55 protein-coding genes and 1 pseudogene (2 of these 56 only partly in view) are annotated in these 56,477 nt (G+C 71.8%); 34 read left to right on the top strand and 22 right to left on the bottom strand.

Annotated features, from left to right (window positions below):
- The 11 genes from rapZ to R4Z62_RS07305 all read left to right on the top strand — a co-directional run.
- Positions 1–628 carry the 3' portion of an RNase adapter RapZ gene (gene rapZ, locus R4Z62_RS07355; RefSeq protein ID WP_064532322.1) on the top strand. 467 nt of this gene lie to the left of the window's left edge, so the window shows 628 of its 1,095 coding nt (coding positions 468–1,095); its start codon lies beyond the left edge, outside the window; the stop codon is at positions 626–628.
- Complete coding sequence (locus R4Z62_RS07350) at positions 625–1,716, top strand: gluconeogenesis factor YvcK family protein (RefSeq protein WP_064532319.1); 1,092 nt, start codon at positions 625–627, stop codon at positions 1,714–1,716. The genes rapZ and R4Z62_RS07350 overlap by 4 nt, the downstream gene beginning before the upstream one ends.
- Positions 1,707–2,696, top strand: coding sequence for a DNA-binding protein WhiA (gene whiA, locus R4Z62_RS07345; RefSeq protein WP_018567608.1), 990 nt, complete (start codon positions 1,707–1,709; stop codon positions 2,694–2,696). The genes R4Z62_RS07350 and whiA overlap by 10 nt, the downstream gene beginning before the upstream one ends.
- Before the next feature lie 683 nt (positions 2,697–3,379).
- On the top strand, positions 3,380–6,388 hold the full coding sequence (locus tag R4Z62_RS07340) for a M14 family metallopeptidase (protein WP_491519373.1): 3,009 nt from the start codon (positions 3,380–3,382) through the stop codon (positions 6,386–6,388).
- Positions 6,389–6,639: 251 nt separating this feature from the next.
- On the top strand, positions 6,640–7,650 hold the full coding sequence (gene gap / locus R4Z62_RS07335) for a type I glyceraldehyde-3-phosphate dehydrogenase (RefSeq protein WP_018567610.1): 1,011 nt from the start codon (positions 6,640–6,642) through the stop codon (positions 7,648–7,650).
- Positions 7,651–7,814: 164 nt separating this feature from the next.
- Positions 7,815–9,026, top strand: a complete 1,212-nt coding sequence (locus R4Z62_RS07330; RefSeq protein ID WP_355480792.1) for a phosphoglycerate kinase — start codon at positions 7,815–7,817, stop codon at positions 9,024–9,026.
- A 5-nt stretch (positions 9,027–9,031) separates the two neighbouring features.
- Positions 9,032–9,808 (top strand): triose-phosphate isomerase, encoded by a 777-nt coding sequence (gene tpiA / locus R4Z62_RS07325; RefSeq protein ID WP_491519372.1) that lies wholly within the window; start codon positions 9,032–9,034, stop codon positions 9,806–9,808.
- A gap of 107 nt (positions 9,809–9,915) precedes the next feature.
- On the top strand, positions 9,916–10,152 hold the full coding sequence (secG, locus tag R4Z62_RS07320; protein WP_079158865.1) for a preprotein translocase subunit SecG: 237 nt from the start codon (positions 9,916–9,918) through the stop codon (positions 10,150–10,152).
- Positions 10,153–10,361: 209 nt separating this feature from the next.
- Positions 10,362–10,697: an RNA polymerase-binding protein RbpA gene (locus R4Z62_RS07315; protein ID WP_003957010.1), complete on the top strand. Its 336-nt coding sequence runs from the start codon at positions 10,362–10,364 to the stop codon at positions 10,695–10,697.
- Between the two features lie 133 nt (positions 10,698–10,830).
- A complete protein-coding gene (locus tag R4Z62_RS07310; protein ID WP_382846003.1) occupies positions 10,831–12,099 on the top strand; it encodes an MFS transporter in 1,269 nt (422 codons plus the stop codon).
- Between the two features lie 72 nt (positions 12,100–12,171).
- Positions 12,172–12,996, top strand: coding sequence for a hypothetical protein (locus tag R4Z62_RS07305; RefSeq protein WP_491519371.1), 825 nt, complete (start codon positions 12,172–12,174; stop codon positions 12,994–12,996).
- Between the two features lie 78 nt (positions 12,997–13,074).
- Here the strand turns inward: R4Z62_RS07305 and pgl are convergent, their stop codons facing one another.
- From pgl to tkt, 5 genes are read right to left on the bottom strand one after another with little or no spacing between them, the layout of a single operon-like run.
- Positions 13,075–13,857, bottom strand: coding sequence for a 6-phosphogluconolactonase (gene pgl / locus R4Z62_RS07300; protein ID WP_018567616.1), 783 nt, complete (start codon positions 13,855–13,857; stop codon positions 13,075–13,077).
- Positions 13,854–14,957, bottom strand: coding sequence for a glucose-6-phosphate dehydrogenase assembly protein OpcA (gene opcA, locus R4Z62_RS07295; RefSeq protein ID WP_491519370.1), 1,104 nt, complete (start codon positions 14,955–14,957; stop codon positions 13,854–13,856). The genes pgl and opcA overlap by 4 nt, the downstream gene beginning before the upstream one ends.
- Positions 14,954–16,492 carry a glucose-6-phosphate dehydrogenase gene (zwf, locus tag R4Z62_RS07290; RefSeq protein WP_064532300.1) on the bottom strand — a complete coding sequence of 513 codons (1,539 nt, stop codon included), beginning with the start codon at positions 16,490–16,492 and terminating at the stop codon, positions 14,954–14,956. The genes opcA and zwf overlap by 4 nt, the downstream gene beginning before the upstream one ends.
- Positions 16,493–16,496: 4 nt before the next feature.
- Complete coding sequence (tal, locus tag R4Z62_RS07285; RefSeq protein ID WP_064532297.1) at positions 16,497–17,615, bottom strand: transaldolase; 1,119 nt, start codon at positions 17,613–17,615, stop codon at positions 16,497–16,499.
- A gap of 34 nt (positions 17,616–17,649) precedes the next feature.
- A complete protein-coding gene (gene tkt, locus R4Z62_RS07280; RefSeq protein WP_491519369.1) occupies positions 17,650–19,737 on the bottom strand; it encodes a transketolase in 2,088 nt (695 codons plus the stop codon).
- A gap of 432 nt (positions 19,738–20,169) precedes the next feature.
- On the opposite strand from tkt, the gene R4Z62_RS07275 reads away from it, so the two are divergent.
- Both R4Z62_RS07275 and R4Z62_RS07270 read left to right on the top strand, forming a co-directional pair.
- A complete protein-coding gene (locus R4Z62_RS07275) occupies positions 20,170–21,156 on the top strand; it encodes a heme o synthase (RefSeq protein ID WP_079158864.1) in 987 nt (328 codons plus the stop codon).
- A 94-nt stretch (positions 21,157–21,250) separates the two neighbouring features.
- Positions 21,251–21,583: a hypothetical protein gene (locus R4Z62_RS07270; RefSeq protein ID WP_491519368.1), complete on the top strand. Its 333-nt coding sequence runs from the start codon at positions 21,251–21,253 to the stop codon at positions 21,581–21,583.
- Between the two features lie 106 nt (positions 21,584–21,689).
- Here the strand turns inward: R4Z62_RS07270 and R4Z62_RS07265 are convergent, their stop codons facing one another.
- Genes R4Z62_RS07265 through R4Z62_RS07250 form a run of 4 tightly spaced genes read right to left on the bottom strand, consistent with a single transcriptional unit; the run spans position 21,690 to position 25,374 of the window.
- Entirely contained in the window at positions 21,690–22,712 is a 1,023-nt protein-coding gene (locus tag R4Z62_RS07265) for a COX15/CtaA family protein (RefSeq protein ID WP_491519367.1), read from the bottom strand.
- Between the two features lie 55 nt (positions 22,713–22,767).
- Complete coding sequence (locus R4Z62_RS07260; RefSeq protein WP_491519366.1) at positions 22,768–23,556, bottom strand: ABC transporter permease; 789 nt, start codon at positions 23,554–23,556, stop codon at positions 22,768–22,770.
- Positions 23,553–24,530 (bottom strand): ABC transporter ATP-binding protein, encoded by a 978-nt coding sequence (locus R4Z62_RS07255; RefSeq protein ID WP_237305312.1) that lies wholly within the window; start codon positions 24,528–24,530, stop codon positions 23,553–23,555. Before R4Z62_RS07255 ends, R4Z62_RS07260 begins: the two co-directional genes overlap by 4 nt.
- A gap of 31 nt (positions 24,531–24,561) precedes the next feature.
- Positions 24,562–25,374 carry an AAC(3) family N-acetyltransferase gene (locus R4Z62_RS07250; protein ID WP_064532287.1) on the bottom strand — a complete coding sequence of 271 codons (813 nt, stop codon included), beginning with the start codon at positions 25,372–25,374 and terminating at the stop codon, positions 24,562–24,564.
- Between the two features lie 161 nt (positions 25,375–25,535).
- Here R4Z62_RS07250 and R4Z62_RS07245 point away from each other — a divergent pair, with 161 nt between their 5' ends.
- The 8 genes from R4Z62_RS07245 (at position 25,536) to R4Z62_RS07210 (ending at position 32,157) form a co-directional block, all read left to right on the top strand.
- Positions 25,536–26,288, top strand: a complete 753-nt coding sequence (locus R4Z62_RS07245; RefSeq protein ID WP_491519365.1) for a helix-turn-helix transcriptional regulator — start codon at positions 25,536–25,538, stop codon at positions 26,286–26,288.
- Entirely contained in the window at positions 26,285–27,706 is a 1,422-nt protein-coding gene (sufB, locus tag R4Z62_RS07240) for a Fe-S cluster assembly protein SufB (protein ID WP_491519364.1), read from the top strand. The genes R4Z62_RS07245 and sufB overlap by 4 nt, the downstream gene beginning before the upstream one ends.
- Before the next feature lie 74 nt (positions 27,707–27,780).
- Positions 27,781–29,004 (top strand): Fe-S cluster assembly protein SufD, encoded by a 1,224-nt coding sequence (gene sufD, locus R4Z62_RS07235; protein WP_389474442.1) that lies wholly within the window; start codon positions 27,781–27,783, stop codon positions 29,002–29,004.
- Positions 29,001–29,324 (top strand): non-heme iron oxygenase ferredoxin subunit, encoded by a 324-nt coding sequence (locus R4Z62_RS07230; protein WP_018567630.1) that lies wholly within the window; start codon positions 29,001–29,003, stop codon positions 29,322–29,324. Before sufD ends, R4Z62_RS07230 begins: the two co-directional genes overlap by 4 nt.
- 7 nt (positions 29,325–29,331) lie before the next feature.
- The gene (sufC, locus tag R4Z62_RS07225; RefSeq protein ID WP_064532279.1) at positions 29,332–30,096 is read left to right on the top strand and encodes a Fe-S cluster assembly ATPase SufC; all 765 of its coding nucleotides are present in this window, start codon (positions 29,332–29,334) and stop codon (positions 30,094–30,096) included.
- Complete coding sequence (locus R4Z62_RS07220) at positions 30,093–31,349, top strand: cysteine desulfurase (RefSeq protein WP_064532277.1); 1,257 nt, start codon at positions 30,093–30,095, stop codon at positions 31,347–31,349. The genes sufC and R4Z62_RS07220 overlap by 4 nt, the downstream gene beginning before the upstream one ends.
- Before the next feature lie 11 nt (positions 31,350–31,360).
- Positions 31,361–31,828 carry a Fe-S cluster assembly sulfur transfer protein SufU gene (sufU, locus tag R4Z62_RS07215; RefSeq protein WP_064532275.1) on the top strand — a complete coding sequence of 156 codons (468 nt, stop codon included), beginning with the start codon at positions 31,361–31,363 and terminating at the stop codon, positions 31,826–31,828.
- Positions 31,825–32,157, top strand: a complete 333-nt coding sequence (locus R4Z62_RS07210) for a metal-sulfur cluster assembly factor (RefSeq protein ID WP_009187969.1) — start codon at positions 31,825–31,827, stop codon at positions 32,155–32,157. The genes sufU and R4Z62_RS07210 overlap by 4 nt, the downstream gene beginning before the upstream one ends.
- A gap of 50 nt (positions 32,158–32,207) precedes the next feature.
- On the opposite strand, the gene R4Z62_RS07205 is transcribed toward R4Z62_RS07210, so the two are convergent.
- The 3 genes and pseudogenes from R4Z62_RS07205 to R4Z62_RS07195 form a co-directional block, all read right to left on the bottom strand.
- Entirely contained in the window at positions 32,208–32,366 is a 159-nt protein-coding gene (locus tag R4Z62_RS07205; protein ID WP_491519363.1) for a hypothetical protein, read from the bottom strand.
- 162 nt (positions 32,367–32,528) lie between these two features.
- Positions 32,529–34,838: a hypothetical protein gene (locus R4Z62_RS07200; protein ID WP_491519362.1), complete on the bottom strand. Its 2,310-nt coding sequence runs from the start codon at positions 34,836–34,838 to the stop codon at positions 32,529–32,531.
- Positions 34,839–34,950: 112 nt separating this feature from the next.
- Positions 34,951–35,714: pseudogene (locus R4Z62_RS07195) on the bottom strand (transposase).
- A gap of 35 nt (positions 35,715–35,749) precedes the next feature.
- Between R4Z62_RS07195 and R4Z62_RS07190 the strand changes: the two are divergent.
- The 4 genes from R4Z62_RS07190 (at position 35,750) to dapD (ending at position 38,208) form a co-directional block, all read left to right on the top strand.
- Entirely contained in the window at positions 35,750–36,226 is a 477-nt protein-coding gene (locus R4Z62_RS07190) for a hypothetical protein (protein WP_093763578.1), read from the top strand.
- 76 nt (positions 36,227–36,302) lie between these two features.
- Entirely contained in the window at positions 36,303–36,623 is a 321-nt protein-coding gene (locus R4Z62_RS07185) for a DMT family transporter (RefSeq protein ID WP_064532273.1), read from the top strand.
- The gene (locus tag R4Z62_RS07180; protein WP_064532271.1) at positions 36,623–37,177 is read left to right on the top strand and encodes a TetR/AcrR family transcriptional regulator; all 555 of its coding nucleotides are present in this window, start codon (positions 36,623–36,625) and stop codon (positions 37,175–37,177) included. Before R4Z62_RS07185 ends, R4Z62_RS07180 begins: the two co-directional genes overlap by 1 nt.
- Before the next feature lie 44 nt (positions 37,178–37,221).
- Positions 37,222–38,208 carry a 2,3,4,5-tetrahydropyridine-2,6-dicarboxylate N-succinyltransferase gene (dapD, locus tag R4Z62_RS07175; RefSeq protein WP_064532269.1) on the top strand — a complete coding sequence of 329 codons (987 nt, stop codon included), beginning with the start codon at positions 37,222–37,224 and terminating at the stop codon, positions 38,206–38,208.
- 132 nt (positions 38,209–38,340) lie between these two features.
- Here dapD and dapA read toward each other — a convergent pair whose 3' ends face one another.
- A complete protein-coding gene (dapA, locus tag R4Z62_RS07170; RefSeq protein ID WP_491519361.1) occupies positions 38,341–39,258 on the bottom strand; it encodes a 4-hydroxy-tetrahydrodipicolinate synthase in 918 nt (305 codons plus the stop codon).
- 155 nt (positions 39,259–39,413) lie between these two features.
- Between dapA and R4Z62_RS07165 the strand changes: the two genes are divergently transcribed.
- From R4Z62_RS07165 to R4Z62_RS07145, 5 genes are all read left to right on the top strand, one after another.
- Entirely contained in the window at positions 39,414–39,590 is a 177-nt protein-coding gene (locus R4Z62_RS07165) for a hypothetical protein (protein WP_491519360.1), read from the top strand.
- Positions 39,587–40,312 (top strand): hypothetical protein, encoded by a 726-nt coding sequence (locus tag R4Z62_RS07160; protein WP_018567639.1) that lies wholly within the window; start codon positions 39,587–39,589, stop codon positions 40,310–40,312. The genes R4Z62_RS07165 and R4Z62_RS07160 overlap by 4 nt, the downstream gene beginning before the upstream one ends.
- Positions 40,313–40,363: 51 nt before the next feature.
- Positions 40,364–40,801 (top strand): phage holin family protein, encoded by a 438-nt coding sequence (locus R4Z62_RS07155; protein ID WP_064532261.1) that lies wholly within the window; start codon positions 40,364–40,366, stop codon positions 40,799–40,801.
- Positions 40,798–41,211 (top strand): DUF3618 domain-containing protein, encoded by a 414-nt coding sequence (locus R4Z62_RS07150; protein WP_355480768.1) that lies wholly within the window; start codon positions 40,798–40,800, stop codon positions 41,209–41,211. The genes R4Z62_RS07155 and R4Z62_RS07150 overlap by 4 nt, the downstream gene beginning before the upstream one ends.
- A gap of 191 nt (positions 41,212–41,402) precedes the next feature.
- Positions 41,403–42,134, top strand: a complete 732-nt coding sequence (locus R4Z62_RS07145; RefSeq protein WP_491519359.1) for an antibiotic biosynthesis monooxygenase — start codon at positions 41,403–41,405, stop codon at positions 42,132–42,134.
- A gap of 47 nt (positions 42,135–42,181) precedes the next feature.
- Here R4Z62_RS07145 and R4Z62_RS07140 read toward each other — a convergent pair whose 3' ends face one another.
- A complete protein-coding gene (locus R4Z62_RS07140) occupies positions 42,182–44,014 on the bottom strand; it encodes a DUF8508 domain-containing protein (protein ID WP_491519358.1) in 1,833 nt (610 codons plus the stop codon).
- Positions 44,015–44,319: 305 nt separating this feature from the next.
- Between R4Z62_RS07140 and R4Z62_RS07135 the strand changes: the two genes are divergently transcribed.
- A complete protein-coding gene (locus tag R4Z62_RS07135) occupies positions 44,320–45,774 on the top strand; it encodes a hypothetical protein (RefSeq protein ID WP_355480764.1) in 1,455 nt (484 codons plus the stop codon).
- 127 nt (positions 45,775–45,901) lie between these two features.
- Complete coding sequence (locus R4Z62_RS07130) at positions 45,902–46,468, top strand: TetR/AcrR family transcriptional regulator (RefSeq protein ID WP_064532252.1); 567 nt, start codon at positions 45,902–45,904, stop codon at positions 46,466–46,468.
- Between the two features lie 110 nt (positions 46,469–46,578).
- Here R4Z62_RS07130 and R4Z62_RS07125 read toward each other — a convergent pair whose 3' ends face one another.
- The 8 genes from R4Z62_RS07125 to R4Z62_RS07090 form a co-directional block, all read right to left on the bottom strand.
- A complete protein-coding gene (locus R4Z62_RS07125; RefSeq protein WP_385498812.1) occupies positions 46,579–47,766 on the bottom strand; it encodes a TerD family protein in 1,188 nt (395 codons plus the stop codon).
- A 96-nt stretch (positions 47,767–47,862) separates the two neighbouring features.
- The gene (locus R4Z62_RS07120; protein WP_064532247.1) at positions 47,863–48,084 is read right to left on the bottom strand and encodes a hypothetical protein; all 222 of its coding nucleotides are present in this window, start codon (positions 48,082–48,084) and stop codon (positions 47,863–47,865) included.
- Between the two features lie 124 nt (positions 48,085–48,208).
- Positions 48,209–49,198, bottom strand: a complete 990-nt coding sequence (locus tag R4Z62_RS07115; RefSeq protein WP_064532245.1) for a zinc-dependent alcohol dehydrogenase family protein — start codon at positions 49,196–49,198, stop codon at positions 48,209–48,211.
- Positions 49,195–50,019 carry a carbohydrate ABC transporter permease gene (locus R4Z62_RS07110; RefSeq protein WP_018567649.1) on the bottom strand — a complete coding sequence of 275 codons (825 nt, stop codon included), beginning with the start codon at positions 50,017–50,019 and terminating at the stop codon, positions 49,195–49,197. The genes R4Z62_RS07115 and R4Z62_RS07110 overlap by 4 nt, the downstream gene beginning before the upstream one ends.
- Positions 50,016–50,954 (bottom strand): carbohydrate ABC transporter permease, encoded by a 939-nt coding sequence (locus tag R4Z62_RS07105; RefSeq protein WP_064532243.1) that lies wholly within the window; start codon positions 50,952–50,954, stop codon positions 50,016–50,018. Before R4Z62_RS07105 ends, R4Z62_RS07110 begins: the two co-directional genes overlap by 4 nt.
- Positions 50,951–52,324: an ABC transporter substrate-binding protein gene (locus R4Z62_RS07100; RefSeq protein WP_064532241.1), complete on the bottom strand. Its 1,374-nt coding sequence runs from the start codon at positions 52,322–52,324 to the stop codon at positions 50,951–50,953. The genes R4Z62_RS07105 and R4Z62_RS07100 overlap by 4 nt, the downstream gene beginning before the upstream one ends.
- 130 nt (positions 52,325–52,454) lie before the next feature.
- Complete coding sequence (locus R4Z62_RS07095) at positions 52,455–53,225, bottom strand: DeoR/GlpR family DNA-binding transcription regulator (protein ID WP_018567652.1); 771 nt, start codon at positions 53,223–53,225, stop codon at positions 52,455–52,457.
- Positions 53,226–53,514: 289 nt separating this feature from the next.
- Positions 53,515–54,324, bottom strand: coding sequence for an NAD-dependent epimerase/dehydratase family protein (locus R4Z62_RS07090; RefSeq protein ID WP_064532238.1), 810 nt, complete (start codon positions 54,322–54,324; stop codon positions 53,515–53,517).
- Positions 54,325–54,597: 273 nt separating this feature from the next.
- On the opposite strand from R4Z62_RS07090, the gene R4Z62_RS07085 reads away from it, so the two are divergent.
- Positions 54,598–55,539 (top strand): 5-dehydro-4-deoxyglucarate dehydratase, encoded by a 942-nt coding sequence (locus R4Z62_RS07085; RefSeq protein WP_355481551.1) that lies wholly within the window; start codon positions 54,598–54,600, stop codon positions 55,537–55,539.
- A protein-coding gene (locus tag R4Z62_RS07080) for a hypothetical protein (protein ID WP_491519357.1) crosses the window boundary here: on the top strand, positions 55,536–56,477 show its 5' portion. Its footprint extends 222 nt past the window's final position; 942 of the gene's 1,164 nt are visible here — the first part of the coding sequence; its start codon is at positions 55,536–55,538; its stop codon lies off the right edge, out of view. Before R4Z62_RS07085 ends, R4Z62_RS07080 begins: the two co-directional genes overlap by 4 nt.

Raw genomic sequence — 56,477 nt, 5'->3', positions numbered from 1 at the left:
GGAGGCCCGCAACGTCACACGGCGGATCGTCTTCCTGGAGTCCTCCGACGAGGCCCTGGTGCGCCGCTTCGAGTCGGTGCGCCGCCCGCACCCCCTCCAGGGCGACGGCCGCATCGTCGACGGCATCGCCGCGGAGCGGGAGCTGCTGCGCGAGCTGCGCGGCGACGCCGACCTGGTCATCGACACCTCCAGCCTCAACGTGCACGAACTGCGCGCCAAGATGGACGCCCAGTTCGCCGGCGAGGAGGAGCCCGAGCTGCGGGCCACCGTGATGTCGTTCGGCTTCAAGTACGGCCTGCCGGTCGACGCCGACCTGGTCGCCGACATGCGGTTCCTGCCCAACCCGCACTGGGTGCCGGAGCTGCGCCCCTACACCGGGCTCAACGAGGAGGTCGCCGGCTACGTCTTCAACCAGCCCGGCGCCAAGGAGTTCCTGGACCGCTACGCCGAACTGCTGCGGCTCATCGCGGCCGGCTACCGCCGGGAGGGCAAGCGGTACGTGACCATCGCCATCGGCTGCACGGGCGGCAAGCACCGCTCGGTGGCCATGTCGGAGAAGCTCGCCGCGCGACTCGCGGCCGAGGGCGTGGAGACGGTCGTCGTCCACCGGGACATGGGGCGCGAGTGACCGGACGTACTCCGCGCCTGAGCAGGCTGCGCCGTGTGGTCCCCGAGGGCCGCGCGGGCCGCCTGGCGGCCGGTGCGGCCAGCCGGCCGGCCGAGGCGCGCGGCGCCCGGCCGCGGCGCCGCGGCGCCCAGCCCAAGGTGGTCGCCCTCGGCGGCGGCATGGGCCTGTCCGCCTCGCTCGCCGCGCTGCGCCGGATCACCGGCGACCTCACCGCCGTGGTCACCGTCGCCGACGACGGCGGCTCCAGCGGGCGCCTGCGCGACGAACTCGGCGTGCTGCCGCCCGGTGACCTGCGCAAGGCGCTGGCGGCGCTGTGCGGCGACGACGACTGGGGCCAGACCTGGGCCCGCGTCATCCAGCACCGCTTCACCTCCCAGGGCGACCTGCACGACCACGCGGTCGGCAATGTGCTGATCGTCGCCCTGTGGGAGCAGCTCGGCGACCATGTCCAGGCTCTCGACCTGGTCGGCAAGCTGCTGGGCGCGCACGGCCGGGTGCTGCCCATGTCCGCCGTACCGCTGGAGTTGCAGGCCCTGGTCAGGGGGCACGACCCGGAGCGGCCCGAGGACGTCGACACCGTCCGCGGCCAGGCGACCGTCGCGCTCACCCCGGGCGAGGTGCAGTCCGTGCACCTGGTGCCGCACGACCCGCCCGCCGTCCCCGAGGCCGTCGAGGCGGTCCTGGACGCCGACTGGGTGGTGCTCGGCCCCGGCTCCTGGTTCTCCTCGGTCATCCCGCATCTCCTGGTGCCGCAGCTCCTCGACGCGCTCACCGAGACCAAGGCCCGCCGGGTGCTCTCCTTGAACCTCGCTCCGCAACCGGGAGAAACCGCCGGCTTCTCCCCGCAGCGTCATTTGGAGGTTTTGGGACGACACGCCCCTAAACTCGCCCTGGACGTGGTGCTGGCCGACGAGGCCGCCGTGCCCGACCGCGACGTCCTCACCGAGGCCGCCAAGCGGTTCGGCGCCGCGGTCGAGCTGGCGCCGGTCGCCCGGAGGGACGGAACTCCGCGGCACGACCCGGAGCTGCTGGCCGCCGCGTACGACCGTATTTTTCGGATGCATGGAAGGATCGGCCCATGGCGATGACGGCAGCGGTGAAGGACGAGATCTCCCGGCTCCCCGTCACCCGGACCTGCTGCAGGAAGGCGGAGGTCTCCGCCATTCTGCGGTTCGCCGGCGGCCTCCACCTGGTCAGCGGGCGCATCGTGATCGAGGCGGAACTGGACACCGCGATGGCGGCGCGGCGTCTGAAGCGGGACATCCTGGAGATCTTCGGGCACAGCTCGGAGCTGATCGTGATGGCGCCCGGCGGCCTGCGGCGCGGCTCGCGCTACGTGGTCCGGGTCGTCGCGGGCGGCGACCAGCTGGCCCGGCAGACCGGCCTGGTCGACGGCCGGGGCCGGCCGATCCGCGGCCTGCCCCCGCAGGTGGTCTCGGGGGCCACCTGCGACGCGGAGGCCGCCTGGCGCGGGGCGTTCCTGGCGCACGGCTCGCTCACCGAGCCCGGCCGCTCCTCGTCCCTGGAGGTCACCTGCCCGGGACCGGAGGCCGCGCTCGCCCTCGTCGGCGCCGCGCGTCGGCTCTCCATCGCCGCCAAGGCCCGCGAGGTCCGCGGAGTGGACCGGGTGGTCGTCCGTGACGGTGATGCGATCGGCGCGCTGTTGACGCGTCTGGGTGCCCATGAGTCCGTGCTGGCCTGGGAGGAGCGGCGGATGCGCCGCGAGGTCCGCGCCACGGCGAACCGGCTGGCCAATTTCGACGACGCCAACCTGCGCCGCTCGGCCCGCGCGGCGGTCGCGGCCGGTGCCCGGGTGCAGCGCGCCCTGGAGATCCTCGCCGACGACGTGCCCGAGCACCTGGCGGCGGCGGGGCGGCTGCGCATGGAGCACAAGCAGGCGTCCCTGGAGGAGCTGGGGGCGCTCGCCGACCCGCCGCTGACCAAGGACGCCGTGGCCGGGCGCATCCGCAGACTGCTGGCCATGGCCGACAAGCGTGCCGGAGACCTGGGCATCCCGGGCACGGAGGCCAATCTCAGCGAGGAGCTGGCGGACAACCTCGCGGGCTGAGCGGGTGCGCCGCGCGGCAGGGCCCGCCCGCGAGAGCGGCCGGGCCCCGGCCCGGCCCGGACGGGACACGGGCGCCACCGGGCCACGTGCCGCGGCACACCTCGCCCGGTGCCCCCGCCCGGCCCCCGCCCCCTGGCCGGGCCCGTTCCCCTTCCACCGGGGGCGACCGGCGCTCCTCTCGCCGCGCCGGACCCGGCCGGTGCGCCCTGACCGGCGGGTCCGTTGGGTTCTCCCCTCACACCGGGCGCGGTCAGCGCTCCTGCCCTCGGTGCGGACCCGGCCGGTGCGCCCTGACCGGCGGGCCCGGTGGGCTCTTCTCTCGCCCCCGGCGCGGCCGGCTTTCCTCTTCTTGTGCCGGACCCGACCGGTTCGCTCTTCCCGCCGGGGGCGACCGGCCAGCCTCTCGCGCCGAGCCCGGCTGATCTGCCCGTCCCCCCGGGTCCGGCCGGGCCGGTGGGAGATAGCCGGCGGCCGGCCGCCGCTCCCAGTCGTCGTCGCGCTCCGCCGCCCCCGTACGCCGGGGCCGCGTGCCGCCGAGGAGACAACTGCCGGTGGGCACCGGTCGCCCCCTCCCGCCCCTCGCACCCGTTCCCCTGACTCAAGAGGCATCCTTGACCCGTTCCCCAAGTGACATGAACCTGGCAGGCATGCGCCATGGTGGCGGACCACCGCCGGGGGGTTCCATGAGACACCGAGCGAGATCGATCCTTGCCGTCGCCGCGCTCCTGCTCGCGGGAGCGGGCCTGACGCCCGCCGCCCAGGCGCAGGGCGGGGGCGCACCGGGGCCGCACCCGGACGAGGTGAAGGTCTTCCGCGCCGAGGTCACCGCAGAGCAGCTGCCCCTGCTGCTGAAGGCGGGGCAGGACGCCCATGAGCTCGGGCACCGCCCGGCCGAGAAGGGCCGCACACCCGTCGAGCTGTATCTGACCGACGCCCAGGCCGGGAAGCTGCGCGCCCAGGGCGTCCGGCTCACCGAGCACGACCTCGCCTCCACGGCGCAGCGGCGGGTGCGCGCCGCCGGGCAGGGCGTCTTCCGGCCCTACAGCGGCAGGGGCGGGCTCGCGGAGGAGATCGAGGCGACCGCCCGCGACCACCCCGGCCTCACCAAGGTCGTCTCCCTCGGCAGGACGGTCCGCGGCCAGGAGATCCTCGCGCTGAAGCTCACCAGCGGCGCGCGGCGGACGCCGGACGGCGCCAGACCCGCCGTGCTCTACGTGTCCAACCAGCACGCGCGCGAGTGGATCACGCCGGAGACGACCCGCCGGCTGATGCACCACTACCTTGACCACTACCGCACCGACCGGCGCATCAGGAAGATCGTCGACACCACCGAGCTGTGGTTCGTCCTCTCCGCCAACCCGGACGGCTACGACTACACCTTCCAGGACGACAGCACCCGGCTGTGGCGCAAGAACCTGAGGGACAACAACGGCGACGGGGTCATCTCCAGCGGCGACGGCGTCGACCTCAACCGCAACTTCCCGTACAAGTGGGGCTACGACGACGAGGGTTCGTCGCCGGGACCGGCCAGTGAGACGTACCGCGGCCCGGCCCCGGCCTCCGAGCCGGAGACGCGGGCGCTCGACCGGTTCGAGAAGCGCATCGGGTTCCGGTACGCCGTCAACTACCACTCGGCCGCCGAACTGCTCCTCTACGGCGTCGGCTGGCAGGTCGCCACGCCGACCCCGGACGACGTCCTCTACAAGGCGCTGGCCGGCACCCCGGACAGGCCGGCGATCCCGGGCTACCGTTCGCAGCTGTCCTCGGAGCTGTACACCACCAACGGCGAGGCGGACGGCCACGCGGCCAACGTCAACGGCACGGCGATGTTCACCCCTGAGATGTCGACCTGCGAGACCGCCTCGGACGCCGACCCGGACGACGCCTGGAACGCCGCCGACTGCCGGTCGGTGTTCGACTTCCCGGACGACGAGAAACTGATCGAGCGGGAGTTCGAGAAGAACCTCCCGTTCGCGCTCGCCGTCGCCGAGACCGCCGCCCACCCCGACCGGCCGAGCTCACCGGTCGGCCTGGACGCCCCCGACTTCACCCCGGCCGCCTTCGGCACGTCGTACGCGCGCGGCGCCGACCAGGAGGTCTCGGTCGTCGCCCGCAGGTCGGTGCGGGACAAGGAGCTGCGCTACCGCGTCAACGGCGGCCGCACCCAGGTGCGCGCCCTGCGCCCCTGGAAGGGCGGCACGACCTACGGCGGCGCCGACCACCTCTACTTCGACGAGTACCGGGCCCGGGTCCACGGCGCGGTACCGGGCGACCGGGTGGAGGTGTGGTTCACCGGCCGCGCCGGCACCGCGCCCGCGCCCACCTCCACTCCCGCGCCCCCCACTCCCGCGTCCGCTTCAGGGTCCGGAGCGGGAACGGCGAGCGCGCACTTCACCTACACCGTGGCCCGCCGCCCGCGCGCCGACACCCTCGTGGTCGCGGAGGAGGGCGCGCCCGCCACACGGACGCGCGCGTACGTGGACGCGCTGCGGTCCGCCGGGCGCACGGCGGCCGTCTGGGACGTCGCGACCCAGGGCGCGCCCGACGCGCTCGGCGTACTGAAGCACTTCGGCACGGTCGTGCACTACTCGGGCGCCCCCGGACCGGGCAACGCCACCCAACTCCGGCTGCGCGCCTATCTCAACGAGGGCGGCAGGCTGATCGAGGCGGGCGAGCAGGCCGGCGGCAGCGTCGACCTGGGCGGCGGGAGCCTCTCGGACGACTTCGGCCAGTACTGGCTGGGCGCCTTCTCGCACACCCCGACGCCGGGCGCCACCGGCTTCACCGGCTCCGGGCCGCTGGCCGGCTTCTCCGGCGCGCTCGGCGACACGCCCGGCCACCCGCTGGACCGGGCCGGCGCCTACGAGGTGACCTCCGAGCAGCTGCCGCCGGAGGAGTACCCGCAGTTCGCGAGCGCGGGCGCGGGACGGTTCGCCGGGACGGTCGACCCGTACGGCCCCTACGCGGGCACCGGGATGGCGGCCGCCGTGCACACCGACGACGCCTACAAGCGCCTCACCCGCACCGTCGACCTCACCAAGGTCACCGCGGCGGACCGGCCCGCCCTGCGCACCCGTCTGCTGTGGGACACCGAGCGCGGCTACGACCACGCGCTGCTGGAGGCGCACACCGGCGCCGACGACTGGACGACGCTCCCGGAGGCGGGCGGCGCGACGAGCGCCACCGTGCCCGCCGAGTGCGGCGCCGGGTTCCTGATCGAGGACCACCCCTGGCTGAAGCACTATCTGACGCCGGGCACCGGCGGCTGCGCCGCGCACGGCACGAGCGGGGCGTGGCACAGCCTCACCGGCTCCTCCGGCGGCTGGCGGCAGGTGAGCTTCGACCTGAGCGCGTACGCGGGACGGACGGTCGAGGTCTCCCTCGCCTACGTCACCGACCCGGGCACCGGCGGCCACGGCGTCCTCGCCGACGACGCCTCGCTCGTCGTCGGCGGCGCCGCGCGCGACACCGAGGGCTTCGAGACGTCCCTCGGCCCCTGGCGGGTGCCGGGACCGCCGCCGGGCAGCCCGGCCGTCGTCAAGGACTGGGCCCGCACCGGCGTCCTCTTCCGGACGTACGGAGCGGTCGCCACGGGCCGCACCGTGCTGCTCGGATTCGGTCTGGACCACCTCCTCTCGGAGGCCGATCGGGCCGCCCTCGTGCGGCGGGCGATCGCGGCACTCGACAAGTGAGCCGGGGCCTGCACGAAAGAGTGATGAATGCGGTCAACGCGCACTGACACTCCGTAGCGAAATGGAGTGAATCGGACGCGGGGCCGCGGCGGCCCGTACCCCTACTGCCGGGTACGGGCCGCCGTGCCGTTCAGGGGGGTCTCCGAATGTCACCCCGGGGGGCTCAGGGAGGTAGGGTCGGGGGTGGTCGGGGACATCCCAAATACAGCTCGCCGGCGTCGAAACCGGCGTACCAACGAGGAGATCGGTTCGTGACGATCCGCGTAGGCATCAACGGCTTTGGCCGCATCGGTCGTAACTACTTCCGCGCGCTGCTGGAGCAGGGTGCGGACATCGAGATCGTGGCTGTCAACGACCTGGGTGACACCGCGACCACCGCCCACCTGCTGAAGTACGACACCATCCTCGGCCGCCTCAAGCAGGAGGTCACGCACACCGAGGACAGCATCACCGTCGACGGCAGGACCATCAAGGTCCTCTCCGAGCGCAACCCGGCCGACATCCCCTGGGGTGAGCTGGGCGTGGACATCGTCATCGAGTCCACCGGCATCTTCACCAAGAAGGAAGACGCCGCCAAGCACCTGGCCGGCGGCGCGAAGAAGGTCCTCATCTCGGCTCCGGCCAAGGACGAGGACATCACCATCGTCATGGGCGTCAACCAGGACGAGTACGACCCGGCGAACCACAACATCATCTCGAACGCCTCCTGCACCACCAACTGTGTGGCGCCGATGGCGAAGGTCCTCGACGAGAACTTCGGCATCGTCCGGGGTCTGATGACCACGGTGCACGCGTACACCAACGACCAGCGCATCCTGGACTTCCCGCACAAGGACCTGCGCCGCGCCCGTGCCGCCGCCGAGAACATCATCCCGACCACCACCGGTGCCGCCAAGGCCACCGCCCTGGTCCTGCCGCAGCTCAAGGGCAAGCTGGACGGCATCGCGATGCGCGTCCCGGTCCCCACCGGCTCGGCCACCGACCTGGTCGTCACCCTCCAGCGCGACGTCACCAAGGACGAGGTCAACGCCGCGTTCAAGAAGGCCGCCGAGGACGGCGCGCTCAAGGGCTACCTCGTCTACACCGAGGACCCGATCGTCTCCTCGGACATCGTGGGCGACCCGGCCTCCTGCACCTTCGACTCGTCCCTGACCATGGTCCAGGACGACAAGTCGGTGAAGATCCTCGGCTGGTACGACAACGAGTGGGGCTACTCCAACCGCCTCGTCGACCTCACGGTCTTCGTCGGCGACCAGCTCTGATCGGCAGAGCAGGCACCTCGATGTGAGAACAGGGCTCGGGCAGCGCACCTCGGCGCGGTCCGGGCCCTGACGCACGTACGGCGAGCCGGGCCGCCCGGCCCGCCCGCGTGCGGATCGACCGGTCCTCGTACGATCAAGAGCCCCTCCTCAGGAGTCCCATTTCCATGAAGACGATCGACGAACTCCTCACCGAAGGCGTGGACGGCAAGCGGGTCTTCGTCCGCGCCGACCTCAACGTGCCGCTGGCCGACGGTGTCATCACCGACGACGGCCGCATCCGCGCCGTGCTGCCCACCGTCAAGGCACTCGCCGGCGCCGGCGCCAAGGTGATCGTGGCCTCCCACCTGGGCCGCCCCAAGGGCGCCCCGGACCCCGCCTTCTCGCTGCTGCCCGCCGCCGAACGGCTCGGTGAACTCCTCGGCGCCCCCGTGGCCTTCGCCCAGGACACCGTCGGCCCCGCCGCGCACGCCGCCGTCGACGGCCTTGAGCCCGGCCAGGTCGCGGTCGTCGAGAACCTGCGCTTCAACCCGGGTGAGACGTCCAAGGACGACGCCGAGCGCGGCGGGTTCGCCGACGCCCTCGCCGCCCTCGCCGACGTCTACGTCGGCGACGGCTTCGGCGCGGTGCACCGCAAGCACGCCTCCGTCTACGACCTGCCGGCCCGGCTGCCGCACTACGCCGGCTACCTCATCGCCACCGAGGTCGGTGTCCTGAGGAAGCTCACCGAGGACGTCAAGCGGCCCTACGTCGTCGCCCTCGGCGGCGCGAAGGTCTCCGACAAGCTCGCCGTCATCGACCAGCTCCTCGGCAAGGCCGACCGGCTGCTCATCGGCGGCGGCATGGCCTACACCTTCCTCAAGGCGCAGGGCCACGAGATCGGCAAGTCGCTCCTCCAGGAGGACCAGATCCCGGCCGTCCGGGAGTACCTGGAGCGCGCCGAGAAGACCGGCGTCGAGCTGGTGCTGCCGGTGGACACGCTGGTCGCGCCCGACTTCCCGGACCTGAAGACCAAGGCCCCGGCCCACCCCACCGCCGTCGCGGCGGACGCCATCCCGGCCGACCAGGAGGGCCTGGACATCGGCCCGCGCACCCGGGAGCTGTACGCCTCCAAGCTCGCCGACGCCGCCACCGTCTTCTGGAACGGCCCGATGGGCGTCTTCGAGCACCCCGACTTCGCCGAGGGCACCAAGGCGGTCGCCCAGGCTCTCGTCGACTCCGACGGCTTCACCGTGGTCGGTGGCGGCGACTCCGCCGCCGCCGTCCGTACGCTCGGTTTCGACGAGAACGCATTCGGCCACATCTCGACCGGTGGCGGCGCCTCCCTCGAATACCTCGAGGGCAAGACGCTCCCCGGCCTCGCAGCACTGGAGGACTGACCTCAATGACCACCCGCACGCCGCTGATGGCGGGCAACTGGAAGATGAACCTCAACCACCTCGAGGCCATCGCGCACGTCCAGAAGCTCGCCTTCGCCCTGGCCGACAAGGACTACGACGCCGTAGAGGTCGCCGTCCTGCCGCCCTTCACCGACCTGCGCTCGGTGCAGACCCTGGTCGACGGCGACAAGCTCAAGATCAAGTACGGCGCCCAGGACATCTCGCAGCACGACTCGGGCGCCTACACCGGCGAGATCTCGGGCCCGATGCTGGCCAAGCTCAAGTGCACCTACGTGGTGATCGGCCACTCCGAGCGCCGCCGGTACCACAACGAGACCGACGAGCTGGTCAACGCCAAGGTCAAGGCCGCCTACAAGCACGGCCTGACCCCGATCCTGTGCGTCGGCGAGGAGCTGGACGTCCGCGAGGCGGGCAACCACGTCTCCCACACCCTCGCCCAGGTCGAGGGCGGCCTCAAGGACCTCCCGGCCGAGCAGGCCGAGTCCGTCGTGATCGCCTACGAGCCCGTCTGGGCCATCGGCACCGGCAAGGTCTGCGGCGCCGAGGACGCCCAGGAGGTCTGCGCCGCGATCCGCGCCAAGGTCGCCGAGCTGTACTCCCAGGACCTCGCCGACAAGGTCCGCATCCAGTACGGCGGCTCGGTCAAGTCGGGCAACGTCGCCGAGATCATGGGCCAGGCCGACATCGACGGCGCCCTGGTCGGCGGCGCCTCGCTGGACGCCGACGAGTTCGTCAAGATCATCAGGTTCCGCGAGCAGTGAACCGGACGTGAGTAGGCGGTAGCGGCGATACGTCGTACCCTTGCGGGGGCACAGCCGAGGTGCTGTGCCCCTGTCGTCCATCCGAATCCGAGGAAGTTGGTCCAGCCGTGGTTTTGGGGTTCTCGATCACCCTGATCGTCTTCAGCCTGCTGCTGATGCTGCTGGTGCTGATGCACAAGGGGAAGGGCGGCGGCCTCTCCGACATGTTCGGCGGCGGCATGCAGTCGTCCGTCGGCGGCTCCTCCGTCGCCGAGCGCAACCTGGACCGCATCACCGTGGTGGTCGGCGTGCTCTGGTTCGCGTGCATCATCGTCCTCGGCCTCCTGATGAAGTCCAACAGCTGACGAGCCGGCGGACACCGCACATTCCGCACGTAAAGCCCCATGGTCGGTACGCGCCCCACAGCGCGGCCTATCATGGGGCTTGCGTCTGTGTACGGGGGACGGTAACTCCCCTCACTGGACGCGCGTTGGGCCTTACGTAGACTGAGGCGCTCGCGGCGAAGCGGTACGCCGACTCGCTTCGCGGCACCATCACGCAGGGAGTTACGACCGTGGCAAGTGGCAACGCGATCCGGGGAAGCCGGGTCGGGGCGGGGCCGATGGGCGAGGCCGAGCGCGGCGAGTCCGCGCCGCGCCTGCGCATCTCCTTCTGGTGCTCCAACGGACACGAGACACAGCCCAGTTTCGCCAGCGACGCACAGGTCCCCGACACCTGGGACTGCCCGCGCTGCGGCTTCCCGGCCGGACAGGACCGGGACAATCCGCCGGACCCGCCGCGCACCGAGCCGTACAAGACGCACCTGGCGTACGTACGGGAGCGGCGCAGCGACGCGGACGGCGAGGCGATCCTCGCCGAGGCGCTCGCCAAACTCCGGGGCGAGATCTAGCATCTGACGTCCCGTCGGGTACGGCTCGGCGCCCGGGACGACGCCGGCCCCATCCGGGCGGCAGTCCGCCGCCGGCCGATTGTCAGTGGTGCCCTCTACGGTTTGTGCATCAGCGAATCGTGAGGGGGCGGCGATGACGACGGTCGACGCGGCACAGGCCGTGGCACAGCCCGCGTGGCGCGGGGCGTTCGGACGGCTGTGGAGCGCCGCCGTGCTGTCCAGTTTCGGTGACGCGCTGCGCACGGCCGCCCTGCCCCTGCTCGCCGCCTCACTGACCGATGACCCCCTGCTCATCGCCTCGGTCACCGCCTGCGGCTATCTGCCCTGGATCGTCTTCGGACTGCTCGGCGGAGCCGTCGCCGACCGGGTGGACCAGCGCCGCGCGATGGGAGCGGTGGACGCGGTACGCGCGCTGCTGGTCGGTGCCTTCGCGGTGGCCGTCGCCCTCGGGCACGCCTCGATCGGGCTGCTCATCGCCCTGGCCTTCGCGCTGACCACGCTCCAGACCCTCTTCGACAACGCGGCGACGGCCCTGCTGCCCGCCCTGGTGGACCGCGAGGCGCTCGGCAGCGCCAACACCCGGCTGATGACGGGGCAGCGCGTCGCCGGCGGCCTCCTGGGCGGTCCGGTGGTGCCCGTCCTGATCGCGGCCGGGGCCGCCGTCCCCTTCGCGGCCGACGCCGTCACCTTCCTGCTGGCCGCCGCGCTGGTCGCCTCGCTGCGCACCGCGGCGCCCCGGCGCCCGCCGAGACCGGCGGGCAGCACCCTGCGCCGGGAGATCGCCGAAGGACTGCGTGTGCTGCGCCGGGACCGCGCGCTGCGCGCCCTGTGCACCGCCACCGCCCTGTGCAATGTGGGCATGGGCGCCCTCATCGCGACCCTGGTCGTCCTGGTGACCGGCTGGCTGCACACCGGACCCGGCGGCTACGCGGCGGCGACCACCGCCTACACCGTGGGCAGCCTGGCCGGGGGAGCGGTCAACCGGCCGCTGGTGGCCCGGCTCGGCCGGCCCCGGGCCGTGCTGCTGGCCGGTCTGACGCAGATCGCCGCGCTCCTCGTCATCGGTACGGTGCGCGACCTGGCCGCCCTGGCGGCCGCGATGGCCGTCTTCGGCCTCATGGGCATGGTGTGGAACGTCAACACCACCACGCTGATGCAGCAGCGCACCCCCGGCGGGCTGCTGGGCCGGGTCAGCGCCGCCTTCCGGACCCTCGCGGTCGCCGGGGCACCGCTGGGCGCCCTGCTCGGCGGCGCCGTCGCCGCCGCGTGGGGTCCGAACACCCCGGCGCTGCTCGCGGCCGCGTTCTTCGCGCTGTCCGTCTGCGCGCTGACACCCGTGCGCACACAGCCCGAAGTCGGAACCGGAGAAGGGCAGGTGACGTCTCATCAGTCCACCGGATGAGCCGATGGGGGCGCGGTGAGGGTGCCGTACACTCCTGACGATCATCAGAGCCGTCACTCGGGGGAGTTCGACATGGCTGGTGCACCACAGGGCTGGCTGAGCGGGGAACTGTCGGCGCGGTCGCTGCTGCGGCCCAGGGAGGCCGCGCGGGCGGTGTTCCACCCGGCCTGGATCCCGCCCGCACTCGATCCGGACGTGGAGAAGCTCAAACGCGTGCGGATCATCGCCGGGACGGTCGCGGCCGTCGGCGTCTACACCTTCGTGCAGGGCGGCTTCGCCTTCGACGAGATGCTGGAGAACATGCTGACGGCCTCCGTCGTCCTGCTGTTCGTCACCCCGCTCACCGTGGGAGCGATGCTGTACCGCTGGCGCCGCACCGGGCCGGTGCGGGAGCTGAGGCAACCGCTGCTGCGGTCGATGCAGTTGCTGCTGGCGTTCGTCGGGACCATCGTCGGCACGGTCGTGCTGTGGAAGCTGGCGGCGGGCAGCGGGCTGCTCGTGCTGCTGCTCGGGTTCGCCGCCCTGTGGCTCACCGTCTTCGTCGGCTACGGCGCCTACCTGGTCTCGGGGAACTTCTTCGGCACCGCGGTCGTGCACCGCTGCCTGCCGCCGCTGCTCGCCACGGTGACGAGCTGGCTGATGGCCCTGCCCGACCTGGCCACCGGCGATCTGCACGGGCTCAGCCTCACCCTGGGCGTCCTGTTCGTCCTCGGCGCGCCGGTCACCGTGACCGGCATATCCCTGCTGGAGATGGGCCGCCTGCGCAGCCGCCACGGCATCCGCCTGGACACCCATCCCGCCGTCCGGCCCCGCCCGGTCCCGCCGAGGCCGGCCGCACCCCCGCCGTACATCCCGCCCCAGCCCCCGCACGCACCGCGGAACCCGTACGGCCGCTGACCGCGACGCACGGACGGGGGCGGCGCGGGCACGACGCCCGCACCACCCCCGTCGGGTGTTCGAGTCTCCGGTGACCGGTCAGGCCGACGCCGGTGGATACAGCGACCTGGGCAACTGCGCAGCGGCCGCCGTGTCCAGCAGCCACAGCGTGCGGGCCCGGCCGTGGGCGCCCGCCGCCGGGGCCTGCACCTCGCCCGCCCCGGACAGCGCCATCGCCACCGCGTTCGCCTTGTCCTCGCCCGCCGCGAGCAGCCACACCTCGCGGGCCGAGCGGATCGCGGGCAGCGTCAGCGAGATCCGGGTGGGCGGCGGCTTCGGCGAGCCGTGCACACCGACGACCGTGCGCTCCGTCTCCCGCACCCCCGGATGCTCGGGGAACAGGGACGCCACATGCGTGTCCGGGCCGACGCCCAGCATCAGCACGTCGAAGGCCGGCACCGCGCCGTGGTTCTCCGGCCCCGCCGCCCGCGCCAGCTCCTCGGCGTAGGCGTCGGCCGCCGCCTCGACGTCCGTGCCGTACGGGCCGTCCGACGCGGGCATGATGTGCACGCGCTTCGGGTCCAGCGGTACGGAGTCCAGCAGCGCCTGCCGGGCCTGGGTGATGTTGCGCTCGGGGTCGCCCTCGGGCAGGAACCGCTCGTCGCCCCACCACAGGTCGAGGCGCGTCCAGTCGACGGCGTCCCGGGCGGGTGCCGCCGCCAGCGCGGCCAGCACGCCGTTGCCGTTGCGCCCGCCGGTCAGCACCACGGACGCCGAACCCGTCGACGCCTGCGCGTCCACGATCTTCGTGATCAGCCGGGCCGCGGCGGCCTGCGCCATCAGCTCCTTGTCACGGTGGACGACCAGCTGCGGAGTGCTCACTTCGCCGCCGCCTTCCGGGTCGGGGACTTCCTCGCGGTCTTCGCGGCGGCGCGCCGCGCGGGCGCCTTCGCCGTGTCCTCCTCGGCGGTGGCCACCGCGACCGGGCCCTCTTCGGCCTCTGCTCCCTCGGCCTCCGCTCCCTCGGCCCGCGCCCGCTCGTCGGCCGTCGCCTCGCCGCCGTTCAGCCGCTCGACGCCGAAACGCAGCGCCGAGGCATAGGTGTCGTCCGGGTCGAGGCGTCGCAGCTCCTCCGCTATCAGCTCGGCCGTGTCGCGCCGCTTCAGCGCGACCGCCCGCTCCGGCTGGCCCTGGATGGCCAGCGTGGCCAGCCGGCCGTCGGCCCGGTCCAGCCGGATCGGACCGCAGCTCGTGTCCATCCGGACCCCGGTCAGCCCGGGACCGGCCGACGGCGAACGCTTCACCGGCACGTCCAGCCGGTCCGCCAGCCACATCGCCAGCAGCTCACAGCTCGGGTTGGACTCCTCGCCCTCCACCTCGACCGACCGGACCTCGCAGGTCACCTGGTCCAGCGCGGCGGCCAGCATGGAGCGCCAGGGCGTGATCCGGGTCCACGCGAGATCCGTGTCGCCCGGGGTGTACGCGGCGGCCCGCGCGGTCAGTTCCCGCACCGGCCGCTCGCAGGCGTAGGTGTCGGTGACCCGGCGCTGCGCCAGCGCGCCCAGCGGGTCCTCGGCCGGGGCCGGCGGGCCGTTCACCGGCCACCACACGACGACCGGCGCGTCCGGCAGCAGCAGCGGCAGCACCACCGACTGGGCGTGGTCGCAGACCTCGCCGTACAGCCGCAGTACGACCGTCTCGCCCGCACCCGCCTCCGCGCCGAGGCGCACCTCGGCGTCCAGCCGCGAGGACGTGCGGTCGCGCAGGGTGCGCGAGACCCGCCGGATGACGACCAGGGTCCGCGAGGGGTGCTCGCGGGAGGCGTCACCGGCGGCCTTGAGCGCGTCGTAGGCGTTCTCCTCGTCGGTGACGATGACGAGGGTCAGCACCATGCCCACGGCAGGGGTGCCGATCGCGCGGCGGCCCCGCACGAGCGCCTTGTTGATCTTCCCGGCGTTGGTGTCGGTCAGGTCGATCTTCATGGCCTGCGCCAGCTCCGTCCGTCTCGTGCGAGCATCTCGTCGGCCTCGGCCGGCCCCCATGTCCCGGACGCGTACTGCGCGGGCCTGCCGTGGCTGTCCCAGTACCGCTCGATCGGGTCGAGGATCTTCCAGGACAGCTCGACCTCCTCGGTGCGCGGGAAGAGGTTGGAGTCGCCCAGCAGCACGTCCAGGATCAGCCGCTCGTACGCCTCCGGGCTGGACTCGGTGAAGGACTCGCCGTAGGCGAAGTCCATCGAGACGTCCCGGATCTCCATCGACGTGCCCGGCACCTTGGAACCGAACCGCACGGTCACGCCCTCGTCGGGCTGCACCCGGATGACGACCGCGTTCTGGCCCAGCTCCTCGGTCGCCGTGGTGTCGAAGGGGGAGTGCGGGGCCCGCTGGAAGACCACCGCGATCTCGGTGACCCGGCGGCCCAGCCGCTTGCCGGTGCGCAGATAGAAGGGGACGCCCGCCCAGCGGCGGTTGTCGATGCCCAGCTTCACGGCCGCGTAGGTGTCGGTCTTGGACTTCGGGTCGATGCCGTCCTCTTCGAGGTACCCGATGACCTTCTCGCCGCCCTGCCAGCCGGCCGCGTACTGGCCGCGCACGGCGGAGGCGCCGAGGTCCCTGGGCAGCCGGACGGCGCCGAGCACCTTCTCCTTCTCCGCCGCCAGCGCGTCCGCGTCGAAGGAGGACGGCTCCTCCATCGCGGTGAGCGCCATCAGCTGGAGCAGGTGGTTCTGAATGACGTCGCGGGCGGCGCCGATGCCGTCGTAGTACCCGGCCCGGCCGCCGATGCCGATGTCCTCGGCCATGGTGATCTGCACATGGTCCACGAAGGACCGGTTCCAGATCGGTTCGAACATGGTGTTGGCGAAGCGGAGCGCCAGGATGTTCTGGACGGTCTCCTTGCCCAGGTAGTGGTCGATGCGGAAGACCTGGTCCGGGGCGAAGACCTCGTGGACGACCTTGTTCAGCTCCTCGGCCGACTCCAGGTCGTGGCCGAACGGCTTCTCGATGACCGCGCGCCGCCAGGAGCCGCCCGTCTGGTCGGCCAGCTGGTGCTTCTTGAGCTGCTGGATGACGACCGGGAACGACTTCGGCGGGACGGACAGGTAGAAGGCGAAGTTGCCGCCCGTGCCCTGTGCCTTGTCCAGCTCGTCGATCGTGGCGCGCAGCCGCTCGAACGCCTCGTCGTCGTCGAAGGTGCCCTGGACGAAGCGCATGCCCTGGCTGAGCTGCTGCCAGACCTCCTCGCGGAAGGGGGTGCGCGCGTGTTCCTTGACGGCGTCGTGCACCACCTGCGCGAAGTCCTCGTGCTCCCAGTCGCGCCGGGCGAAGCCGACGAGCGAGAAGCCCGGCGGCAGCAGACCCCGGTTGGCGAGGTCGTACACGGCGGGCATCAGCTTCTTGCGGGACAGGTCGCCCGTGACGCCGAAGATGACCAGGCCCGACGGCCCCGCGATACGCGGGAGCCGTCGGTCGGCGGGGTCACGGAGCGGGTTCGCTCCGCTGCCGGAAAGAGACGACAAGGCGTCAGCCCTCCGCGGGGGCGAGGCGCTCCAGCTCCGCCTCGGTCGACTTCAGCAGGTCGTTCCAGGAGGACTCGAACTTCTCGACGCCCTCGACCTCCAGAACCCGGACGACGTCGTCGTAGGAGATCCCGATCTTCTCCAGGGCGTCCAGGTCGGCGCGGGCCTGCGCGTAGGTGCCGCGGACCGCGTCGCCGCGGATCTCGCCGTGGTCCTCGGTGGACTCCAGGGTGGCCTCCGGCATGGTGTTCACCGTGTTCGGCGCCACCAGCTCCTCGACGTACATGGTGTCCTTGTACGCCTTGTCCTTCACTCCGGTGGAGGCCCACAGCGGGCGCTGCTTGTTGGCGCCCGCGTTCTCCAGCGCGCTCCAGCGGTCGGACGAGAAGACCTCCTCGTACGCCTGGTAGGCGAGGCGCGCATTGGCCACGCCGGCCTTGCCGCGCAGTGCCTTGGCCTCGTCGGTGCCCTGTTCGTCGATGCGCCGGTCGATCTCGGTGTCGACGCGGGAGACGAAGAAGGACGCCACCGAGTGGATCTTCGAAAGGTCCAGGCCGCGCTCCTTGGCCTTCTCCAGGCCGGTCAGGAAGGCGTCCATGACCTTGCGGTAGCGCTCCAGCGAGAAGATCAGCGTGACGTTGACGCTGATGCCGTTGCCGATGGTCTCGGCGATCGCCGGCAGCCCCGCCTCGGTGGCCGGGATCTTGATGAGCGTGTTGGGGCGGTCCACCAGCCAGGCCAGTTGGCGGGCCTCGGCGACCGTCGCCTTGGTGTTGTGGGCGAGACGCGGGTCGACCTCGATGGAGACCCGGCCGTCCTGGCCGTCGGTGGCGTCGAAGACCGGGCGCAGGATGTCGGCGGCGTCGCGGACGTCCGCCGTGGTGATCATGCGGATGGCCTCTTCGACGGTGACCCGGCGGGCCGCGAGGTCGGAGAGCTGCTGGTCGTAGCCGTCGCCCTGCGAGATCGCCTTCTGGAAGATCGTCGGGTTGGTGGTGACGCCCACGACGTGCTGCTGGTCGATCAGCTCGGCGAGGTTGCCGGACGTGATCCGCTTGCGCGACAGGTCGTCCAGCCAGATCGCGACGCCTTCATCGGAGAGGCGCTTGAGTGCGTCTGTCATGGAAATTGCATCTCCTACGTGTCGTATATGAGCGTCAGCGCTGGGCGGCGGCGAGGGATTCCCGGGCCTTGGCGACCACGTTCTCGGCGGTGAAACCGAATTCGCGGAACAGCACCTTGGCGTCGGCGGAGGCACCGAAGTGCTCCAGGGAGACGATGCGTCCGGCGTCGCCGACGTACTTGTACCAGGACAACGCGACACCGGCCTCGACCGCGACGCGCGCCCGCACGGCCGGGGGCAGCACGCTCTCCCGGTACCCCTGGTCCTGCTCCTCGAACCACTCGACGCACGGCATGGACACCACGCGCGTGGGAACGCCGTCGGCCTGGAGCCGCTCGCGCGCCTCGACGGCGAGCTGCACCTCGGAACCGGTGGCGATCAGGATGACCTCGGGCTCGCCGCCCTCGGCGTCGAACAGCACGTAGCCGCCCTTGGCCGCGTCGTCGTCCGGCTCGTACGTCGGCACGCCCTGGCGGGTGAGCGCGAGGCCGTGCGGGGCGCCCTTGCCGTACTCCTTGGTCCAGCGGCGCTGGATCTCGGCCCAGGCGATGGCGGTCTCGTTGGCGTCGGCCGGGCGGACGATGTTCAGTCCGGGGATGGCGCGCAGCGAGGCGAGGTGTTCGACGGGCTGGTGGGTGGGGCCGTCCTCGCCGAGGCCGATGGAGTCGTGCGTCCACACGTACGTCACCGGCTGGTGCATCAGGGCGGACAGGCGCACGGCGTTGCGCATGTAGTCGGAGAAGACCAGGAAGGTGCCGCCGTACACGCGCGTGTTGCCGTGCAGCGTGATGCCGTTCAGCTCGGCGCCCATCGAGTGCTCGCGGATGCCGAAGTGGATGGTGCGGCCGTAGGGGTCCGCCTCCGGGAGCGGGTTGCCCGCGGGGAGGAAGGAGGACGTCTTGTCGATGGTGGTGTTGTTGGAGCCGGCCAGGTCGGCGGAGCCGCCCCACAGCTCGGGCAGCACCTCGCCGAGCGCCTGGAGCACCCTGCCGGAGGCGGCGCGGGTCGCCACGCTCTTGCCCGCCTCGAAGACCGGGATCTTCTCGGCCCAGCCGGCGGGCAGCTCGGCGGCGGCGATCCGGTCGAACTCGGCGGCCCGCTCGGTGTTGGCCGCGCGCCACGCCTGGAAGGACTTCTCCCACTCCTCGCGCGCCTGCCGGCCGCGCTCCAGCGCCTGCCGGGTGTGGCCGATGACCTCGTCGGAGACGTCGAAGTGCTTGTCCGGGTCGAAGCCGAGGACGCGCTTGGTGGCCGCGACCTCGTCCTCGCCCAGCGCCGAGCCGTGCGCGGCCTCGGTGTTCTGGGCGTGCGGGGCGGGCCAGGCGATGATGGAGCGCATCGCGATGAACGACGGCCGGTCGGTGACCGCCTTGGCCGCCTGGATCGCGGCGTAGATCGCCTGCGGGTCCAGGTCGCCGTCCTCCTTGGCCGCCACGCGCTGCACGTGCCAGCCGTAGGCCTCGTACCGCTTGACGGTGTCCTCGGAGACGGCGGTCTCGGTGTCGCCCTCGATCGAGATGTGGTTGTCGTCCCACAGCAGGATCAGGTTGCCGAGCTTCTGGTGGCCGGCCATCGAGGACGCCTCGGCCGAGATGCCCTCCTGGAGGCAGCCGTCACCGGCGACGCAGTAGACGAAGTGGTCGAAGGGCGACTCGCCCTGCGGGGCCTCGGGGTCGAAGAGGCCGCGCTCGTAGCGGGCGGCCATCGCCATGCCCACCGCGTTGGCCACACCCTGCCCGAGCGGGCCGGTGGTGGTCTCCACCCCGGCGGTGTGCCCGTACTCGGGGTGGCCCGGGGTCTTGGAGCCCCAGGTGCGGAAGGACTCCAGGTCCGCCAGCTCCAGGCCGAAGCCGGCCAGGTAGAGCTGGGTGTAGAGCGTCAGGGAGGAGTGGCCGGCGGACAGCACGAAGCGGTCGCGCCCCACCCACTGCGGATCGGCCGGGTCGTGCCGCATCACCTTCTGGAAGAGGGTGTACGCGGCGGGAGCCAGACTCATGGCCGTACCGGGATGGCCGTTTCCGACCTTCTGTACGGCATCGGCGGCCAGGACGCGCGCGGTGTCCACCGCGCGCTGGTCCAACTCGGTCCACTCGAGGTCTGTGGTGGTCGGCTTGGTGCTCACCCTGGGTCAGGGCTCCTCTCCACATGTCGGATGCCGGTGCGTGTGTCCACGCACGGGCTGCCGGCGTTCTCGGCGTCGGCCGGCCGTTGTTGAGCCTACCCCCGTAAAGACGTGCGTTTTTTCGAGTCATTCAAGACTGACGGGACTACGGGAAATCCGCCTCTCGGCCAACCGGGAGTGAATTCGGCACCTGAATAGGGGACCGCTCATCCGATCGCTCGATCGAGCCCGGCCGCGCCCGTTCGAAGGGGAGTCCGGCGGGGGAGCCGACCGGGCGGTGAGACCCTGGCCGGACGGCCGCCGGGCGGGCGCGGCCAACACGACCCCACCCCCGCGAATGTCCGGGTCTGGGCAACGTCTACAGTGGCGTGGTACGCGCGAGCCTTTACCCTGCGTTCATGGGGCGGGGCTCGCTGGGAGTCTCTGTCAGGGGTGTGCGTGACGGCCGTCGAATCCCGTCCTGGGGGTCCCTCCCAGGCCCTCAAGGCCCGGGGCGAGGGACTACTCGGTGCAGGCCAGAGCCCGAGCCACCGGCCGTTCGGGGCCCGGGTCAAGGCGTTCGTGGCACTGACCAAGCCGCGGATCATCGAGCTGCTGCTGATCACCACCGTGCCGGTGATGTTCCTGGCACAGCAGGGTGTGCCCAGCCTCAGGCTGGTGCTGCTCACCTGTGTCGGCGGTTATCTGTCCGCGGGCGGCGCCAACGCGCTGAACATGTACATCGACCGCGACATCGACGCGCTGATGGACCGCACCTCGCAGCGTCCGCTGGTCACCGGAATGGTCAGCCCGCGGGAATGCCTCGCCTTCGGCATCGGCCTGGCGGTCGTCTCCACACTGCTGTTCGGATTCACCGTCAACTGGCTGTCGGCCTGGCTGTCGCTCGGCGCGCTCCTCTTCTACGTCGTCGTCTACACGATGATCCTCAAACGGCGTACGTCGCAGAACATCGTGTGGGGCGGCATCGCCGGCTGCCTGCCGGTGCTCATCGGCTGGTCGTCCGTCACGAACTCCATGTCGTGGGCGCCGGTCATCCTCTTCCTCGTGATGTTCTTCTGGACGCCGCCGCACTACTGGCCGCTGTCCATGAAGGTCAAGGAGGACTACGCGCGCGTGGGCGTGCCGATGCTCCCGGTCATCGCCTCCAACAAGGTGGTCGCCCGGCAGATCGTGATCTACAGCTGGGTGATGGTCCTCGTCTCGCTGCTGCTGACCCCGCTGGGCTACACCGGCTGGTTCTACACCGTGGTCGCCCTGCTGTCCGGCGGCTTCTGGCTGTGGGAGGCGCACGGGCTCCAGAACCGCGCCAAGGCCGAGGTGACCGGCACGAAGCTCAAGGAGATGCGGCTGTTCCACTGGTCGATCACCTATGTGTCGATCCTGTTCGTCGCGGTGGCGGTGGACCCCTTCCTGCACTGACCCGCAGCACCCGCACGGTACGGGCGGGGTGCGTGGCCAAGGCCACGCACCCCGCCCGTCGCCGTTGTGTCTACCCGTCGGTAGCATCCTGGCCATGGCAGACACGCAGCAGGTTGACCCCAGGGCCGAGCGCAAGGCGGCCCGCCTCGCCCACCGGATCGGCTCCTTCTCCAAGGCGCACGGCGGCGCCGAGGGGCAGGTCGCGTACATCGGCGAGCGCGGTGCCCGGATCGTCCTCGTCGGCGAGGACGGCGCCTGGGGCGACATCGTGGCCCCCACCTGGGCCATCGCCGAGCAGGCCGTGCGGAAGGCGGGGATCACCGTCCACGAGTCCTTCGACGGCGAGTTCGCCGCCAAGGTGAGGACGGGCCCGTACGAGTGGACGCGCATGGCGGGCATCCAGCTCGGCGGCCCCGCCAACCGCTGACCGGGGCGCACGGAACGCGGTCGGCCGGTGCGCCGGCGGGGAACCTGGACCAGGTCCCTCGCCGGCGCACCGGCCGGCGTGTGCGCGGGGCCGCGCGGGTGGGGTGCTACGCCTTCGTCAGCGCGACGGGCTCGTCGGCGGTGTCCGGCAGCGCGCCGTCCGCCCCGTCCGCCGCCCCGGACCGCTCCCGCAGGGACAGCAGGACCCGCAGCACGCCGATCCACATCACACAGGACCCCAGCATGTGCGCGGCCACCAGCACCTCGGGCAGATGCGTGAAGTACTGGACATAGCCGATGACGCCCTGGGACAGCAGGATCAGGAACAGGTCCCGGGTGCGGTTCAGGGGGCCCCTGGGGGCGTCGACGGCCTTGAGGACGAACCACAGGGCGAACGTCAGCGTGACCACGATCCAGGCCAGCACCGCGTGCGCCTTGGCGACGGTCTCCCAGTCGAGCGGGATGCGCTCCACCTCGGCGGAGTCGCCCGCGTGCGGACCGGCGCCGGTCACGACGGTGCCCACCGCGATCAGCAGCACGCTCGCCGCGACCAGCACCCACACCAGCTGCTGCACGGCCTTGCCGACCAGCGGACGCGGCGCCCCGTCGCCCTCGCGGGTGCGCTGCCACATCACCGTGGCGACCGCGATCAGCGCCGTGGAGAGCAGGAAGTGCGCCGCGACGGTGTACGGGTTCAGGCCGACCAGGACGACGATGCCGCCGAGCACCGCGTTGCCCATGACGACCCAGAACTGCACCCAGCCCAGCCGGGTCAGCCCGCGCCGCCACGGCTTCTGCGAGCGGGCGGCGATGATCGCCCAGCCGACCGCGGCGCACAGCACGTACGTCAGCATGCGGTTGCCGAACTCGATCACGCCGTGGAAGCCCATCGCGCGGGTCGTGGTCAGCGAGTCGTCGGTGCAGGTCGGCCAGGTCGGGCAGCCAAGGCCCGAGCCGGTCAGCCGGACGGCGCCCCCGGTGACGACGATGACGACCGCCATGACGAGCGCGGCGAGGGCCGCCCGCTGGACGGTCCTGGGCTGCGGGGTCCAGCGTTCGGCGATGAAGGCGAGCGGGTTGCGCACGGCGGCAACGGCGTCGTCGCGGGTCAGGTTCGGCACGCGTTCCATCGTAGGCCGCCGCTTGTGCACACTTTCACGAGGGTCCATGGGGTGTCTTCGCCGCCTATTCCCAGCGGAAGAACTTCGCGGCGGCGGCCAGCCCCGCCACCGCCCACACGGCGAGGATCCCGAGGTCGCCCCAGGGCATGCCCGCGCCGTGCTGGAGGACGTCGCGCAGCCCGTCGGAGAGCGCCGAGACCGGCAGCAGGGCCAGGACGTCCTGGACGCCGGAGGGGAACTTGTCCAGCGGCACGATCACCCCGCCGCCGACGAGCAGCAGCAGGAAGACCAGGTTGGCGGCGGCCAGGGTCGCCTCGGCCCTCAGCGTCCCGGCCATCAGCAGGCCCAGCCCGCTGAAGGCCGCCGTGCCGAGGACCAGCAGCACCAGCACGACGAGCGGGTTGCCGTGCGGGGACCAGCCGAGAGCGAAGGCGATCACGGTCAGCAGGATCACCTGGAGCACCTCGGTGACCAGCACCGACGCCGTCTTGGCGGTCATCAGCCCCCAGCGCGGCAGCGGTGACGACGCCAGCCGCTTGAGCACGCCGTAGCGGCGCTCGAAGCCGGTGGCGATGGCCTGCCCGGTGAACGCCGTCGACACCACCGCGAGCGCCAGCACCCCCGGCGCGAGGAAGTCCACGGACCTGCCCGCCCCGGTGTCCACGATGTCCACCGAGCCGAACAGCACCAGCAGCAGCGCGGGGATGACCACCGTCAGCAGCAGCTGCTCGCCGTTGCGCAGCAGCATCCTCGTCTCCAGCGCCGCCTGCGCCGCGATCATGCGGGGCAGCGGGGCGGCGCCGGGGCGCGGCACGTAGGTGCCGGGGGAGCCGGTGGCGGAGGTGGTGGTCATGAGCGCAGCTCCTTGCCCGTCAGTTCGAGAAAGACGTCCTCCAGCGTGTGCCGTTCGACGGAGATCCGGTCCGGCATCACCCCGTGCTGCGCGCACCAGGACGTCACCGTGGCGAGCAGTTGCGGGTCGACCTCGCCGACCACCCGGTAGGCGCCGGGCGTCAGCTCGGCCGCGGAGGACTCGGGCGGCAGGGCCTTGAGCAGGGAGGCGACGTCCAGTCCGGGGCGGCCGCTGAAGCGCAGGGTGTTCTCCGCGCCGCCGCGGCACAGCTCCTCGGGGGAGCCCTGGGCGATGACCCGGCCGGCGTCGATGATCGCGACGTCGTCGGCGAGCTGCTCGGCCTCGTCCATGTGGTGCGTGGTGAGGATCACGGAGACCCCGTCGGTGCGCAGGTCGCGGACCAGGTCCCAGGTGGCGCGGCGGGCCTGCGGGTCGAGTCCGGCGGTGGGCTCGTCCAGGAAGACCAGCTCGGGCCGGCCGACCACGGCCATGGCCAGCGCCAGCCGCTGCTGCTGGCCGCCGGAGAGCCTGCGGTAGCCGGTCCGGCCGCAGCTTCCGAGGCCCAGCCGTTCGATCAGGGCGTCCACGTCCAGCGGATGCGCGTGCAGCTTCGCGACGTGGCGCAGCATCTCGTCGGCCCGCGCCCCCGAGTACACGCCGCCGGACTGGAGCATCACCCCGATCCGGGGGCGCAGCCCGGCGGACTGGGTGACCGGGTCGAGGCCCAGGACGCGCACCGTGCCCGAGTCCGGCCTCCGGTACCCCTCGCAGGTCTCGACCGTGGTCGTCTTGCCGGCGCCGTTGGGGCCGAGCACGGCGGTCACGCCCGGCCCGGCCACCAGGTCGAGGCCGTCCACCGCGGTCTTCGTGCCGTACCGCTTGACCAGGGACCGGATCTCGACGACCGGCTGCGGCGCGAAGCGTCTCGCCGGGGGACGGTGGTCGGGAGACGGGCGGGCGGGCTCACTTCGCATGGGTCCAGAGTCTAGGGACGCGCCGGACCTCTCAGGTGCCCGGGTGCGTGATGTCCTCCTCACGGGGACGGTGCAGCGCGAGCCAGCGCTCGGCGTACGCGACCGCGTCGGCCAGCGGGAACAGCCGGGCCGCGGCGGCGCCCACGGTGCCGCGGACGACCGGCCGGTCCCGTTCGAAGTCGTGTCCGAGGTCACCGAAGCACCCGGAGTCGATCGAGACCTCGGTCACCGTCTCCCAGCCGTGCGGTCCGGGCCTGCCCACGCGCACGCGGGGCGAGGGGACGCGGTACTCGGCGAGGTGGAAGCAGGTGCAGGTGTCGTAGCCGGTGCCGAGCAGCAGCACGCGCGCGCCGAGCGCCTCCAGGCGGGCGAGCGGGCTGCGCTCGCCCAGCCGGCAGTCGGCGGCGTGCCCGTCGGTGATGTCCCGCGCGCGCGGGCCGATCGCGGCGAACGACGTCTGGGGGTGGGCGCTGCGCAGGGCGCCCGGCCAGGTGCGGACGGTCTCGGGGACGACGCCGACCCCGAGCGTGGGGGTGGTGGCGGGGTCGTAGCCGGGCATGGCGGCGCGGATGGTGTCCCACCACGCCTCGGGCACCGGGGGCCGCGACCACAGGGCCGGGTCGGACAGGTCGCCGCTCTGGGCGGGGACGACGAGGGTGCCGTCCGGGCCGAGCGCGTCGAGCAGCCCCCGGACGACGGCGACCTGGCTTCCGCAGACCCAGCCGAGGGACTTCATCGAGGAGTGTGTCAACAGGGTCTCGCCGGGCCGGACGCCGAGTGCGCGCAGGTCCTCGGCGAGGGTGTCGCGGGTCACAAGTGGGCCGGTCGGAGGGGGTGTGGGCATGGTCAGGGAGTGTGGCGCACCGCGTGTGCCGACGCCACCCGTTTGATCGATCACCGACCGTTTCCGCAGGTCGGATTAGGTATGCCTAAGTGACGCAGGGCACCGTCGGCCCGCCCCGGCGGCGCTTGTCAGTCCCCGATGAATTACGCAACAATGGCGTTGTGAAAAACGTCGGCGAGGCTCGGGCGACCCCCACGGGGGCCCGGCAGGAGGAACTGGCGACCGGGGAGCGCTCCACGCGCAACCGGGTCGCGCGGTCCATCCTGGACCACGGTCCCTCGACCGTCGCCGAGCTGGCCGGACGGCTGGGCCTCACCCAGGCGGCCGTACGCCGTCACCTGGACGCGCTGGTCGCCGACGACGTCGTGGAGGCCCGCGAGCGGCGGGTGTACGGCGCGCGGACGCGCGGGCGGCCCGCCAAGGTCTTCGCGCTCACCGACTGCGGCCGGGACGCCTTCGACCAGTCGTACGACAAGCTCGCCGCGGACGCGATGCGCTGGATCGCCGAGCGGGAGGGCGGCCCGGAGGCGGTGGCCGCCTTCGCACGGGCCCGCTTCGCCGCGCAGGCACGCGCGTACCGCAAGGCGATCGAGGGGGCCGGTCCCGATCAGCGCGCCCAGGCGCTGGCCAAGGCGCTGAGCCTGGACGGGTACGCTGCCACCGCACGCGGCGCGCCCCTCCCGCAGCAGGGCGAGCAGCTCTGCCAGCACCACTGCCCGGTCGCCCATGTCGCGGAACAGTTCCCGCAGCTGTGCGAGGCGGAGACGGAGATCTTCGCCGAGCTGCTGGGTACCCATGTCCAGCGACTGGCGACCATCGCCCACGGCGACGGCGTCTGCACGACGTTCATCCCCAGGATTTCCCAGACAAGCGACCCCGCATCCACCAGCACGGCCGGGAGGAACCCCGCATGACTCTCCCCACGGAGACTGCCCACCCCGAACTCGAGGGCCTGGGCAACTACGAATACGGCTGGGCCGACTCCGACGAGGCCGGTGCCTCCGCCCGGCGCGGTCTGAACGAGGACGTCGTCAAGGACATCTCCACGAAGAAGTCCGAGCCGGAGTGGATGACCAAGCTCCGCCTCAAGGGCCTGAGGCTCTTCGAGAAGAAGCCCATGCCGAACTGGGGCTCGGACCTGTCGGGGATCGACTTCGACAACATCAAGTACTTCGTGCGCTCCACGGAGAAGCAGGCGGAGTCCTGGGAGGACCTGCCCGAGGACATCAGGAACACCTACGACAAGCTGGGCATCCCGGAGGCCGAGAAGCAGCGCCTGGTCGCCGGTGTGGCCGCCCAGTACGAGTCGGAGGTCGTCTACCACCAGATCCGTGAGGACCTGGAGGAGCAGGGCGTCATCTTCCTGGACACGGACACGGCCCTCAAGGAGCACCCGGAGCTCTTCAAGGAGTACTTCGGGACCGTCATCCCCGTCGGCGACAACAAGTTCGCGTCGCTGAACAGCGCGGTGTGGTCCGGCGGCTCCTTCATCTACGTCCCGCCGGGCGTCCACGTGGAGATCCCGCTCCAGGCCTACTTCCGTATCAACACGGAGAACATGGGCCAGTTCGAGCGGACCCTGATCATCGTCGACGAGGGTGCCTACGTGCACTACGTCGAGGGCTGCACCGCCCCGATCTACAAGAGCGATTCCCTGCACAGCGCGGTCGTCGAGATCATCGTCAAGAAGAACGCCCGCTGCCGCTACACGACCATCCAGAACTGGTCGAACAACGTCTACAACCTGGTCACCAAGCGCGCCGTCGCCTACGAGGGCGCGACCATGGAGTGGATCGACGGCAACATCGGCTCCAAGGTGACGATGAAGTACCCGGCCGTCTACCTGATGGGCGAGCACGCCAAGGGCGAGACCCTGTCCATCGCCTTCGCGGGCGAGGGCCAGCACCAGGACGCCGGTTCCAAGATGGTCCACATGGCGCCCAACACCTCCTCCAACATCGTCTCCAAGTCGGTGGCGCGCGGCGGCGGCCGCACCTCGTACCGCGGCCTGGTCGAGATCGGCGAGGGCGCCGCGGGCTCCAAGTCCAACGTGCTGTGCGACGCGCTGCTCGTCGACACCATCTCCCGCTCCGACACCTACCCCTACGTGGACGTCCGCGAGGACGACGTGTCCATGGGCCACGAGGCGACCGTCTCCAAGGTCTCCGAGGACCAGCTCTTCTACCTGATGAGCCGCGGTCTGACCGAGTTCGAGGCGATGGCGATGATCGTGCGCGGCTTCGTCGAGCCGATCGCCAAGGAGCTCCCCATGGAGTACGCGCTGGAGCTGAACCGGCTGATCGAGCTGCAGATGGAAGGCGCGGTCGGCTGACCCCGTGCCGGGCAGCGACCAGCCAGCGAACCAGCCAGCGAACACCGACGTAGGAAGAGAGCAGACCGACAGCCATGGCTGAGGCTCAGAACTCCCCCCAGTCCGCGACCCCGCTCGGACAGGGGGCACCCCCACCCGTGGGCTCCACCACCGCGGGCCAGATCGCGGTCGCCGCGGAGTCGACCGTCGCCACGCGCATGAGCGCGCCGCCGTCCTTCGACGTGGCGGACTTCCCGGTCCCGCACGGCCGCGAGGAGGAGTGGCGGTTCACCCCGCTGGAGCGGCTGCGCGGCCTGCACGACGGCACCGCGACCGCCACCGGCGGCGGCGTGAAGGTGGACGTCCAGGCGCCCGAGGGCGTGAGCGTGGAGAGCGTCGGCCGTGACGACGCGCGGCTCCGCAGGGCCGGCACGCCGGTCGACCGGGTCGCCGCGCAGGCGTACTCCGCCTTCGAGACGGCCTCGGTGGTGAGCGTCCCCAAGGAGACCGTCCTCACCGAGCCCATCCGCATCGCGGTGCACGGCGAGGGCGGGGTCGCCTACGGCCACCAGGTCATCGAACTGGGGGCCTTCGCCGAGGCCGTCGTCGTCATCGACCACACCGGTGACGCGGTGCTCGCCGCCAACGTCGACTACCTGCTGGGCGACGGCGCCAAGCTCACCGTCGTCTCCGTCCAGGACTGGGACGACAAGGCCGTCCACGTGGGCCAGCACAACGCGCTGATCGGCCGGGACGCCTCCCTCAAGTCGGTCGTCGTCACCTTCGGCGGCGATGTCGTCCGGCTGCACCCGCGCGTGACGTACGCCGCCCCCGGCGGCGAGGCCGAGCTGCTCGGCCTGTACTTCACCGACGCGGGCCAGCACCAGGAGCACCGGCTCTTCGTCGACCACGACGCCCCGCACTGCAAGTCCAACGTGGTCTACAAGGGCGCGCTCCAGGGCGAGCAGGCGCACGCGGTGTGGATCGGCGACGTGCTCATCGAGGCCAGCGCCGAGGGCACCGACACCTACGAGATGAACCGCAACCTGGTGCTGACCGACGGCGCCCGGGTCGACTCCGTGCCGAACCTGGAGATCGAGACCGGCGAGATCGTCGGCGCCGGTCACGCCTCCGCCACCGGCCGCTTCGACGACGAGCAGCTCTTCTACCTGATGGCCCGCGGCATCCCGGAGCACGAGGCCCGCCGCCTGGTGGTCCGCGGCTTCTTCGCCGAACTGGTCCAGCAGATCGGTGTCAAGGACATCGAGGAGCGCCTGCTCGCCCGGATCGAGGAGGAGCTGGAGGCGTCGGTCGCATGAGCGGCACCTTCGTACGCGTCTGCGGGCTGAGCGAGCTGGAGGAGGACACCCCCAAGCGGGTGGAACTCGACGGCACGCCCATCTCCGTGGTGCACACCGAGGGCGAGGTGTTCGCCATCAACGACATCTGCTCGCACGCGAACGTCTCGCTGTCCGAGGGCGAGGTCGACGACTGCCACATCGAGTGCTGGCTGCACGGCTCGCGCTTCGACCTGCGCTCGGGCAAGCCCGACAGTCTTCCGGCGACGCGTCCCGTCCCCGTATACCCCGTAAAGATCGAAGGGGACGACGTGCTCGTCTCCCTCTCCCAGGAGTCCTGAGGCACCCATGGCAACGCTTGAAATCCGAGACCTGCACGTCACCGTCGAGGCCGACAACGCCACGAAGGAGATCCTCAAGGGCGTCGACCTCACCGTGAAGCAGGGCGAGACGCACGCCATCATGGGCCCCAACGGCTCGGGCAAGTCGACCCTCGCCTACTCGCTCGCGGGTCACCCGAAGTACACGATCACCGGCGGCACCGTCACCCTCGACGGCGAGGACGTCCTGGAGATGTCCGTCGACGAGCGCGCCCGCGCCGGCCTGTTCCTGGCGATGCAGTACCCGGTCGAGGTCCCCGGCGTCTCGGTCTCCAACTTCCTGCGCACCTCCGCCACCGCGATCCGCGGCGAGGCCCCCAAGCTGCGCACCTGGGTGAAGGAGGTCAAGGAGACCATGGAGCGGCTCCACATGGACCCCTCCTTCGCCGAGCGCAACGTCAACGAGGGCTTCTCCGGCGGTGAGAAGAAGCGCCACGAGATCCTCCAGCTCGAACTGCTCAAGCCGAAGGTCGCGATCCTCGACGAGACGGACTCCGGCCTGGACGTCGACGCGCTGCGGATCGTCTCCGAGGGTGTGAACCGCGTCCGCGAGACCGGCGAGGTCGGCACCCTGCTGATCACGCACTACACGCGCATCCTGCGCTACATCAAGCCCGACTACGTCCATGTCTTCTCGGCTGGCCGCATCGTCGAGTCCGGCGGCGCCGAACTCGCCGACAAGCTGGAGAACGAGGGCTACGAGGCATACGTGAAGGGTGGCGCATCCGCGTGACACAGCTGCCGGGCCTCCTCGACACCGAGGCGATCCGCAAGGACTTCCCCGTCCTGGACCGACTCGTCCACGACGGCAAGAAGCTCGTGTACCTGGACAACGCGGCGACCTCCCAGACCCCGCGCCAGGTGCTCGACGTGCTGTCCGAGTACTACGAACAGCACAACGCCAACGTGCACCGCGGGGTGCACGTGCTCGCCGAGGAGGCCACGGCGCTGTACGAGGGCGCCCGCGACAAGGTCGCGGCGTTCGTCAACGCGCCCAGCCGCGACGAGGTGATCTTCACCAAGAACGCCTCGGAATCGCTCAACCTCGTGGCGAACATGCTCGGCTGGGCCGACGAGCCCTACCGGGTGGACCACGACACCGAGATCGTCATCACGGAGATGGAGCACCACTCCAACATCGTGCCCTGGCAGCTGCTGGCGCAGCGCACGGGCGCGAAGCTGAAGTGGTTCGGCCTGACCGACGACGGCCGCCTGGACCTGTCGAACATCGACGAGGTCATCACCGAGAAGACGAAGATCGTCTCCTTCGTGCTGGTCTCCAACATCCTCGGCACCCACAACCCGGTCGAGGCCATAGTGCGCCGCGCCCAGGAGGTCGGCGCCCTGGTCTGCATCGACGCCTCCCAGGCCGCCCCGCACATGCCGCTGGACGTGCAGGCGCTCCAGGCCGACTTCGTGGCCTTCACCGGCCACAAGATGTGCGGTCCGACCGGCATCGGCGTGCTCTGGGGCCGCCAGGAGCTGCTGGAGGACCTGCCTCCGTTCCTCGGCGGCGGCGAGATGATCGAGACGGTGTCGATGCACTCCTCGACCTACGCCCCCGCCCCGCACAAGTTCGAGGCGGGCACCCCGCCGATCTCCCAGGCGATCGGCCTGGGCGCGGCGATCGACTACCTGAACTCGATCGGCATGGACAAGGTCCTCGCCCATGAGCAGGCGCTCACCGAGTACGCGGTGAAGCGGCTGGCGGAGGTTCCCGACCTGCGGATCATCGGCCCCACCACGGCCGAGGACCGCGGCGCCGCGATCTCCTTCACGCTCGGCGACATCCACCCGCACGACGTGGGCCAGGTCCTCGACGAGCAGGGCATCGCGGTCCGGGTCGGCCACCACTGCGCCCGGCCGGTCTGCCTGCGCTACGGAATTCCCGCGACCACGCGGGCGTCGTTCTATCTGTACTCCACGCCGGCCGAGATCGACGCGCTGGTCGACGGCCTGGAGCACGTACGGAACTTCTTCGGATGAGGGGCTGAGGCGTGAAGCTGGACTCCATGTACCAGGACGTCATCCTGGACCACTACAAGCACCCGCACGGGCGGGGCTTGCGGGACGGTGACGCCGAGGTGCACCACGTCAACCCGACGTGCGGCGACGAGATCACCCTCCGTGTCAAGTACGACGGCACCACGATCGAGGACGTCTCCTACGAGGGCCAGGGCTGCTCCATCAGCCAGGCCTCGGCCTCGGTGCTGAACGACCTGCTGGTCGGCAAGGAACTCGCCGAGGCGCAGAAGATCCAGGAGACCTTCCTGGAGCTGATGCAGTCCAAGGGGAAGATCGAGCCCGACGACGCGATGGAGGAGGTCCTGGAGGACGCGGTCGCGTTCGCCGGGGTGTCCAAGTATCCGGCCCGGGTCAAGTGCGCCCTGCTGAGCTGGATGGCCTGGAAGGACGCGACGGCCCAGGCGCTGGACGGCGCCGACGCCGAAAGGAAGACCGCATGAGCGAGACCGTGGAGATGAAGCCGGCCTCGGAGGAGGAGCTCCGCGAGGCCCTGATGGACGTCGTCGACCCCGAACTGGGCATCGATGTCGTCAACCTGGGACTCATCTACGGCATCCACGTCGACGACGCCAACATCGCGACCGTCGACATGACCCTGACGTCGGCGGCCTGCCCGCTCACCGACGTCATCGAGGACCAGGCCAAGTCCGCCACGGACGGCCTCGTCAACGAGCTGCGCATCAACTGGGTCTGGATGCCCCCGTGGGGCCCGGACAAGATCACGGACGACGGCCGCGAGCAGCTCCGGGCGCTCGGGTTCAACGTCTGAGACGTAGCCTGCGAAAGGGACCACGGCGGTATGCCGTGGCCCCTTTCGGTTCATCGGCGACGCATCACGGCGTCGGCCAGGATCCGGAAGGCTTCGACGCGCTGGCTGTCCCTCAAGCCGCGCAGGGTGGCTAGGTGGGAGACGAGCAGAATGATGTCGGTGGCGAGCGGGATCACTGCCAGCAGCAGGAACTCGTGGATGAAGGGCATGGGCGCAGCCTTTCCGTGCTGAGAGGTCGGGGTTCCGCGATCGCTTGCAGCTACGGAACCGGACCGGTCGCCGTCCCGGCCAGCACGCCAGCTGCTGACCTGGGTGTTTTCCCAGTTCAGAGAGGGTGTTCGGGCTTTCCCGGCGGGAAACGGGAACGGCGCTCAGCGTCGGAATCCGCGATCGTCGGCTCGAGCGTCGTCCTTGTAGAAGGGCTTGAACCAGTCCTCGGCTTCGAGATTCGCGATCCCCATGCGCTGGTTGAGGTGGTGGTCGGAGTCCTCGATTCCTTGGGCCCAGGGCTCGTAGAGGAACAACACATCGATGTCCTCAAGCAGTACGTCGAGACACAGATGCCAGTCCCAGTCGGCGTGATGCGGCGGTATCCCCTCGACGGTCTCGGTGACCATGTGCGGGTCCTCCACGACGCTGCTCGACGCGTGATCGACGGCTATGTGAAGCGCCATCTCCTCTCCGGTGCAGGTGGGACGAGGCCATCGCCCGGCTCTGATGTCCGCGGCCAGATCGTCGAAGCAACGAGCCATCTGACGGCGCCATCGGCTGTTCTGGCGCCAGGTGCCCACGGGGAGTTGGCTGAAGAGGAACGCGTAGTCGTCACCGAGGTCGACGGCGCGATCACCGATCTCATCGAGGACGTCATAGGCCATGTCGGCCAGCATGGAGAGCGTGTCCCCGAGGAGGCAGAGCGTACGAGCGGACGGTCCCCAGTCCGCTTCTTCTTCCCAGTCGTCCCAGTCCTCGTTGTCCGGTAGGGGCCTGGGATCCGGGGGCGCAGCGAGCTCATCCGGTACGGCACGGTTATCGACGCCCGGATAGGTGTAGTAGGACTGACACACTTCGTCACCTGCTTCTGCCGCCCGCGTATACCAGTCATGCGCGGTCTCGCGGTCCCGCGTTCGGAAGTGAAGATTGCCCATGAGACGGAGCGAGAGGACATCGTCGGCATCAATGGCGCGCTGCAGCCATCGGATCGCTTCTGCTCGGTCCGATCGTTCATACAGCAGGCCCAGTGTGCGGAAGGTGTCCACGTCATCCGCGTCCGCGAGCGGCTGGAGCGCACGTAGGCTGATGTCCATGCGGTCGTTGGCGTGAGCGGCCAGGGCGACACTGAAACGCTGGTGTTTCTCGGTGCCGCGTTCGAGAGCGATCTCCCAGATACAGTTCGGGAGCAGATCGGGTGAAGGCCCTCGGTCCCGCAGATGGGCATCGAGCAGGTAGTCGAACGGCCGTAGACCTTCACCCTCGGGAATCAACAGCCGCGTCACCGCATCCCGGGGACTGGTGGCCCAGGAGAGAGCTGCGTCGAGCGGCTCTGGCCCGATCAGTTGCTTGTTGCGTCCGGGCAGGTACCGCTCGTGCAGAGCTTGGAGCAACTCGACGGGATGCGGATCCCCCAGTCCGGCCAGCGTCAGATCGATCGCCGCCCATACCAGCGCGGCGCCCCTGGGATTGCCGTTGACGACGGAAGCGCTGCGCAGTTCTTGCCACAGTTGGGGGCCAGTGGCGAGTGTCTCCGCCACGCCGAAATTCTCGGCCTGCTCCAGGGCCAGACGCAGACGTTTGTCCGGCCGCGCCCGTAGCTGCTCACGGGCGCGCTCGATCTCAGGCGTGGACCATAGCCGTCGGACCTCGAACTCTTCAGCGAGCCGAACCAGTTCGTGGGAGGGCAGGCTTACGCGGATCCGGGACCGCATGGTGGCCAGCACGACCGTCCGGGCCCGGCGCAGCGCGCGCAGGTCGTTGAGCGTCAGGCTGTGCGGCCCCAGGTACTGCTCAAGGTCGTTGAGCCAGAGAACGTTTGGAGTTCCCGAGCGGCCGGCCCGGACACACTCGGTGACAGCATCCGGCAGGTCGTTGATGTGCGATGGAACGACGAGTAGATGGTCAGGCAGCACGGACGTCATCGCTTCATAGGCGCAGCGGGTCTTGCCGGACGTGGAATCACCGATGAGAAGGACGACGCCGCCGTCGGTGCCGATGCGGGAGAGCGCTTTGCGCACATCTGGGTCGACGTCCCTCGGAACATAGGCAGGGACCGCGTCGCCGTCGTCGAGTGTGCGTGCTCGGTGCACCTTCAGTTCGAGAGGGTTCGCGTCGCGCACAGGGAACACCGCTACTCGCGGGTCCGCAGCTGTGGGAGGCGTGTTTCGGGCCCGCCGGTACAGGCTTTCCAAACGGCGGCGGTCGAGCCGTCCCGGAGGCAATGACGCGGCTTTTTCCAGTGCTGTCACAAAGGCATCCAGGGCCGCTGGGGAAGACGGCAGCCGCTGTCCGTTGCGCCACGCACTGATCGACGATGTGGTCAATGCAGGCTGTTTCCGTCCCTGCGACGCCTTAGCGATCTTCTGCAGAGTGGGCTTGGCACCGCCCACTCGTGTGGCTTCGGATATCGCCTCCTGAATCGCGCGGGCGAATTCGGTCCGGACGTCTGAGTCCTCTGCTGGTCGGTGCATTCCGCCATGGTGCCGGACGCTACTGACAGTGCTGATGCGGTGCTGTGGCTAAGGGCTGTCCCGTAAATGATCTTTGAGTCGCCGGGCCGGGCCGGTGGCGGGGTCCGCTTGTCTATCCGGCGAGGGCGAGGTTGTGTATGCGGGCGACGCCGAGCATGGCGTGGTGGACTCCGTCGCCTTTGAGGCGGCAGTCGCGGAGAATCTTCCAGGTCTTCATGCGGGCGAAGACGTGCTCGACGCGGGCACCTGCCTGTGAGACGTGTTGTGTTCTTGTTTCCCGTCGGGCAGGTCTTTGCCCTTGCGCCGGCGGTGGGGCATGACGAGCCGGGTGCCGGGGTAACCGCCGTCGGCGATCGTGAGGGTCTTGCCGACGGCGGCCTTGGCGCCGGATTCCTCCCACGCCTTGCAGTCGTTGAGGTCTCCGGGCAGCGGCCGGCCCACCACGACGACCAGGCGGGTGTCGGCGCCGACGACAACCTGGTGATTGGTGGAGTACCCGTAGTTCTTGGACTGCTCGGCCACGGAGTGGTCGCGGGCGGGGACCAGGGTGCCGTCCACGATGAGCACGGTGCCGTTGGTGAACCGCTTGCGGGGCTGGAGAGCAAGCATCGGCCCGAGGTGGTCGATGATCCGGTCCGCCCCCGACTTGGACACCCCGAACAACGGAGCGAGCTGGCGCATGGTCGGGTTCGTGCGCCAGTACGCGGCGACCAGCAGGGCCCGGTCCTCCAACGGCAGGCCCCACGGCCGTCCCGTGCGGACCGCGTCTGCACCCTCGCGCCGCAGAACTGTCACCGGCTTTCCGAACTGCCGCGGGCTCAGCCCGGTGAACGGGGCTGTCCAGGACGGCTCGGACGCCCTGATCACACCAGCCACAGCGAGATCGTCTCGAAGATCGACGGCATGGCACGATGACCGGCATGTCAGGTCAGGTCTGGGTGTCACTCATATCGCTGGGCGGCGTTGTCCTCGGCGGCTCGCTGTCCTACCTCGTCCAGCACAGAACTCAACTCTCGGCGGAACGCGCTGAACAGCAACGACAGCAGCTCGCCTTGTCGGAGGCCCGGCGTGGGGAACGGCTGGCGTTGCTGGAGCGGTTCGTCGAGGTGGGGGCCGAGGCCGAACGTTCCGCCTTCAGTCGGCCTTCCGAGTGGGAGGACACGGACGCCTGGTTCCTCACGACCCGGGACGTCATGAACAGACTGTGGGTTGCGGAGCGGCTCATCCGCATCCAGTTCCCTCTGCCGGTGCACGACGCGGCCCGCGCGTACTTCCTCGACCTCAACCGGACGGTATGGGAAGGCCTGCCCGACGGTGAAAGCGTGCGGGACTACCTGGAGGACAACCGGCTGGCGTTTCTGGACGCGGCTCGCGCGGTCATGGGGTAGCGCACCGCCGTCCCCCGGAGACCTTTTACGGGACAGCCCTTAGAAGCTGCACAAAACGATGTGTACGCTCGTACACATGGGATACCTGTTCCTTGCCGGAGCCATAGCCGCCGAGGTCGCCGGCACCACCGCCATGAAGTACAGCGAGGGGTTCAGCAGGCTGGGGCCCTCGGTGCTGACCGCGCTCGGCTATCTGATCTCCTTCGGGCTGCTCGCCCAGACGCTCAAGACGCTGAACGTCGGTACGGCGTACGCCATCTGGTCCGGCATCGGGACCGCGGCCATCGCCGCCATCGGCGTCGTCTTCCTGGGCGAGGGCATGACGCTCACCAAGGCCGCCGGGGTCGCGCTGATCATCGTCGGTGTGGTGGTGCTCAATCTGGGCGGCGCGCACTGATGGCCCGGCGGCACGATCCGGGCCGGCGGCAGCGGATCATCGACGCGGCGATCCGGGTCGTGGGCGCGAAGGGCATCGCGGGGCTCAGTCACCGTACGGTCGCCGCCGAGGCCGATGTGCCGCTCGGCTCGACCACGTACCACTTCGCCACCCTCGACGATCTGCTGGTGGCCGCGCTGCGCCAGGCCAACGAGAGCTTCGCGGAGGCCGTCGCCGCGCGCGGCGCCCTGAGCGGTCCGCACCCCGACGTGGCCCGGGAACTCGCCGCCGCGATGGGGGAGTGGCTGGCCGGGGACCGCACCGGGGTCGAGCTGGAGTACGAGCTGTATCTGGCCGCGCTGCGCCGCCCGGCCCTGCGCCCGGTCGCCGCCGAATGGGCCGACGGCCTCGCCGCCCTGCTGGCCCGGCACACCGACCCGGTCACCGCCCGCGCCCTGGTGGCCGTGGTGGACGGCATCTGCCTCCAGGTACTGCTGACCGGCGGTTCCTACGACGAGGAGTACGCCCGCGGGACGCTCTCCCGGCTGATCCCACCGAAGCCGCCCGGCACGTGAGACACGGTTCGCTCCCGCGCCCCGCCCCACGTTAGGTTTTCCCCATGACCGAGACTGCTCCCCGCACCACCGGCGCCGTGGCCGCCGGACTCGCCACGATCGCCGCCGACGGCACCGTCCTCGACACCTGGTTCCCCGCTCCCGAACTGACGGCGGAGCCCGGCCCGGCCGGTACCGAGCGGCTGACCGCCGAGCGCGCCGCCGAACTGCTCGGCGGCGGCGCGACCGCGGCGACCGGGCCGGACGCCCGCCGGGGCGTCGAGGTGGTCGCGGTCCGCACGGTCATCGCCTCGCTCGACGACAAGCCGCTCGACGCGCACGACGCCTATCTGCGGCTGCACCTGCTCTCCCACCGCCTGGTCAAGCCGCACGGCGTGAGCCTGGACGGCATCTTCGGCCACCTCGCCAACGTCGCCTGGACCTCGCTCGGCCCGGTCGCCGTGGACGACGTCGAGAAGGTGCGCCTCAACGTGCGCGCCGAGGGCCTGCACCTCCAGGTGACCTCGATCGACAAGTTCCCGCGCATGACGGACTACGTGGCCCCCAAGGGCGTCCGGATCGCCGACGCCGACCGGGTCCGCCTCGGCGCGCACCTGGCCGAGGGCACCACCGTGATGCACGAGGGCTTCGTGAACTTCAACGCGGGCACCCTGGGCACCTCCATGGTCGAGGGCCGCATCTCCGCCGGTGTCGTGGTCGGCGACGGCTCGGACATCGGTGGCGGCGCCTCCACCATGGGCACGCTCTCCGGCGGCGGCAACGTGATCATCTCCATCGGCGAGCGCTGCCTGATCGGCGCCGAGGCGGGCGTGGGCATCGCGCTCGGCGACGAGTGCGTCGTGGAGGCCGGCCTCTATGTCACCGCGGGCACCCGGATCAGCATGCCCGACGGACAGATCGTCAAGGCCCGCGAGCTCTCCGGCGCCTCGAACATCCTCTTCCGCCGCAACTCGGTCACCGGCGCCGTCGAGGCCCGCCCGAACAACGCGGTCTGGGGCGGTCTCAACGACGTGCTGCACAGCCACAACTGACCGCCCGGCAGCCCCGGCGGCCACGGCGAGGCACCCTTCCCGTCCGGGGAGCGATGCCTCGCCGTGTTGCGTGGCGGTCAGGGGGTGAGCGGGCCGTCGACGTCGAGGGACAACAGGGGGCCGCTCACCGGGTCAGCGTGCGGGGGCGGTCAGGTCCTCGTGTGCTGTCAGCAGGGCGGCCGTGGTTTCCTCGGAGGCGGGCAGCAGCGGGGCGCGGACCGGGCCCGCGGGCAGGCCGAGCGCGCTGAGCAGGGCCTTCGCGGTGACCGCGCCGGGCAGCCCGGAGGACGTCGTCAGCTCGATGAGGTGCGTGGCCCGCTGCTGGGCGCGGGCCGCCCCCGCGGTGTCGCCCGCGTCGAACGCGTCCAGGACGGCGCGTAGCCGCCCGGGGACCGCGTTGGCGACCGTGCTGATGTATCCGGCGCCGCCGACCGCGTACAGGGCGAGGTTGTGCTCGTCGCAGCCCGCGTAGACGGCGAGATCGGTGCGGGCCAGCAGCTTCTGGACGCCGAGGAGGTCGTAGGAGCAGTCCTTGACCGCCGTGATCCGCGGGTGCTCCGCCAGGCGCAGCAGGGTGTCCGTCTCGATGCGGGTGCCGGTGCGGGCGGGGATGTCGTACAGCACGACGGGCAGCCCGCAGGTGTCCGCGACCGTGCGGAAGTGGGCCTCGACGGCGTCCTGCGGCGGCCTGCTGTAGTACGGCGCCACCACGAGCACCGCGTCGGCGCCCGCCTTCTCCGCGGCCAGGGCCAGCTCGGCGGTGTGCCGGGTGTCGGCGGTGCCCACGCCCGCGACGAGCCGGGCGCGGTCCCCGACCGCGTCCCGGACGGCCCGGACCAGCTCGGACTTCTCGGTGTCGGTGGTGGTCGGCGACTCACCGGTGGTGCCGTTCAGCACGAGGCCGTCGCAGCCCTCGCGCACCAGGTGGTCGGCCAGGCGCGCGGCGCCGTCCAGGTCGAGCGCTCCCGACGGGGTGAAGGGCGTGATCATCGCGCACAGGGCGCGGCCCAGCGGGGGTGTGGGGGCGGATGCGGGCTGCGTGGTCGTCATGGGGGTAGTCTCGGCAGTCCAAACGTACAGCACCACTTAATTCTTCTACGTCATATTGGTAAGCAGTTCTTCAATCGTGGGCGGTCTGTCCAAAGTCGCCCGTCATGGGTCACCATGGGCATGAGGTCACCGACCGGCAGCTCATGGGAGGCGTCATGAAGCTCGGAAAGGCACTGGCCACCGGATTCGCCGAGGAGCGGCGGCAGCCGCGGCCGGAGGAGGCGGAGACCCTCGTACGGCCCGGACGGCCCGTACCGCTCCTGGAGGAGCGGCAGGACGCCGTCTCCGCCGAAGAGACCCCCGTCGCCGAAGAGGTCCCGGCCGCCCGATGAGGCTGCGGCTGCCGACGGAGCACCCGGCGGAGCCGCCGACCGGATACAAGATCGCCCACCCGGTGCTGTGGCGGGACGGCACCCGGGCCGGGTTCACCGGAGTGTCGCTCGGCGGCGCGCTGCCGTACGGCGTCGTCGCGGACGCCGGCTGCGTCTACGGCCGGCGGCACCGGCCGCCCGCGCGCCGGTGCGACTGCGGCTTCCACTGCGTACGCGAACGCGCCGCCGCCGAGGCCCTGTTGTGCATCACGGAGCACCGGGCCGCCGTCCTTCTGGAGGTCTCGGTCCTCGGCGCCTACATCCGTTTCGAACGCGGCTACCGCTCGGCCCGCCAGCGGGTGCGCACGATGACGGTCGGGCCCTGCGCGTGCGGCGCGCCCGCCCTCGCGCTGGCCGACGCGGGCTGGGGCCGGCCCGGCCGCAGCGCCCTGGCCGCCACCTGCGCGGGCTGTGTGCGCGGGCGTACGCCCGTGACGTTCGCCGCCTTCGCGCGGCTCGCCGGGGACGGGCTGCGCGTCGTGGCCGCCCCCGGCGCGGAGGTCCTTCCGGGTCCGGCGGGCGCGGAGTCCGCTCCGGCAGCGGGCGGGCCGGGCAGCCAGGCTGTGCCGGGGATGCCCGAACTCGTCGCGGAGGCGGCCCTGTTGCAGGCCCGGCTCGACTGGTTCCAGACCCGGCTGGCGCTGCTGGGCGAGCGCGGACCCGGCGGCGCGGGCCAGGGGTAGCGCGGGCGTCGCGGGGTACCCGGGCCTCCGACCGAGAGGAGGCGGTCCACCGTGACCGGGACCATCGATGCCAGACCAGTGCACGCGGAGCACGCTCCGGCGGGCGACCGCTCGGTGGGCGAGCTGGTGCACGACGCCACCGAACAGCTTTCCCTGCTCGCCCGGCAGGAAGTGGCCCTCGCCAAAGAGGAACTGACCGCGAAGGGCCGGCGCATGGGACGCGGCGGCGGCCTCCTCGGGGCCGCGGGCGCCCTCGCCTACGTCGGCCTGTTCGCACTCGCCGGTACGGGCGTCGCCGCGCTCAGCCTGGTGCTGCCCGTGTGGGCCGCGGCACTCATCGTGACCGGTGTGCTGTTCGCGCTGGCGGGCCTGCTGGCCCTCACCGGCCGCGCCCAGCTGCGCCGCGCCGGACCGCCCACGCCGCAGCGGGCACTGGGCAGCGTCAAGGCGGACGTCGAGGAGATCAAGGAAAGGGCACACCACCGATGACCGACAGCAGGCACGGGACGGACAAGGCCGCGACGGCGCCCGGCGCCAAGGGGCCCGACGAGCTGCGCGAGCAGATCGAGCGGACCAGGAACCGGCTCGGCGACACCGTCGAGGAACTGGCGGCCAAGGCCGATGTGAAGGGCCGCGCCAAGGCCCGCGCGGCCGACCTGCGCGACCGGGCCGGAGCGATGACGGTGCAGCTGCGCAGCGGCGCCGCCCACGTCGGGCACCGCGCCCAGGACCGGGCGGCGCTCACGGCCCGCAACGCGCCCGACGCCCTCGGGCAGCCACTGGACGGCGCCGTGCGGACCGTCCGCCGCAACGCCCGCCCCCTGCTGTTCGCGGGCGCGGCCGGAGCGGCGGTCCTGGCGGCGGGGCTGCTGCTCAACCGGCGCCGCGCGCACTGCTGAACCGCAGGCCCGGCGCGTACGGCCGACGTGGGACGACCGCGCCCCCGGAACACCCGCCCGGGGTCTCCGGGGGCGCGCAGTCATGAGCGCGGGCGCCCCCGCGCCGGGCTCACGGGCAGGGCTTGACCTCAATCTTGGTTGAGGTCGGAGAGTGATCGTGTCGTTCAGACAGCCGATCACCGGAGGCCCCGATGAGTTCCGTACCGCGTACGGCCCTGCGCACCGACGACCACCCCGATCTCACCGATCCGCGCGTGGGCTCGCCGCTCTTCAGCACCTGGCGGGTGGGGACGCCCGAACGGCAGCGGGCGACGGTCGAGGCGATCGCCGGGACCTGGCAGCGCCGCCCCTGGCCCGCGGACGGGCTGATCTCCTACCACGTCTACAAGGGCGAGGACGGCACCACGCTGCTGCACCACTCGCAGTGGGCGAGCGAGCAGGAGTTCGAGGCGTTCGTACGGACCCGGCGGCAGGAGCGGGTCGACGAGATCGATGTCGCCGTGCCGGGGATCGAGCGGGTCGGGCTCGGCCGGTTCCGGCACCACCGGAGCGCCGCCCGCGGCGGCCCCGCGGGGCGGGACCGCCGGGTGCCCGGCTGCCTCGTGGTCGTCGACGTCGAGTTCGACGGGCCCGACCCGGAGCGGCAGCGGGCCTGGGTCGACGCGGTCTTCGAGGCCCTGGAGGGCGACCCCGCGCCGCACCCCGGCGGGATCGCCGCCCACTTCCATCTGAGCACCGACGGCCGGCGGGTGCTGAACTACGCCGAGTGGGAGAGCGCGGAAGCCCACCGGGCGGCGCTCGCCGCCCCGGGCGACGGCGTCGGGTCGGCGACCGCGCGGTGGAAGCGCGTGCAGACCTGGCCCGGCGTCCGGAGCAGCACGGTGAGCCGGTACGAGCACGCGCTCGGTCTCGTACCCGCCTGACGGCTGACGGGCGGACACGGGACCGGGGCCGCGCGCCCTGGCATGGCCTACGGGCGGAAGCGCAGCACCTGCGGGTCGTGGTCGCTGATCTGGTCGTGGAACTCCGAGTTGATGTGCACGCTGTCGTACGCGAAGCGGCCGTGCCGGATCGAGGGGCTGACCAGGATCTGGTCGAGGACCTGCGCGTTGCCCTGGTAGTCGTAGGTGTACCGCTCGCTCCTGGGCAGCGACTTGATCGCCGACCACAGCTCGCCGCGGCCCTCCAGGATCCGCGCGGTGCCGGAGAACTCGAAGTCGTTGATGTCGCCGAGGGCGATCACGTCCGCGTCGCGCTGGACCTTCAGGATGTCCTTGACGAAGGAGTTCACCTCGGTCGCCTGGAGGTGGCGCTGCGTCTCCGAACTGCGCACCGGCGGCTGGTACTTGGCCGTCAGCCCCTGGTCGCCGCCCTTGGAGGCGAAGTGGTTGGCGATCACGAGGACCGTACGGCCGTGGAAGACGAACTCGCCGGCCAGCGGCTTGCGGCTGGACTTCCACGCCTCGCTCGCCGGGTCGATCCGGCCCGGCGAGGAGGTCAGGGCGGCCCGGCCGTGCACCCGGGTGACGCCCACGGCGGTGGTGGAGCCGCCGCCGGGGCGGTCGGTGAAGGAGACCCGGGCCGGGTTGAACAGGAACGCCTGGCGGATGTTGCCGCCCGGCTCGCCGCCGTCCTGGTCGTTGACCGGGTCGATGGAGCGCCACTCGTAGCGCGGGCCGCCCGCCGCGACGATGGCGTCGATCAGCTTGGCCATCGTCACGCCCGCGGTGACGGTGCCGTCGTCGGTGGCGCCGTTGTCGTCCTGGATCTCCTCCAGGGACACGATGTCGGGCGAGCGGAGGTTGTTCACGATCGCGGCGGCGTGCGCCGCGAAGGTGGTGTCGGACGGGTCCAGGTTCTCCACGTTGTAGGTGGCCACGGCCAGCTCGTCGCGGGACTGCTTGCGGGTGCTCTCGCGGCGCAGGCCGCCGCTCTCCAGGGCGCCGATGCGGTTCGCCACCAGGGTGTAGCCGCCGTACTGGGTGTAGTCCAGCGGGCCGGCGGTGGTGCCGCGCAGGGTGTCGCCGACGTCCGCCACCGGGAAGTCGGCGGTGGCGCCGAGCGACTGGATCTGGAGCCGGCCGGTGTTCTGCGAGGTGTAGGAGCCGTACACCGTGCCGCCGCGCCTGTTGGCGTTCTCGTGCGGCTTCACCGTGACCCACAGCTCGGTGTACGGGTCGCTGGCGGTGACCACGCGGACGTCCTTGACCTGGACGTTCATGCCCTCCAGGGCCTCGTAGTAGTCCAGGGCGTAGCGCTTCGGGCGCAGCGGCAGGGCGTCGATCGAGCCGTTGGCCGCGCTGTCGCCGGCCGGGGTGTAGGCGGCCGGGACCGACTTCGCGTCGACGACGACCGGGGCCGGAACGGCGTTGCCGGAGGAGACCACGGTGACGGCCGGCTTGGTGATCTCGGTGATCGACTGGTTGCCCGAGGAGGTGCCGCCGGGCACGTACTCGGAGACGGTGCCGGTGACCGTGACGGAGTCGCCGACGGCGGCCTTCGGGGCGGAGCCGGTGAAGACGAAGACGCCCTCACTGGTGGCCGGGTCCGCGTCGGGGTGGGGGTCCTGCATCCAGAACCCCTTCGAGGCGCCGTAGGTGCGCACCCCGGTGACGATTCCGGCCACGTCGGAGACCTTCTGGCCGGCGTACGGGGAGATCCGGGTGGTGCCCTGGATGTCATGGATGCGCACGGAGTCCGCGTGCGCGGGCGCGGGGAGCACGATCATCTGGGTGACCGCCGCCGCGGAGCACACGGCGGCGACGGTCAGCGCGGCGAGACGGGCGGAAGACTTGCTCGGCAACGGAATCCCTCCGGGGACGTACAGAAGCGCCGGGACGAGGGTGGAGCGGGGAACAGGATGCCGCGACCGGGACGGCCGTGGCACGCAGCGCACTCGGTGGACAGTTGTCCCCCGAATGTCTACGCGCGTCAATCTCCTGTGGAGCCAGGGGCGTTGTCAAGGTTTCGGCCATGTACGAAGGGCGTCGGGGAGATGAACCGGGCGGCATGGGTGGAAATCCGTCTAGGCTGAGCGGTCGAGTCGTCAGGCTTCACCGGCCCGGGGTGCGCAACCCCCGGTCCATCAGGTCCTAGGAGAACGAGCCGATGTCAGACACGTCCCCGCTGCCGCCGGTGCGGCTGGCTTCCGAACCGGAGCTGGCCCGGGACGCCCTCGCCGCTCCGCTGCTGTCCCGGGCCGCCCGGCTGGCCCGCTGGGCCTCTCCCGCCACCCGGGTCGACGCGGGCGGCGCGCTGCTGCCCGAGCAACTGCCCGCCGCCGCCGGGGAGCTGGGGTTGAGCGGCGACGACGCGGCGGCCTCGGTGAGCGAGGCGTGGCGGATGGCCGTGGACACCGGACTCGTCGAGATCACCGACGAGGAGCAGGGCACCGTCGCGGCGGGCGCGGAGCTGCGGCGGCTCACCGGCGGCTCGCCGCACGACGTGCTCACGCTCTGGCTGACCGCGCTGGACGCCGTCCTGGCCGACGCCAGCGTGCCCGACCTGGACGGCCTGATCGACGCCATGGACGAGGGCGGCGCCGTCGACCTCTCCGCCCTCGACTGGGACCCGCAGGCCGAGGCGGAGTTCCTGGACGGGGTGCTGGCCAACCTCTATCTGCTGACCGTCGGCGAGAGCGGGCCGGGCGCCGGGCCGGTGCCGCTGCCCGCGCTCGCCGCCTCCATGATCGTGCCCAGCGACATGGGCGAGCCCACCGACGACATACTGGAGCAGGTCTCCGACGCCATGATGCGGCTGGACGACCAGTTCCGGCTGCTGGAGCCGATCGGGCTCGTCGACCACCGGCCGGTGGACGAAGCCCTGCTGGAGGACGCCGAGTCCGGCACGGACGGCGGCAGGCCCGCCGCCTCGGCGCCGGGGTCCGACGACGAGCTGGACGTCGCCCGCTACGGCATGGTGCGGCTCACCCCGCTCGGCCTGTACGGCGTCCGGGCGCGGCTGCTGGAGGCCGGGCACGACGCCCCGGCCGTCGGTGACCTCGCGGACAAGGGTGCCGACGCGCTGCTGGACGGCACCGCCGCCTTCCCGCCCCCGGCCGCGCACGCCGAGACCGAGCAGTGGCTCGCCCGCCGCGAACCGCTGGCCGCCGCCCGTGAACTGCTCGCCGCGGCCCGCGGCGCCGACGCCGGGGGCCCGCTGCGCCGACTGCGCTGCCAGCAGGCCCTGTCCCTGGTCGGCGCGGTGGCCGAACCGGCGCTGCGCGAGGTGCTCGACGACGCCGAACTGGGCGGTCTGGCCCGGGTCTGGCTGACCGAGCGGGGCCTGCCCGACGTGCCGCCGCCCTCCCAGGACATGGTCTTCTGGCTCACCATCGACACGGTGGCGGCGCAACTGGCCGCCGAGGGCGACTCGGAGGAACTGCTCGCACTGGTGCAGGGGCTCGCCGAGCAGCACAGCGGGTTCTTCGCCGCGGCCTGGCGGGTGGACCATCCGCACACCGCCGACGTCCTGGAGGCCATGGGCCGGCTGCACCCGGACAAGAAGACCGCCAAGGAGGCCCGCAAAGCGGCCTTCAAGGCGCGCTCCGCGCACGGGGGCTGAGCGCCGACGGGCCGTGGCGGCGGGGCGGGGTCTCGGCGGGGGTCTCCGGGGGAGGGCGGCCGGGGAGGTCCCCGCTCCGGCTCCGGTACATTCTGCAGACGGCCTCCGGTCCCCGAGGAGTATGCGGATGGCGCAGGTCAGACCCATGCGGGCGGACGCCCGGCGGAACTACGAACGGCTGCTGGAGGTGGCCCTCCGGGCCTTCACCGAGCACGGTGAGAACGCCTCGCTCGATGACATCGCCAAGCGGGCCGGGGTCGGCTCCGGGACGCTGTACCGGCACTTCCCGAACCGGCAGGCGCTGCTGGAGGCGGCCTTCGTCGACCGGGTCGAGGCGATCGCCGCGCGCGCGGACGAGCTGGCGGAGCGGCTGGCGCCGGGCGAGGCGCTGTCGCGGTGGCTGTACGAGCTGTGCGCCTGGACGATCGAGGCGCGCGGGCTGAAGGCGCTGCTGGGCTCGGCGGTCACGGACGGCAGCGCGACGGCGGTCACCGTCTGCGGTACGTCGCTCATGGGCGCCGCGGCCCGTCTGGTGGAGGCCGCCCGGCGTGCGGGCACCCTGCGGGCGGACCTGGAACCGGTCGAACTGCTGCGGCTGGCGCACGGCGTGGCGACGGCCGCCGAGCTGGCGGACGGGCAGGGCGCGCACCTGCGCCGCTATCTGACGCTGCTGCTGGAGGGCCTGCGGGCGTGAGGGCCGGTGGCCTCGGGGGAGCCGCGCGCGGGCGCGGCCGGTGGCCGGTCCCGGGCACCCGGACGTCCCGGCACCGCCCGGTGCCGGGACGCCCCTGACGGAGGGTGCCGCTACAGCGCCTGGGCCGCCGGCTTCACCATGTTCCGTACCGTGCGGGCCTTGACGAAGTCGCCCATGGCGGTCATGTCCCACTCGCCGGAGAACTGCCGGACCAGCTTGGCCATCATCACGCCCGTCTGGGCCTCGGCGTTGGTGAGGTCGAAGCGGACCAGTTCCTCGCCGGTGGCGGCGTCCAGCAGGCGGCAGTACGCCTTGGCGACCTCGGTGAACTTCTGGCCGGAGAAGGAGTTGACCGTGAAGACCAGGCCGGTGACCTCCTGGGGGAGCCGTCCGAGGTCCACCACGATCACCTCGTCGTCGCCCGCGCCCTCGCCGGTGAGGTTGTCGCCGGAGTGCTTCACCGCGCCGCCCAGGATGGACAGCTTGCCGAAGTAGCAGCTGTCGATGTGGTTGCGCTGCGGGCCGTAGGCGATGACGGACGCGTCCAGGTCGATGTCCGCGCCCCGGAAGGCGGGCTCCCAGCCGAGGCCCATCTTCACCTGGGACAGCAGCGGGCGCCCGCCCTTGACCAGGGACACCGTCTGGTTCTTCTGAAGGCTGACGCGGCCCTTGTCCAGATTGACCTTCCCGGCGCCGGGGGCGGGCGGGGCCGGCGGCGCGGGCGGGGCGGGCGGCGGGGCCACCGGCTGCGGCGGGGCCGCGGCCGGTACGGGCGGTGCGACGGGCGCCGCCGGGGCGGGCGCCGGTTCCTCGACGCTGACGCCGAAGTCGGTCGCGATGCCCGCGAGCCCGTCGGCGTACCCCTGGCCGACGGCCCGCGCCTTCCACTGGCCGGCGCGCAGATAGATCTCCATGACGACCAGGGCCGTCTCGGTGCCCAGCCGGGGCGGGGTGAAGGTGGCCAGCGCAGCGCCGCTGTCCGCGTCGCGCAGGGTGGCCGTGGGCTCGATGCCCTGGAAACTCTGCCCGGCGGCGTCCGGGCTGGCGGTGACCACGATCTTCTCGATGCCCGGCGGCACGGCGGAGGTGTCGACGGTGATCGCGTCCGGCGCGCTGCCGCCGCCCGAGCGGTGGGTGACGCCCGGACCGGAGGGCTGGTTGTAGAAGATGAAGTCGTCGTCCGAGCGCACCTTGCCGTCGGCGGTGAGCAGCAGGCCCGAAACGTCCAGCCGCACCGGAGCGGTCACGTCCACCGTGACGCGGGCGGTGGGCAGGGGGATGTTCGAGCCGGGGGTCATAGCTGTCATGCCGGATAGAACGAGCGAGGGCGCTTTACCGTTCCCTTACCCTCCATTCGGGTGCATCCGCGTCGGCCCGGTCGTCGTCTGCGCAGGTCAGCGGCGGTTGCGAGGGTGCTCGCGTGCGGTGCGCTCGGTGCCGCGCCGGTAGTTGCCGGTCCAGCGGGCCATGACGAGCTGGGGATCGCCCGCGGCGACCTCGGCGAGGAAGCGGGCGGCGCGCGGACCCCTGAGGGTGGCCGCGGCGCGGTCGTGGTGGGTGATGCGGACGGTGCCGTCGCCGTCGGCGGCACAGGCGAAGCCGTGGGGTCGGGGCATGCGGGGGATCGTACGGCGGCGGGGCGGACGGTCCCAGCGGATTTCCGCCCGCCCCGCCCCCCGCGTGCCCCGTACGATCCCCCGGGCTCACGACCCCCCGGGCTCACGATCCCCCGGACTCAGGTCAGGGCACGACCACGATCTTGCGGCCGACGCCCGCAGCGAACTGCTCCAGCGCCTGCGGGTAGCTGTCCAGCGGCAGGCGGTCGCTGATGAAGACGTCCGGGTCCAGGACGCCCCCCGCGAACAGTTCCGCCGCGCGCTCGTAGCTGTGCAGGACCGCCATGGAGCCCGTGATGGTGATCTCCTGGTTGTAGATGCGGTACGGGTCGATCTGTACGCGGGTGGCGTAGTCGGCCACGCCGAACTGGAGGAACGTGCCCGCCTTGGCGACCCGGTCGAGGCCGTCCTGGATGGCCGCCGCGTTGCCGGTGGCGTCGATGACCAGGTCCCAGCCCTCGGGGCGGTCCAGCTCGTCCGCGTTCGCGGCGGACGCCGAGACGCCGAGGCCGCGCGCCGTCTCCAGGCGGGCCGGGTTCAGGTCCACCATGTCGACGCTCGCCGCGCCGGTGCGCTTGGCCAGCTCCAGCATCATCAGGCCCATCGTCCCGGAGCCGTAGATCAGCACATGGGCGCCCAGCCGGGACTGGAGGACGTCGTAGCCGCGCACCGCGCAGGACAGCGGCTCGATCAGCGCGGCGTCCTCGGTGCGCACATGGTCGGGCAGCTTCACGCAGTTCGCGACCGGCGCCAGGGCGTAGCGGGCGGCGCCGCCCGCGGTGGTGACGCCGATGGCGGCCCAGCGCTCGCACAGGTTGTTGTGCCCGGTACGGCACCGGCGGCACTCGTAGCAGTACAGCGACGGGTCCACCGCCACCCGGTCGCCCTCGGCGACCTCGGTGACACCGGTGCCCACGGCGACCACCCGGCCGGCGAACTCGTGGCCCGGCACGATCGGCAGCTTGGGCGCGAACTCGCCCTGGAGGATGTGCAGATCGGTGCCGCACAGCCCGCACGCGGCGACCTCCACGACGACCTCGCGCGGCCCTGGCGTCGGGTCGGGGACCTCGGTGACGACGGCGCGGCCCACGGACTCGATGACGGCGGCCTTCATTTCACGGCTCCCAACGACAGGCCCTGGACCAGTTTGTCCTGGGCGGCGAACCCCGCGGCGAGCACCGGCAGGGAGATGACGAGCGACGCGGCGCACACCTTCGCGAGGAACAGGCCCTGGCTGGTGATGAAGCCGGTCAGGAAGACGGGGGCGGTCTCGGCGACCACGCCGGTCAGGACCCGGGCGAAGAGCAGCTCGTTCCAGCTGAAGATGAAGCAGATCAGCGCGGTGGCCGCGATCCCGGGGACGGCGATGGGGGCCACCACCCGTGCCAGGATCGTGGGCAGCCGGGCCCCGTCGACCCGGGCCGCCTCGATGACGGCGACCGGCACCTCGGCGAGGAAGGACTGCATCATCCACACCGCGATCGGCAGGTTCATCGAGGTGTAGAGGATGACCAGCAGCCAGATGTTGTCCAGCATCCCGGTGTTCTTGGCGAACAGGTAGATCGGCAGCAGACCCGCCACCGCCGGGAGCATCTTGGTGGACAGGAAGAAGAACAGCACGTCCGTCCACTTGCGCACCGGCCGGATCGACAGCGCGTACGCCGCCGGCAGGGACAGGACGAGGACGAGCAGCGTCGAGGCCACCGAGGCGACCGCCGAGTTGGCCAGCGCGGGCCAGGGGCTGGCCCCGCCGCCGCTGCCGAAGAACTCGCGGTAGCCGTCCAGGGTCAGGGAGGCGGCGAAGGACGGCGGGTTGGTCGCCGCGTCCGACTCGGAGTGGAAGGACGTCAGCGCCATCCAGGCGATGGGCAGGAAGAACACGATCCCGGCGAGCCAGGCCACGAGGCCGAGACCGTTGCGCTTGAGGGCGTTCATGCGCGGGACACCTCCTCGCGGAACAGGGACGAGACCACGCGCAGGGCGAAGGTCGCGATGAGGATCGAGCCGATGACGACCAGGACACCGGCGGCGGAGGCCAGTCCGTTCTCGTGGGCCTGGTAGAAGCTCTGGTAGACGGTGTAGGGCAGGTTGGCGGTGCCCAGGCCCCCGGAGGTGAGGGTGAACACCGCGTCGAAGTTCTGCACGATGTAGATCGAGCCGAGCAGCGCGCCGAGTTCGAGGTAGCGGCGCAGATGCGGCAGGGTCAGATGGACGAAGATCTGCCAGTCGCCGGCCCCGTCGACCCGGGCGGCCTCGATCTGCTGCTGGTCGCGGCTCTGGAGTCCGGCCAGCAGGATCAGCATCATGAACGGCGTCCACTGCCACACCAGCGAGGCCTCGACCGCGAGCAGCGGGGTGTTCGAGATCCAGTCCGGCTGCGGGCCGCCCACATAGTGCAGCAGGCCGTTGAGCAGGCCGTACTCCGGGTTGTAGAGGACGTGCTTCCACAGCAGGGCGGCGGCTACCGGCACCACGAGGAACGGCGCGATCAGCAGGGTGCGCACGGCGCCCCGGCCGGGGAAGCGGCGGTCCAGGAGCAGGGCGAGGGCGAGGCCGAGGACCAGGCTGGCCAGCACCACCGCCACGGTCAGCAGCACGGTCGTCCACACCGAGTGGCGCAGGTCCGCGTCGGTGAGCACCTGCTGGTAGTTGTCGAGCCCGGTGAAGCGGCGGGCCTTGGGATAGAGGGCGTTCCAGTCGAAGAAGGAGATCACCAGCGTGGCCACGAACGGCAGCTGGGTCACGGCGATCATGAAGACGAGGGCGGGCAGCAGCGGGGCGCGGGTGGCCCAGGCGCGCAGCCGGGGTGAGGTCCGGCGGCCCGTGAGCGGCTGGGTGGCGGCCACGGGGGCCGTGGTCGTGGCGGTCATCGTCCCTCGTACTCCTTGGAGATCTTCTCGGCGAGCCGCTGGGCCTTCGCGAGGGCGGACTCGACCGACTGGCGTCCGGCGACGGCCGCGCTGATCTCCTGGGAGACCTTGGTGCCGAGGTCGGTGAACTCGGGGATGTCGACGAACTGGATGCCGGGGGCGGGCCGGGGCTGGACGCCCGGGTCGTTGGGGCGGGCGTTCGCGATCGCGTCCTTGGTCCGCTCCTGGAAGGCGGCGGCCTCCGCCCGGTAGGCGGGGATCCCGTACGTGGAGGCGCGCTTGCCCGCCGGGACGTTCGACCAGCCGCTCGTCTCGCCGACCAGCCGCTCGTACCCCTTGCCGGAGGCCCAGGAGACGAACTTCCACGCCTTGTCCGGGTTGCGGGACGCCTTCTGGATGCCCCAGGCCCAGGTGTAGAGCCAGCCGGAGGACGCGGTCTTCTCCACCGGCGCGGGGGCGTAGCCGACCTTGCCCTTGACGGGGGAGCCCTTGGCCTCCAGCAGGCCGGCCGCGCTGGTGGCGTCGTACCACATGGCGACCTTGCCCTGGGTCATGTTGTTCAGGCATTCGGCGAAGCCGGACTGGGCGGCGCCGGACTCGCCGTGCTGCCGTACCAGGTCGACATAGAACTTCGTCGCCCTGGTGAACTCGGGGGAGTCCAGGTGCGCCTTCCAGTCCTTGTCGAACCAGGTGCCGCCGAAGGTGTTGACGACCGTGGTGAGCGGCGCCATCAGCTCGCCCCAGCCGGGCAGTCCGCGCAGGCAGACGCCCTTCATGCCGGGCCGGGCGCCGTCCGCCTTCGCGGCCAGGTCGGCGACCTGCTGCCAGGTGGGGTGGGCGGGCATGGTCAGGCCCTTGGCCGCGAAGACGTCCTTGCGGTACATGAGGAAGGACGACTCGCCGTAGAAGGGCTCGCCGTAGAGCTTGCCGTCGTCGGCGGTGAGGGACTGGCGCATCGGGGCCAGCACGTCCTGCTGGTCGAAGCCCGGGTCCCGGGCGACGTAGGAGTCCACCGGGTGCAGCCAGCCGTTGCGGGCGTAGATCGGGATCTCGTAGTTGGACAGGGTGGCCACGTCGTACTGGCCGGCCTGGTTGGCGAAGTCCTGGCTGATCTTGTCGCGGACGTCGTTCTCCGGCAGCACGGTGAAGTTCACCTTGATGCCGGTCTCCTTGGTGAAGTGCGCGGCGGTGAGCTTCTGCAACTCCGTCATCTGCGGATTGTTGACCATCAGCACGTTGATGGAGTCGCCGCCCGAACCGGCCCCGCCCGCCCCGACCCAGCAGCCGGAGAGCAGCGGGGCGAGCAGCGTCCCTGCGGCGGCCAGGGCGAGTGTCGCTCGCGGTGGCCGCCGTCGGCTCTGGGTTCGCATGGATCGCTCCTGAACATTGGGGATGGAGAGGGGGCATGGGAGTGGGGGATAAAAGGAGATAGCCGGACATAAGGGGTGGCGCGGGGTGTGCCGGTCCGCGCGGCGGGGGCCGCCGTACGGGCGGGGTGGATCAGACCCGGATGACCTGCGGGCCCAGCAGGGCGTAGCGGTGGGCCTCGGCGGCCGGGAGCAGGGTGCTGGTCACGATCGCCTCCAGCGCGCCGACCTCGGCGAACCGGCAGAAGCTGACCGCGCCGAACTTGGTGTGCACCCCGGCGAGCACGGTGCGCCGCGCGGCCCGCATCGCCTGCGACTTGACCTCGCTGACCGCCGGGTCGGGCGTGGTCAGGCCGTGTTCGCGCGAGATGCCGTTGGCGCCGATGTAGGCGAGGTCGACGACGAATCCGGCGAGCATCTTCGTCGTCCAGTGGTCGACGGTGGCCAGCGTGCCCGCGCGCACCCGGCCGCCGAGCAGCAGCACCGAGACGTTCGCCGCCCCGGCGAGGGCCCCGGCGACCGGCAGGGAGGCGGTCACCACGGTCAGCGGCCGGTCCACGGGCAGGGCCTCGGCGATCAGCTGCGGGGTGAAGCCCTCGTCGACGAAGACCGTCTCGGCGTCCCCGAGCAGCTCGGCCGCCGCCGCGGCGATCCGGCGCTTCTCGGGCACATGGGTGGTGGCGCGGACGGCGAGGGTCGTCTCGAAGCCGGCGCTCTCCACCGGATAGGCCCCGCCGTGGGTGCGGCGGACCAGCCCGTGGTCCTCCAGGGCGCGCAGGTCGCGGCGGATGGTCTCCTTGGCGACGCCGAGCGTGCCGGCCAGCGCGGTGACGTCGACCTGGCCGTCGGCACGGGCGGCCCGCACGATCTCCCGCTGCCGTTCCTCCGCCGTCCGCGCGCCCATGGCCGGTACCTGCCCTCCTGGCGTGTTGCCCGTTCGGGCCCGGTGCGGCCCTCGGGGCACAGTTGTACAGCCGGTGTGCGGTGCTGACCAGGTCTGTTGCCGGTCCGATGATGCCCGGGTGCGCCCGTTTGCCGGGCTGTGTGTCCGTCGCGGACCTGGGCGGCTGTCCGGCGCCCGGTGGGAACGGGCACGGCGGATGCCCGCATGGCGCGGCGGGCGGGCCCGTTCGGTGCCCGCCCGCCGTGTGCGGGGGCGGTTCCGCGCCGTGCGGCGGACGGCCGCGGCGCCGTCAGTACGGCCAGATCGGCGGGTCGGTGACGAAGTGGCCGCCGAGGCGGGCGTGGGCGGGCTCGTCCGGGTCGAGCCCGCCCTGCTCGGCGACGAGCTTCGCGGCGTACGGCTCCGAGTCGTCCCGGGGCGCGTAGCCGAGCGCCCGCGCGCCCGACAGGTCCCACCACAGGCGGGTGTTGGCGGAGGAGCCGTAGACGACGGTGTGGCCCACGTGCTCGGCGGTGAGGGCGGCGTGGAAGAGGCGGGCGCCGTCGGCGGGGCTCAGCCAGATCGAGAGCATGCGCACACTGGTCGGCTCGGGGAAGCAGGAGCCGATGCGCACCGAGACGGTCTCCAGGCCGTGCCGGTCCCAGTAGAGCTGGGCGAGGTCCTCGCCGAACGACTTGGACAGGCCGTAGAAGGTGTCGGGGCGGCGCGGCGTGTCGACCGGGATCAGCGGATCGCCCTCGCGCGGCACGGGCGTGTGGCCGACCGCGTGGTTGGAGGAGGCGAAGACGATCCGCCCGACGCCCTCCTCGCGCGCGGCCTCGTAGAGGTGGTACGTCCCCTCGATGTTGGCCCTGAGGATCTTCTCGAACGGGGCTTCCAGGGAGATGCCCGCCAGGTGGATGATCGCGTCGACGCCCCGGACCGCCTCGCGCAGGGCCGCCCGGTCGGCGAGGTCGGCGGTGACGGCGTCCGGGGCGCCCTCGACCGGCCGCATGTCGAACAGACGCAGCGTGTAGCCGTACCGCGGCAGCAGGTCCCGCATCAGGGTGCCGAGCCCGCCGGCGGCGCCGGTGAGCAGAACGGTGCGGGGAGCGGGCATCCGTGGACTCCTTGCGTCGAGCGTGCGCGACAGCCAGCCGTATGCATGGACTTGATTCACATGCGTGATCACGCTAGGGAGCGCGGGCGGGCGGCGTCAAGGGTGCCGTGCCGGGGCAGGATCCCTGGTCGCTCGCGGGTGGGGACGCTTGACCGGCCCCAGGGAGGCCACTTAGCGTGGACGCGTTCATGCATATGGACGCCAGTCAGAAACATGAGTGACGGTCTGCCTGTTCTCTTGTCCGTCCCTGCCCGCCTGCCCCAGGGAGAGCCCGTGACGTCAGCCCCCCTCGCCGAGCGCCTCAGCATCCCCAGCGGGCCGCTGTTCTTCCCCGTCACCGCCTACGGCCCCGACGGCGCCCCCGACCTCGACGTCTACCGCGCCCATGTGCGCCGCGGCGTCGAGGCCGGGGCCGCCGCCGTCTTCGCCTGCTGCGGCACCGGCGAGTTCCACGCGCTCACGCCCGAGGAGTTCGGGACCTGCGTCCGCGCGGCCGTCGAGGCGGCCGGCGGGCGCGTCCCGGTCGTGGCGGGCACCGGCTACGGCACCGCGCTCGCCGTGCGGTACGCCCGGCTCGCCGAGGCCGCGGGCGCGGACGGACTGCTCGCCATGCCGCCGTACCTCGTCGTCGCCGGGCAGGAGGGACTGCTGCGGCACTACCGCGAGGTGGCCGCGGCGACCGCCCTGCCCGTCATCGTCTACCAGCGTGACAACGCCGTCCTCACCCCGCGGACCGCCGTCGCGCTCGCCCGCACGGACGGCGTCATCGGCCTCAAGGACGGCCTCGGCGACCTCGACCTCATGCAGCGCGTCGTCAGCGCCCTCCGCACCGAGGGCCTGGACGACTTCCTCTGCTTCAACGGGCTGCCCACCGCCGAACAGACCCAGCTCGCCTACCGGGGCATCGGCGTCACCCTCTACTCCTCCGCCGTCTTCTGCTTCGTCCCCGAGATCGCCCTAGCCTTCCACCGGGCGCTGCGCGAGGGCGACGACACCACCGCGCACCGCCTGCTGGACGGCTTCTACCGCCCCTTCGTCGAACTGCGCGCCCAGGGCGCCGGATACGCCGTCTCCCTGGTCAAGGCCGGGGTGCGGCTGCGCGGACTGGACGTGGGCGGCGTACGGCCGCCGCTGCACGAACCGGCCCCCGAGCACATCGAGCGGCTGGCCCGGCTCGTCGAACGCGGCCACGCGCTGACCGAGGGGGCCGAGTGAGGGCGTCGGCGTTCCTCTACCCCTGGGACGTCAACGGCGACCCGGCGGCCCCGGAGCGCACCGCCGCCCTCGGCGTGCGGGGGGCGACCCTCGCCGCCGCCTACCACTCCACCCGCGCGCTGACCCCCCGCCATCCGCGCCACCGTGTGGTCACCGCCGAGTACGCGGCCGTCCTCTACCCGCCCGGCGGCCACTGGCGGGGACGGAGCCCGCGCCCCCACCCGGCCGGTGACTGGGCGCCCGGGGACGCGTTCGGCGAGGCCGCCGGGGCGCTGGCCGCCGCGGGCCTGGAGGTGCACACCTGGGTGGTGCTCGCGCACAACTCCCGGCTGGGCGCCGAACACCCGGAGACCTCCGTCGTCAACGCCTACGGCGACCGCTACCCGTGGGCGCCCTGCGTCGCCCAGCCCGCCACGCGCGCGTACCTGGTGGACCTGGCCGCCGAGGCCGCCGTGCGGCCCGGCGCGCGCGGCACCGAACTGGAGTCCCTCGGCTGGTACGGGTTCGCCCATCTGCACGCCCACGACAAGACCGCCGGAGTCGCGCTCAGCGACGCCGGGCAGTACCTGATGTCCCTGTGCTTCTGCCCCGCGTGCCGCACCGGCTACGGCACGCGGGGCCTGGACGCCGACGCGCTGGCGCACGCCGTGCGCGGCGCGCTGGAGCCGGTGTGGCGGGGGGCGCCCTCCGGGGGCGGCTGGCCCGCGGTGGAGCGGCTGCTCGGCGCCCCGGAGGCGGGCGGCACGCGCGCGTGGCGCGAGACGACCGCGCGCACCCTCCAGGAGGAGGCCGTCGCCGCGGTCCGCGCGGCCGCCCCCGAGGGCTTCCAGGTGCTGCTGCACGCCGACCCGGTGTCCCACCACTGCGGCGCCGACGCCGGTACCGACCCCGCGCACGTGCTGTCCGTCGCGGACGGTGTGGTCGTGCCCTGCGCCCAG

The sequence above is a fragment of the Streptomyces sp. PL-25 genome (assembly GCF_058344915.1).
The sequence above is the reverse complement of the archived record's forward strand: the minus strand, read 5'-3'. Positions and strand labels throughout refer to the sequence as shown.

Coding starts and splice junctions, on each gene's coding strand:
- whiA (WP_018567608.1), top strand. CDS start 1,707: ATGGCGATGACGGCAGCGGTGAAGGACGAGATCTCCCGGCTCCCCGTC.
- R4Z62_RS07340 (WP_491519373.1), top strand. CDS start 3,380: ATGAGACACCGAGCGAGATCGATCCTTGCCGTCGCCGCGCTCCTGCTC.
- R4Z62_RS07330 (WP_355480792.1), top strand. CDS start 7,815: ATGAAGACGATCGACGAACTCCTCACCGAAGGCGTGGACGGCAAGCGG.
- tpiA (WP_491519372.1), top strand. CDS start 9,032: ATGACCACCCGCACGCCGCTGATGGCGGGCAACTGGAAGATGAACCTC.
- R4Z62_RS07310 (WP_382846003.1), top strand. CDS start 10,831: ATGACGACGGTCGACGCGGCACAGGCCGTGGCACAGCCCGCGTGGCGC.
- R4Z62_RS07305 (WP_491519371.1), top strand. CDS start 12,172: ATGGCTGGTGCACCACAGGGCTGGCTGAGCGGGGAACTGTCGGCGCGG.
- opcA (WP_491519370.1), bottom strand. CDS start 14,957: ATGAAGATCGACCTGACCGACACCAACGCCGGGAAGATCAACAAGGCG.
- tal (WP_064532297.1), bottom strand. CDS start 17,615: ATGACAGACGCACTCAAGCGCCTCTCCGATGAAGGCGTCGCGATCTGG.
- R4Z62_RS07270 (WP_491519368.1), top strand. CDS start 21,251: ATGGCAGACACGCAGCAGGTTGACCCCAGGGCCGAGCGCAAGGCGGCC.
- R4Z62_RS07265 (WP_491519367.1), bottom strand. CDS start 22,712: ATGGAACGCGTGCCGAACCTGACCCGCGACGACGCCGTTGCCGCCGTG.
- R4Z62_RS07260 (WP_491519366.1), bottom strand. CDS start 23,556: ATGACCACCACCTCCGCCACCGGCTCCCCCGGCACCTACGTGCCGCGC.
- R4Z62_RS07255 (WP_237305312.1), bottom strand. CDS start 24,530: ATGCGAAGTGAGCCCGCCCGCCCGTCTCCCGACCACCGTCCCCCGGCG.
- R4Z62_RS07250 (WP_064532287.1), bottom strand. CDS start 25,374: ATGCCCACACCCCCTCCGACCGGCCCACTTGTGACCCGCGACACCCTC.
- sufB (WP_491519364.1), top strand. CDS start 26,285: ATGACTCTCCCCACGGAGACTGCCCACCCCGAACTCGAGGGCCTGGGC.
- sufD (WP_389474442.1), top strand. CDS start 27,781: ATGGCTGAGGCTCAGAACTCCCCCCAGTCCGCGACCCCGCTCGGACAG.
- R4Z62_RS07230 (WP_018567630.1), top strand. CDS start 29,001: ATGAGCGGCACCTTCGTACGCGTCTGCGGGCTGAGCGAGCTGGAGGAG.
- sufC (WP_064532279.1), top strand. CDS start 29,332: ATGGCAACGCTTGAAATCCGAGACCTGCACGTCACCGTCGAGGCCGAC.
- R4Z62_RS07210 (WP_009187969.1), top strand. CDS start 31,825: ATGAGCGAGACCGTGGAGATGAAGCCGGCCTCGGAGGAGGAGCTCCGC.
- R4Z62_RS07205 (WP_491519363.1), bottom strand. CDS start 32,366: ATGCCCTTCATCCACGAGTTCCTGCTGCTGGCAGTGATCCCGCTCGCC.
- R4Z62_RS07200 (WP_491519362.1), bottom strand. CDS start 34,838: ATGCACCGACCAGCAGAGGACTCAGACGTCCGGACCGAATTCGCCCGC.
- R4Z62_RS07190 (WP_093763578.1), top strand. CDS start 35,750: ATGACCGGCATGTCAGGTCAGGTCTGGGTGTCACTCATATCGCTGGGC.
- R4Z62_RS07185 (WP_064532273.1), top strand. CDS start 36,303: ATGGGATACCTGTTCCTTGCCGGAGCCATAGCCGCCGAGGTCGCCGGC.
- R4Z62_RS07180 (WP_064532271.1), top strand. CDS start 36,623: ATGGCCCGGCGGCACGATCCGGGCCGGCGGCAGCGGATCATCGACGCG.
- dapD (WP_064532269.1), top strand. CDS start 37,222: ATGACCGAGACTGCTCCCCGCACCACCGGCGCCGTGGCCGCCGGACTC.
- dapA (WP_491519361.1), bottom strand. CDS start 39,258: ATGACGACCACGCAGCCCGCATCCGCCCCCACACCCCCGCTGGGCCGC.
- R4Z62_RS07165 (WP_491519360.1), top strand. CDS start 39,414: ATGAAGCTCGGAAAGGCACTGGCCACCGGATTCGCCGAGGAGCGGCGG.
- R4Z62_RS07160 (WP_018567639.1), top strand. CDS start 39,587: ATGAGGCTGCGGCTGCCGACGGAGCACCCGGCGGAGCCGCCGACCGGA.
- R4Z62_RS07150 (WP_355480768.1), top strand. CDS start 40,798: ATGACCGACAGCAGGCACGGGACGGACAAGGCCGCGACGGCGCCCGGC.
- R4Z62_RS07145 (WP_491519359.1), top strand. CDS start 41,403: ATGAGTTCCGTACCGCGTACGGCCCTGCGCACCGACGACCACCCCGAT.
- R4Z62_RS07135 (WP_355480764.1), top strand. CDS start 44,320: ATGTCAGACACGTCCCCGCTGCCGCCGGTGCGGCTGGCTTCCGAACCG.
- R4Z62_RS07130 (WP_064532252.1), top strand. CDS start 45,902: ATGGCGCAGGTCAGACCCATGCGGGCGGACGCCCGGCGGAACTACGAA.
- R4Z62_RS07125 (WP_385498812.1), bottom strand. CDS start 47,766: ATGACCCCCGGCTCGAACATCCCCCTGCCCACCGCCCGCGTCACGGTG.
- R4Z62_RS07120 (WP_064532247.1), bottom strand. CDS start 48,084: ATGCCCCGACCCCACGGCTTCGCCTGTGCCGCCGACGGCGACGGCACC.
- R4Z62_RS07115 (WP_064532245.1), bottom strand. CDS start 49,198: ATGAAGGCCGCCGTCATCGAGTCCGTGGGCCGCGCCGTCGTCACCGAG.
- R4Z62_RS07110 (WP_018567649.1), bottom strand. CDS start 50,019: ATGAACGCCCTCAAGCGCAACGGTCTCGGCCTCGTGGCCTGGCTCGCC.
- R4Z62_RS07105 (WP_064532243.1), bottom strand. CDS start 50,954: ATGACCGCCACGACCACGGCCCCCGTGGCCGCCACCCAGCCGCTCACG.
- R4Z62_RS07100 (WP_064532241.1), bottom strand. CDS start 52,324: ATGCGAACCCAGAGCCGACGGCGGCCACCGCGAGCGACACTCGCCCTG.
- R4Z62_RS07095 (WP_018567652.1), bottom strand. CDS start 53,225: ATGGGCGCGCGGACGGCGGAGGAACGGCAGCGGGAGATCGTGCGGGCC.
- R4Z62_RS07090 (WP_064532238.1), bottom strand. CDS start 54,324: ATGCCCGCTCCCCGCACCGTTCTGCTCACCGGCGCCGCCGGCGGGCTC.